The sequence below is a fragment of the Phaeobacter gallaeciensis DSM 26640 genome (assembly GCF_000511385.1).
In the GTDB taxonomy this organism is placed as follows: Bacteria; Pseudomonadota; Alphaproteobacteria; order Rhodobacterales; family Rhodobacteraceae; genus Phaeobacter; species Phaeobacter gallaeciensis.
Map to the genome: position 1 here is coordinate 1,212,328 of NC_023137.1, position 56,506 is coordinate 1,268,833.

General features: G+C 60.7%; 53 protein-coding genes (2 of these 53 running past the window's edge). 36 read left to right on the forward strand and 17 right to left on the reverse strand.

Annotated features, from left to right (window positions below):
• The 3 genes from GAL_RS05885 to GAL_RS05890 all read right to left on the reverse strand — a co-directional run.
• Positions 1-623, reverse strand: the 5' portion of a protein-coding gene (locus GAL_RS05885; RefSeq protein WP_024096670.1) for a Bax inhibitor-1/YccA family protein. The gene continues 154 nt to the left of window position 1, outside the view; the window shows 623 of its 777 coding nt (coding positions 1-623); the start codon lies at positions 621-623; its stop codon lies off the left edge, out of view.
• Positions 624-980: 357 nt separating this feature from the next.
• Positions 981-1,352 (reverse strand): hypothetical protein, encoded by a 372-nt coding sequence (locus tag GAL_RS22160; RefSeq protein ID WP_024096671.1) that lies wholly within the window; start codon positions 1,350-1,352, stop codon positions 981-983.
• A 278-nt stretch (positions 1,353-1,630) separates the two neighbouring features.
• Positions 1,631-1,846 (reverse strand): DUF1127 domain-containing protein, encoded by a 216-nt coding sequence (locus GAL_RS05890; RefSeq protein ID WP_024096672.1) that lies wholly within the window; start codon positions 1,844-1,846, stop codon positions 1,631-1,633.
• A 127-nt stretch (positions 1,847-1,973) separates the two neighbouring features.
• On the opposite strand from GAL_RS05890, the gene GAL_RS05895 reads away from it, so the two are divergent.
• Positions 1,974-2,867, forward strand: coding sequence for a LysR family transcriptional regulator (locus GAL_RS05895; protein ID WP_014875189.1), 894 nt, complete (start codon positions 1,974-1,976; stop codon positions 2,865-2,867).
• An 84-nt stretch (positions 2,868-2,951) separates the two neighbouring features.
• Here GAL_RS05895 and GAL_RS05900 read toward each other — a convergent pair whose 3' ends face one another.
• On the reverse strand, positions 2,952-3,923 hold the full coding sequence (locus GAL_RS05900) for an NADPH:quinone oxidoreductase family protein (RefSeq protein WP_024096674.1): 972 nt from the start codon (positions 3,921-3,923) through the stop codon (positions 2,952-2,954).
• A 366-nt stretch (positions 3,924-4,289) separates the two neighbouring features.
• Between GAL_RS05900 and GAL_RS05905 the strand changes: the two genes are divergently transcribed.
• From GAL_RS05905 to GAL_RS05915, 3 genes are all read left to right on the forward strand, one after another.
• Positions 4,290-4,661: a helix-turn-helix domain-containing protein gene (locus tag GAL_RS05905; protein ID WP_014875187.1), complete on the forward strand. Its 372-nt coding sequence runs from the start codon at positions 4,290-4,292 to the stop codon at positions 4,659-4,661.
• 65 nt (positions 4,662-4,726) lie between these two features.
• Complete coding sequence (hisN, locus tag GAL_RS05910; protein WP_024096675.1) at positions 4,727-5,521, forward strand: histidinol-phosphatase; 795 nt, start codon at positions 4,727-4,729, stop codon at positions 5,519-5,521.
• A 112-nt stretch (positions 5,522-5,633) separates the two neighbouring features.
• Positions 5,634-6,974, forward strand: coding sequence for an 8-oxoguanine deaminase (locus GAL_RS05915; protein ID WP_024096676.1), 1,341 nt, complete (start codon positions 5,634-5,636; stop codon positions 6,972-6,974).
• Between the two features lie 122 nt (positions 6,975-7,096).
• On the opposite strand, the gene guaD is transcribed toward GAL_RS05915, so the two are convergent.
• The gene (gene guaD / locus GAL_RS05920) at positions 7,097-8,383 is read right to left on the reverse strand and encodes a guanine deaminase (RefSeq protein ID WP_024096677.1); all 1,287 of its coding nucleotides are present in this window, start codon (positions 8,381-8,383) and stop codon (positions 7,097-7,099) included.
• A gap of 135 nt (positions 8,384-8,518) precedes the next feature.
• On the opposite strand from guaD, the gene mgtE reads away from it, so the two are divergent.
• From mgtE to GAL_RS05940, 4 genes are all read left to right on the forward strand, one after another.
• Complete coding sequence (gene mgtE / locus GAL_RS05925; RefSeq protein ID WP_024096678.1) at positions 8,519-9,907, forward strand: magnesium transporter; 1,389 nt, start codon at positions 8,519-8,521, stop codon at positions 9,905-9,907.
• Positions 9,908-9,970: 63 nt separating this feature from the next.
• Positions 9,971-10,534, forward strand: a complete 564-nt coding sequence (locus GAL_RS05930) for a 5-formyltetrahydrofolate cyclo-ligase (RefSeq protein ID WP_024096679.1) — start codon at positions 9,971-9,973, stop codon at positions 10,532-10,534.
• Positions 10,535-10,648: 114 nt separating this feature from the next.
• The gene (locus tag GAL_RS05935) at positions 10,649-11,461 is read left to right on the forward strand and encodes a TIGR00282 family metallophosphoesterase (RefSeq protein ID WP_024096681.1); all 813 of its coding nucleotides are present in this window, start codon (positions 10,649-10,651) and stop codon (positions 11,459-11,461) included.
• 279 nt (positions 11,462-11,740) lie between these two features.
• A complete protein-coding gene (locus GAL_RS05940) occupies positions 11,741-13,519 on the forward strand; it encodes an SLC13 family permease (protein ID WP_040103964.1) in 1,779 nt (592 codons plus the stop codon).
• Positions 13,520-13,570: 51 nt separating this feature from the next.
• Here GAL_RS05940 and GAL_RS05945 read toward each other — a convergent pair whose 3' ends face one another.
• Complete coding sequence (locus GAL_RS05945) at positions 13,571-15,241, reverse strand: FAD-binding dehydrogenase (RefSeq protein WP_024096683.1); 1,671 nt, start codon at positions 15,239-15,241, stop codon at positions 13,571-13,573.
• Positions 15,242-15,353: 112 nt separating this feature from the next.
• A complete protein-coding gene (locus tag GAL_RS05950) occupies positions 15,354-17,129 on the reverse strand; it encodes an SLC13 family permease (RefSeq protein WP_024096684.1) in 1,776 nt (591 codons plus the stop codon).
• 179 nt (positions 17,130-17,308) lie between these two features.
• On the opposite strand from GAL_RS05950, the gene GAL_RS05955 reads away from it, so the two are divergent.
• Together GAL_RS05955 and GAL_RS05960 are read left to right on the forward strand one after the other, a co-directional pair.
• Positions 17,309-18,049 (forward strand): YebC/PmpR family DNA-binding transcriptional regulator, encoded by a 741-nt coding sequence (locus tag GAL_RS05955; protein ID WP_024096685.1) that lies wholly within the window; start codon positions 17,309-17,311, stop codon positions 18,047-18,049.
• 99 nt (positions 18,050-18,148) lie between these two features.
• On the forward strand, positions 18,149-18,619 hold the full coding sequence (locus GAL_RS05960; protein WP_024096686.1) for a GNAT family N-acetyltransferase: 471 nt from the start codon (positions 18,149-18,151) through the stop codon (positions 18,617-18,619).
• Positions 18,620-18,629: 10 nt separating this feature from the next.
• Here GAL_RS05960 and GAL_RS05965 read toward each other — a convergent pair whose 3' ends face one another.
• Positions 18,630-19,550, reverse strand: a complete 921-nt coding sequence (locus tag GAL_RS05965) for a COG3904 family protein (RefSeq protein ID WP_024096687.1) — start codon at positions 19,548-19,550, stop codon at positions 18,630-18,632.
• Between the two features lie 20 nt (positions 19,551-19,570).
• The gene (locus tag GAL_RS05970) at positions 19,571-20,455 is read right to left on the reverse strand and encodes a LysR family transcriptional regulator ArgP (protein WP_024096688.1); all 885 of its coding nucleotides are present in this window, start codon (positions 20,453-20,455) and stop codon (positions 19,571-19,573) included.
• 114 nt (positions 20,456-20,569) lie between these two features.
• On the opposite strand from GAL_RS05970, the gene GAL_RS05975 reads away from it, so the two are divergent.
• The 3 genes from GAL_RS05975 (at position 20,570) to GAL_RS05985 (ending at position 23,404) form a co-directional block, all read left to right on the forward strand.
• The gene (locus GAL_RS05975) at positions 20,570-21,175 is read left to right on the forward strand and encodes a LysE/ArgO family amino acid transporter (RefSeq protein WP_024096689.1); all 606 of its coding nucleotides are present in this window, start codon (positions 20,570-20,572) and stop codon (positions 21,173-21,175) included.
• A gap of 111 nt (positions 21,176-21,286) precedes the next feature.
• Positions 21,287-22,234 (forward strand): DMT family transporter, encoded by a 948-nt coding sequence (locus tag GAL_RS05980; RefSeq protein WP_040103949.1) that lies wholly within the window; start codon positions 21,287-21,289, stop codon positions 22,232-22,234.
• A 66-nt stretch (positions 22,235-22,300) separates the two neighbouring features.
• Positions 22,301-23,404, forward strand: a complete 1,104-nt coding sequence (locus GAL_RS05985) for a DUF1036 domain-containing protein (RefSeq protein WP_024096691.1) — start codon at positions 22,301-22,303, stop codon at positions 23,402-23,404.
• A gap of 30 nt (positions 23,405-23,434) precedes the next feature.
• On the opposite strand, the gene betI is transcribed toward GAL_RS05985, so the two are convergent.
• The gene (gene betI / locus GAL_RS05990; RefSeq protein ID WP_024096692.1) at positions 23,435-24,010 is read right to left on the reverse strand and encodes a choline-binding transcriptional repressor BetI; all 576 of its coding nucleotides are present in this window, start codon (positions 24,008-24,010) and stop codon (positions 23,435-23,437) included.
• A 160-nt stretch (positions 24,011-24,170) separates the two neighbouring features.
• Here betI and GAL_RS05995 point away from each other — a divergent pair, with 160 nt between their 5' ends.
• The 6 genes from GAL_RS05995 (at position 24,171) to GAL_RS06020 (ending at position 31,394) form a co-directional block, all read left to right on the forward strand.
• Positions 24,171-25,379 (forward strand): BCCT family transporter, encoded by a 1,209-nt coding sequence (locus GAL_RS05995; protein WP_024096693.1) that lies wholly within the window; start codon positions 24,171-24,173, stop codon positions 25,377-25,379.
• 180 nt (positions 25,380-25,559) lie between these two features.
• The gene (gene betC / locus GAL_RS06000) at positions 25,560-27,068 is read left to right on the forward strand and encodes a choline-sulfatase (RefSeq protein ID WP_024096694.1); all 1,509 of its coding nucleotides are present in this window, start codon (positions 25,560-25,562) and stop codon (positions 27,066-27,068) included.
• Positions 27,069-27,138: 70 nt separating this feature from the next.
• A complete protein-coding gene (betB, locus tag GAL_RS06005) occupies positions 27,139-28,596 on the forward strand; it encodes a betaine-aldehyde dehydrogenase (protein WP_024096695.1) in 1,458 nt (485 codons plus the stop codon).
• 211 nt (positions 28,597-28,807) lie between these two features.
• Complete coding sequence (betA, locus tag GAL_RS06010) at positions 28,808-30,463, forward strand: choline dehydrogenase (protein WP_024096696.1); 1,656 nt, start codon at positions 28,808-28,810, stop codon at positions 30,461-30,463.
• Positions 30,464-30,643: 180 nt separating this feature from the next.
• Complete coding sequence (locus tag GAL_RS06015) at positions 30,644-30,883, forward strand: YdcH family protein (RefSeq protein ID WP_024096697.1); 240 nt, start codon at positions 30,644-30,646, stop codon at positions 30,881-30,883.
• A 322-nt stretch (positions 30,884-31,205) separates the two neighbouring features.
• The gene (locus tag GAL_RS06020) at positions 31,206-31,394 is read left to right on the forward strand and encodes a hypothetical protein (RefSeq protein WP_024096698.1); all 189 of its coding nucleotides are present in this window, start codon (positions 31,206-31,208) and stop codon (positions 31,392-31,394) included.
• 102 nt (positions 31,395-31,496) lie between these two features.
• On the opposite strand, the gene GAL_RS06025 is transcribed toward GAL_RS06020, so the two are convergent.
• The 3 genes from GAL_RS06025 to GAL_RS06035 all read right to left on the reverse strand — a co-directional run bounded on the left by GAL_RS06025 (position 31,497) and on the right by GAL_RS06035 (position 35,485).
• A complete protein-coding gene (locus tag GAL_RS06025) occupies positions 31,497-32,885 on the reverse strand; it encodes a helix-turn-helix domain-containing protein (protein WP_024096699.1) in 1,389 nt (462 codons plus the stop codon).
• 111 nt (positions 32,886-32,996) lie between these two features.
• Entirely contained in the window at positions 32,997-34,208 is a 1,212-nt protein-coding gene (locus tag GAL_RS06030) for a multidrug effflux MFS transporter (protein ID WP_024096700.1), read from the reverse strand.
• Between the two features lie 47 nt (positions 34,209-34,255).
• The gene (locus tag GAL_RS06035; RefSeq protein WP_244462734.1) at positions 34,256-35,485 is read right to left on the reverse strand and encodes a M10 family metallopeptidase; all 1,230 of its coding nucleotides are present in this window, start codon (positions 35,483-35,485) and stop codon (positions 34,256-34,258) included.
• Positions 35,486-35,702: 217 nt separating this feature from the next.
• Between GAL_RS06035 and GAL_RS06040 the strand changes: the two genes are divergently transcribed.
• The 7 genes from GAL_RS06040 (at position 35,703) to GAL_RS06070 (ending at position 42,409) form a co-directional block, all read left to right on the forward strand.
• On the forward strand, positions 35,703-37,235 hold the full coding sequence (locus GAL_RS06040) for an acyl-CoA carboxylase subunit beta (protein WP_024096702.1): 1,533 nt from the start codon (positions 35,703-35,705) through the stop codon (positions 37,233-37,235).
• A 422-nt stretch (positions 37,236-37,657) separates the two neighbouring features.
• Positions 37,658-38,035 (forward strand): DUF6497 family protein, encoded by a 378-nt coding sequence (locus GAL_RS06045; RefSeq protein WP_244462737.1) that lies wholly within the window; start codon positions 37,658-37,660, stop codon positions 38,033-38,035.
• A gap of 271 nt (positions 38,036-38,306) precedes the next feature.
• Positions 38,307-38,447 (forward strand): hypothetical protein, encoded by a 141-nt coding sequence (locus tag GAL_RS22640; RefSeq protein ID WP_014880466.1) that lies wholly within the window; start codon positions 38,307-38,309, stop codon positions 38,445-38,447.
• Between the two features lie 69 nt (positions 38,448-38,516).
• Positions 38,517-38,873 (forward strand): SH3 domain-containing protein, encoded by a 357-nt coding sequence (locus GAL_RS06050; protein ID WP_014875159.1) that lies wholly within the window; start codon positions 38,517-38,519, stop codon positions 38,871-38,873.
• A gap of 552 nt (positions 38,874-39,425) precedes the next feature.
• Positions 39,426-39,629 carry a hypothetical protein gene (locus tag GAL_RS06060; RefSeq protein ID WP_024096704.1) on the forward strand — a complete coding sequence of 68 codons (204 nt, stop codon included), beginning with the start codon at positions 39,426-39,428 and terminating at the stop codon, positions 39,627-39,629.
• A 200-nt stretch (positions 39,630-39,829) separates the two neighbouring features.
• Positions 39,830-41,875 carry an acetyl-CoA carboxylase biotin carboxylase subunit gene (locus GAL_RS06065; protein ID WP_024096705.1) on the forward strand — a complete coding sequence of 682 codons (2,046 nt, stop codon included), beginning with the start codon at positions 39,830-39,832 and terminating at the stop codon, positions 41,873-41,875.
• A gap of 9 nt (positions 41,876-41,884) precedes the next feature.
• Entirely contained in the window at positions 41,885-42,409 is a 525-nt protein-coding gene (locus tag GAL_RS06070) for a hypothetical protein (RefSeq protein ID WP_244462738.1), read from the forward strand.
• A 73-nt stretch (positions 42,410-42,482) separates the two neighbouring features.
• Here the strand turns inward: GAL_RS06070 and GAL_RS06075 are convergent, their stop codons facing one another.
• On the reverse strand, positions 42,483-43,088 hold the full coding sequence (locus GAL_RS06075) for a DUF4174 domain-containing protein (RefSeq protein ID WP_040103952.1): 606 nt from the start codon (positions 43,086-43,088) through the stop codon (positions 42,483-42,485).
• Between the two features lie 202 nt (positions 43,089-43,290).
• Between GAL_RS06075 and GAL_RS06080 the strand changes: the two genes are divergently transcribed.
• The 7 genes from GAL_RS06080 to GAL_RS06110 all read left to right on the forward strand — a co-directional run bounded on the left by GAL_RS06080 (position 43,291) and on the right by GAL_RS06110 (position 49,814).
• Positions 43,291-44,226, forward strand: coding sequence for a hypothetical protein (locus GAL_RS06080; protein ID WP_024096708.1), 936 nt, complete (start codon positions 43,291-43,293; stop codon positions 44,224-44,226).
• Positions 44,189-46,312 carry a methylmalonyl-CoA mutase gene (scpA, locus tag GAL_RS06085; protein ID WP_024096709.1) on the forward strand — a complete coding sequence of 708 codons (2,124 nt, stop codon included), beginning with the start codon at positions 44,189-44,191 and terminating at the stop codon, positions 46,310-46,312. Before GAL_RS06080 ends, scpA begins: the two co-directional genes overlap by 38 nt.
• A gap of 132 nt (positions 46,313-46,444) precedes the next feature.
• Positions 46,445-47,047, forward strand: coding sequence for a VOC family protein (locus tag GAL_RS06090; RefSeq protein WP_024096710.1), 603 nt, complete (start codon positions 46,445-46,447; stop codon positions 47,045-47,047).
• Positions 47,044-47,568 carry a GNAT family N-acetyltransferase gene (locus GAL_RS06095; protein ID WP_024096711.1) on the forward strand — a complete coding sequence of 175 codons (525 nt, stop codon included), beginning with the start codon at positions 47,044-47,046 and terminating at the stop codon, positions 47,566-47,568. The genes GAL_RS06090 and GAL_RS06095 overlap by 4 nt, the downstream gene beginning before the upstream one ends.
• Before the next feature lie 9 nt (positions 47,569-47,577).
• Positions 47,578-48,276: a molecular chaperone DjiA gene (locus GAL_RS06100; protein ID WP_024096712.1), complete on the forward strand. Its 699-nt coding sequence runs from the start codon at positions 47,578-47,580 to the stop codon at positions 48,274-48,276.
• Positions 48,257-49,252 (forward strand): endonuclease/exonuclease/phosphatase family protein, encoded by a 996-nt coding sequence (locus GAL_RS06105; RefSeq protein WP_024096713.1) that lies wholly within the window; start codon positions 48,257-48,259, stop codon positions 49,250-49,252. Before GAL_RS06100 ends, GAL_RS06105 begins: the two co-directional genes overlap by 20 nt.
• 121 nt (positions 49,253-49,373) lie before the next feature.
• Positions 49,374-49,814 (forward strand): hypothetical protein, encoded by a 441-nt coding sequence (locus GAL_RS06110; RefSeq protein ID WP_024096714.1) that lies wholly within the window; start codon positions 49,374-49,376, stop codon positions 49,812-49,814.
• Here the strand turns inward: GAL_RS06110 and GAL_RS06115 are convergent.
• Genes GAL_RS06115 through GAL_RS06125 form a run of 3 tightly spaced genes read right to left on the reverse strand, consistent with a single transcriptional unit; the run spans position 49,811 to position 53,276 of the window.
• On the reverse strand, positions 49,811-51,370 hold the full coding sequence (locus tag GAL_RS06115; protein WP_024096715.1) for a Ppx/GppA family phosphatase: 1,560 nt from the start codon (positions 51,368-51,370) through the stop codon (positions 49,811-49,813). The genes GAL_RS06110 and GAL_RS06115 overlap by 4 nt on opposite strands.
• A gap of 47 nt (positions 51,371-51,417) precedes the next feature.
• Positions 51,418-52,200, reverse strand: coding sequence for a P-loop NTPase family protein (locus GAL_RS06120; protein WP_024096716.1), 783 nt, complete (start codon positions 52,198-52,200; stop codon positions 51,418-51,420).
• An 8-nt stretch (positions 52,201-52,208) separates the two neighbouring features.
• Positions 52,209-53,276 carry an AI-2E family transporter gene (locus GAL_RS06125; protein ID WP_024096717.1) on the reverse strand — a complete coding sequence of 356 codons (1,068 nt, stop codon included), beginning with the start codon at positions 53,274-53,276 and terminating at the stop codon, positions 52,209-52,211.
• Positions 53,277-53,458: 182 nt separating this feature from the next.
• Between GAL_RS06125 and proS the strand changes: the two genes are divergently transcribed.
• From proS to GAL_RS06140, 3 genes are all read left to right on the forward strand, one after another.
• A complete protein-coding gene (gene proS / locus GAL_RS06130; protein ID WP_024096718.1) occupies positions 53,459-54,814 on the forward strand; it encodes a proline--tRNA ligase in 1,356 nt (451 codons plus the stop codon).
• 231 nt (positions 54,815-55,045) lie between these two features.
• Positions 55,046-56,338, forward strand: a complete 1,293-nt coding sequence (locus GAL_RS06135) for a lipoprotein-releasing ABC transporter permease subunit (RefSeq protein WP_024096719.1) — start codon at positions 55,046-55,048, stop codon at positions 56,336-56,338.
• Positions 56,331-56,506, forward strand: partial view of an ABC transporter ATP-binding protein gene (locus tag GAL_RS06140; RefSeq protein ID WP_024096720.1) — the 5' end (the start) only. 538 nt of this gene lie beyond the right edge of the window; 176 of the gene's 714 nt are visible here — the first part of the coding sequence; it begins with the start codon at positions 56,331-56,333; its stop codon lies beyond the right edge, outside the window. Before GAL_RS06135 ends, GAL_RS06140 begins: the two co-directional genes overlap by 8 nt.

Genomic DNA, 56,506 nt, shown 5'->3' on the forward strand with positions numbered 1-56,506 from the left:
TCATAGGCGGTGAGGCCAGCAAAGATCAGCACGCCAACGAAGGAAATGACATTGGCCAGAACAGAGGAGGCGATGAAAATATTGGCGATCCCCAAAACGATCAAACCAATCACGCCCATGATCAGGAAGGCGCCCATGCCGGAGAGGTCTTTCTTGGTGGTGTAGCCCACCAGCGACAGACCCGCAAAGGCGATGGAGGTGATCAGGAACACCTGCACGATGCTTTCGCCGGTGAACACCAGGAAGATCGAGCTTATGGAAATCCCCATCACGGTTGCAAACACATAGAACAGCAGCTGGACGCCCGCCGCAGACATGCGATTTGCAGCCGCACCGATGCCGAAGACAAAGGCCAGCGGTGCAAACATGACAACCCACTTCAGCGGCGAGGCATAAAGCGCATAGCCGATGCTGGTCAGATATTTGTCAGCGCTCAGCTGGGCTGCGGCATTGGCCGGGTCCGCGGTAACCGCCAGGCCGGAAATGGCCCAGGCCGCCAGAAAGGTGATGAATGTACCTACGGCCATGGTGCCGTAGACTTTGTTCATATGGGCGCGCAGGCCCGCATCGATCTCCGCAGAGCGTGCGCCCGCCGTGGATCGGATGGTGTCAAACTGTGCCATGTATCATGGTCTCCGTCTCTAAACTCCCTCGCGCAGGTTCCCTGCTGCGTGCAGAGACCTGGCGTTCCTCGCAAATATCGGGTGAAGCGGGGCGCGGTTCAAGCCTGTAGATTGAAGTTTCGACGCAATTATCGACAAAAAGCGGCGGAAGGTCGGGCGCAGAGTGGGGAGGCCATCCTGAACTCGACATAAATCGGGCAGGCGCCCATCCGGGGTACATAGAAATATTCACACGTCGGGCGCTCAGGGGCGGCTCTTCAGAGTAGGCTCCTTCAGCGCACGCAACGTAGTATAGGGGTTGCGTAACGCTTTAAACTGTCGGAATGCAGGGCGCTTCACAGGGCGATTGGATCGTATTCATTCTGCTCTGAGAAATCTGCCGATATCATCATCGGTGCGTGCAATTTTTCGCGCGTATCGGCACAGTTTCTGAGGGTCGTCTGTGCTCACGCCGTTCATGGTCAACGTTATATGCCCCAACCGCGTCAGACTTTTTCTGTTTCCATAGTAGAGGATACGCAGCAATCGCTGCTCGCGTAAACTATCACGCGCTACACCGATGGAGACAGCGTCGTGGCCTGAATAGGTCGTCACGCCCTTGCAGGTCTGGGCAATCAGGGATGACGCCATGTACTGACCCCAGAATGCATCATACTTGTTTTGGGCTGTTGATGCTGCCGCCGATGCCAAAAAAAGAAATAAGGCGAGAGAGAAACGTCCAAAATACATGTGAAATCCACCGACTTTATAACTTCTAAAGAGAGAATACCCTTGAATAGCCTCCCCATCGCTTCGGTATCAATGAGATCTGTGGTGTGGCGCAGTTTTGCGATTACAGATCCGGGTAGTGGGAAACAGTCCAATTTTATTCGAAGGGACGCCGACGTTCTGCACCACCATCCCGAGCAGCTGCATAGGTGAGCGCATTTCGCGCAGCCAGTATGACGGCAAAAAGGCCCGCACCGCAGGCCTTTTTTCGTCTTGCGCCTTCTGCCCGCGCGCTGTCTTCAGCGGGTCCAGTTGTTTGGCGCGTCCCAGATCGGACGGCGGGCTTCTGCCTCGGCGTCGCGTTGGCTGATGCCCATGTCCTCAAGCGCGGAGGAATCCAGCTGTGCCAGCATCCGGCGTTCACGCCAGACGGCGAGGGCATGCGCCACGGTTGCCATGATCGAGCGACGGGGGGCGCAGGCGTTGGAGCGCAGGCTGTTGTCCATATAGGTCATGATTTGTGTCCTTTTCTGGATCTATGATGGTGTTGTGCGTTGATATCAATTCTGTTGATGTATATGGCGCAGTATGATTGATATGAAAAACGAATGTTTATGATTTCAACTATCAAGGATTGTGATGATGCGGAATCTCGATATCACCACGCTACGCTCCTTTGTTGCGGTTGCGGATAACGGCGGGGTAACCCGCGCCGCCGGCTTTCTGCATCTGACCCAATCTGCTGTCTCTATGCAGCTAAAGCGACTTGAGGAGCTGCTGGGGCTGCAATTGCTGGATCGCTCTGGCCGGACGATTGCGCTGACCGCTTCCGGGGAGCAGCTGCTGGCCTATGCGCGGCGGATGGTGGCGCTGAATGATGAGGTGATCGGGCGGCTCACCGATCAAGCCTATGAGGGCGAGATTGTCCTTGGGGTACCGCATGACATTGTCTACCCGGCGATCCCGCAGGTGCTACAGCGTTTCAATGCGTCATTCCCACGGGTGAAGGTGCAGCTGATCTCGAGCTATACCCGGTCGTTGAAGGAGCAGTTCTCGCGCGGCGAATGCGATCTGATCCTGACCACGGAAACCACCACCTCGGAAAACGGCGAAACGCTGGCCGAGCGCCCGCTCTGCTGGATCGGTGCTCCCAATGGCTCCGCCTGGCGGCAGCGCCCGCTGAAACTGGCCTTTGGTCGGTACTGCACCTTCCGGCCCAAGGTGGTGGGCGCGCTCGACGCGGCAGGGATCTCCTGGGAGATGGTTGTGGAAACCGACAGTGACCGCACGATTGAGGCAACCGTGAGTGCCGATCTTGCGATTCACACGATGATTGAGGGGACCGAGCCGCCGCATCTGGTGCAGATCGACCATGGCGGCAACCTACCAGAGCTGCCGGTCCAACTGATCAACCTCTACGGGGCGGAGACCTCAGGCTCGCCCATGGTGAGCGAGCTGGCGTTTCTTGTGCGTAAGGCGTTTCAAAACATCAGCGCCCCGCTGGCCGCCGCGCAGACGCATTGGACAGCCGCCTGAGATCTCGCCTCTGACCACCACCCGCGCAATTTTTCCTCAGATAGTGTGGGTGATTTTGGCGTCCCGAGTAAAAAGGGGAGGGGGCTATTGCTGATCCGGCCGGATCATGATCACCACCTTGCCCGTGGCCGTCCTGCTGCGCAGCAGCTCCAGACCGTCAGCGACCTGATCCAGCGGCAGCCTATGGCTGATATGCGGACGCAACGAGCCGTCGCGGTACCACTGAAGCAACCGTTCGATTGCGCCGCGGACCACCGCGGGATGGCTCTTGAGGTAGCCGCCGAAGTAGAACCCGATCACGCTGAGGTTTTTGACCAGCAGGTGGTTCGCAGGAATCTGTGGCACCTCTCCGCCGGCGAAGCCGATCGGCAACAACCGTCCACCGGGGTTGGTTGCGCGAAAGGCGGCGGTCCAGACCTCGCCGCCAATCGCCTCATAGACCACATCCGCGCCGCCCAGATCTTTGACCGATTGGCGCAGATCGTCGCTGGCATCGATCAGATGGTCTGCACCAGCGGCCTTGGCCACCGCCAGTTTCTCAGCGCCGCGGGCTTGGGCAATCACCCGCGCGCCCAACCGCTTGCCGATCTCGACCGCCGTGAGGCCAACGCCCCCCGCAGCGCCGGTGACCAGCAACGTCTCCCCCGGCTGGAGACGTGCGCAGTGATCAAGGGCAACAAGCCCGGTGCCATAGGTGATCTGGAACGCTGCCGCATCGGCAAAGGACATCTCATCCGGGATGCGCGTAACCCGGTCGGCTGGGAAAACACCGACCTCGGCGAGGCCGCCGTGACCTGAAAACACGGCGACGCGCTCGCCCACGGCCAGCCCGTCCACATTCGCGCCAACCGCCTCGATCACTCCGGCCAGTTCCAACCCCGGCACAAACGGCAGGTCCGGCGTGTCCTGATATTTTCCATGCAGCAGAAGAAGATCCGCAAAATTCAACCCACAGGCGTATATTGCAACTGCAACCTCTCCGCTTTTCGGTGATCTAACGTCAACCTCTGCGATAGTCGGTGAGATGTCGAAGCTGCAAACACTGTAGGCGCGCATATCATTTTTCCATATCTGGCATGGGGTAAGGTGATTCTGAGTGGCAAAACCATGCCAGATTCGCCGTCAGTTCACCTCACTATTTATGGGGAGGCGTGGAACATGTGTAAAACATGCAAAAAAGTGAAATAAAATTGGTGCATGAAATCATGCGTTTGACGCACAGGCGCTGATTGTGGCGAGAGTGACCGCTTGAATTCAACCGTTAAGGTCGTACACTCAACCCCAATGGGAGCGCCTTGTTCGTTTGTACAGGGACCTACGGGTTTTTTGGCAACATTGGTCTTGCACGGTATTTGCCGGGTGGGCGGGGGTTAAGAAAGACGGCTAGGGTGGCACCCAGTTTGTAAATCTTAGGAGAAACGCATGGCTCATCCAGTGGACGTGCACGTGGGGAAACGCATCCGGCATCGCCGGTGGCTCATCGGCATGACGCAACAACAGCTCGCAGAGCTGGTTGGTATTAAATTTCAACAAATCCAAAAATATGAAACCGGCGCAAACCGGGTCAGCGCCTCTCGGCTCTGGGATATTTCCGACGCGCTCAGCGTTCCGGTCAGCTTCTTTTTCGAAGGGCTGCAGGACGATGATGCGCCAGCATCAGACAAGGCACAGGTGCCTGACGATCTGATGGGCGACAAGGAAGCACTGGATTTGGTGCGGTCCTACTACGCAATTCCTGAAAACCAGCGCCGTCGTTTGTTCGAACTGGCGCGCGTGCTCAGCGACGCGGCCTGATTTTCCTGTCTCAAGTGGGGGCTTGGGGCTTGAAAAATGCGCGGTTGAATGTCAGGCCTTCGGGCATGACTTCAGCCGCGTTTTCAGATCTGGAGGTTGCCCATCGGATGGCCGATGCAGCACGCCAGGCGATCCTGCCCTATTTCCGTTCAGCCGGGCTGCAATCCGACAACAAGCTGGACGAGGGTTTTGATCCTGTCACCATTGCTGATCGCGCTGCCGAACAGGCGATGCGGTCCGTGCTTGCCGAATTACGCCCCGAGGACAGCATCCTGGGCGAGGAATATGGCGAGACCACCGGCCAATCCGGTCGCACTTGGGTACTTGATCCGATTGACGGCACTCGTGGCTTTATCAGCGGCACCCCGACCTGGGGTGTTCTGATCGCACTTGGGGACGACCGCGGCCCCTTTCTTGGCATCATCGACCAGCCCTATATCGGTGAGCGTTTTGTCGGCACACCCGATGGCGCCAGCCTGACCGGTCCTTTGGGAGAGCAGGCGCTCTCCGCCCGCGCGACAACCAACCTGTCAGAGGCAACCCTGTTCACCACATTCCCAGAAGTCGGCAGCGACGACGAACGGGCGGCCTTTCAACGCGTCGCCAGCCAGGTGCAGCTGACCCGCTACGGTATGGATTGCTACGCCTATGCGCTGCTGGCGGCGGGGCAATGTGATCTGGTGATCGAAGCGGGTCTGAACGCCTATGACATTCAGGCACCGATCGCGGTCATTCAGGCGGCGGGCGGGGTGGTGACCAACTGGCAGGGCGCGCCTGCGCATGAGGGCGGTCAGGTGCTTGCGGCAGCCACGCCCGAGTTACACGCCGCAGCGCTCGCACTGATCCAGCAAACCGCTTGAACTACCTGCATATAATCCGCTAAACCACTCCAGCGCGCCGAGTCCTTTGCCCGTATTCTGTCGGCGCGTTTTCACACTTCACCGAAATGGGCGGCCTGATGGAGTGTGACCTGTGCCTGAAATTCTGATTCAAAATATTGATATCGCGCTGACAATGGATGATCAGCGCCGCCAGCTCTCGGCTGTGGATCTGCGCCTGCGTGACGGGATTATTGCTGAGATTGGCAGTGATCTCAGCACCACAGGTGAGCGGATCAGCGGCAGCGGCTGCGTGGTGACGCCCGGTCTCGTGAACACCCACCACCATCTTTATCAGAACCTGACCCGCGCGGTGTCCGGCGCGCAGGATGCGTTGCTGTTTGGCTGGCTGAAACGGCTCTATCCGATCTGGGCCGCCTTCACGCCGGATGACATTCATGTCTCCGCCCAGTTGGGACTGGCAGAGCTGGCCTTCTCGGGCTGCACGCTGACCTCTGACCACCTCTATCTCTACCCCAATGGTTCAAGACTTGAGGACACGATTGAGGCGGCCGGCGATATCGGCCTGCGTTTCCAGCCGACCCGTGGCGCCATGAGCATCGGCGAAAGCGCCGGTGGCCTGCCGCCGGACGGCCTGGTCGAGGATGAGCGCGCCATTCTCGACGATATGATCCGGGTTGTGGACCGGTTCCATGATGCCTCTGAAGGGTCGATGTGCCGGGTGGCACTGGCGCCCTGTTCGCCGTTCTCCGTCAGCCGCGAGCTGATGCGGGACAGCGCCCTTCTGGCGCGAGATAAGGGCGTGATGCTGCACACTCATCTGGCCGAAAATGACGAAGACATCGCCTATTCACTGGCACAATTCGGCTGCCGACCTGGCCAATACGCCGAGGATCTGGGCTGGACCGGCCCTGATGTCTGGCACGCCCATTGCGTGAAATTGGATGCTGAGGAGATTGATCTCTTTGCCCGGACCCGCACTGGCGTGGCCCATTGTCCCTGTTCCAACTGTCGCCTCGGCAGCGGTATTGCGCCGCTGCGTGCGATGCGTGACGCAGAGGTTCCGGTTGGTTTGGGGGTTGATGGATCGGCCAGCAATGACATGGCCAGCCTGATCAGTGAGGCGCGGCAGGCGATGCTGTTGCAGCGGGTCGCGCAGGGTGCCGACGCCATGAGCGCCTATGAGGCACTGGAGATTGCCACCCGAGGTGGGGCAGAGGTGCTGGGGCGGCGTGATGTTGGCCAGCTTGCGGTGGGTAAACGCGCCGATATCGCGATCTGGGATGTCACCGGCGTTGCCTCCAGCGGCAGCTGGGATCCGGCTGCCTTGTTGCTGGCGGGGCCTGCGCAGGTGAAACATCTCTTTGTCGAGGGGCGCCAGATCATTCGCGACGGTACGCTGGCGACGATGGACCTGCCCAACCTGATAGAACGGCATCAAAAATCTGCCGCGCGCCTGATGCAGCTGGCCTGACGTTCAGGCCAAGGACGAAGATCGCGAAGGTGGCACGCCCCATCTTCTGGCCCGAAATATCCCCGCCGGAGGCAGAGGCGCATCAGCGCCTCCCTCCCTTTGTCTTCCTGTCGCGACGCGCTTCAGTCACGCGCGCCGTTGATCCAGACCTCAGCCACAGCGCGGTCATCGCCCATCATGATGGTCGCAAAAACCGCCTCCCAGAGGTCTTTCGCTCCGGCGCTGCGCTGCGCAATAGCAGGAGTTGAGGCCAGATCCAGCACCACCAGATCCGCTTCCATGCCGGGGGCGATATTGCCGATCTGGTCCCCCATATGCAGCGCGCGGGCGGAGCCTTGCGTGGCCAGCCATAGTAATTGCGCGGCATGCAGCGGCGTGCCGCGCAGCTGTCCAACCTCATAGGCCGCGGCCATGGTGCGCAACATCGAAAAACTGGAGCCGCCGCCAGTGTCCGTGGCCAGGCCAATCCGTTGCCCCTCCGCCATCAGCCCGGCCATATCAAACAGGCCCGATCCGATAAATGTATTGGAGGTCGGGCAATGCACCAGCGCCGCGTCAACCTCGCGCAGGCGCGCCCGCTCGCGGTCTTCCAGATGGATGGCATGACCATAAAGGCCGCGTGCGCCCAACAGGCCAAATTGCTCATAGGTATCCAGATAATCCCGCGCCTTGGGGAAGAGCGACTTCACCCAGGCAATCTCATCCGTTTGCTCGCTCAGATGGGTCTGCATCAGGCAGTCCGGATGATCGGCCCAAAGCGCACCCATGGCCTCCAGCTGTTCGGGCGTCGAGGTGGGAGAGAACCGTGGCGTGATCGCATAGGACAGCCGGCCAACCCCATGCCAGCGCCCAATCAGCGCCGCACTGTCGTCATAGGCTGATTGTGCGGTGTCGCGCAGCCCGTCGGGGGCGTTGCGATCCATGCAGGTCTTGCCTGCAACAACCCGTTGGCCACGCGCCTGCGCGGCGGTGAAAAACGCATCCACGCTTTCGGGGTGGATGGTACAGTAGCTGCACATCGTAGTGGTGCCATTGGCGCGGGTCAGATCGAGATAACGCGCGGCAATCTCATCAGCATAAGACCGATCACCAAACCGCATTTCCTCGGGGAAGGTATAGCTGTTCAGCCAGTCGATCAGCCGCTTGCCCCAGCTGGCAATAATCGCGGTCTGGGGGAAATGCACATGGGCATCGACGAACCCCGCCAGGATCAGCCGGTCACCGTGATCGACCAGCTCTGCCGCCGGATGGGCCTTGCACAGGCCCTCCCATGTGCCCATTTCCAGCACCTTGCCACCACCGATGGCGACCGCCTCATGCAGCTCGGCTGCCGCCTCCGGGCTGTCGCCGCCGAAGGGGGTGTCTGTGAACGAAAGAACCTGTCCCCGTAAGATATAGTTTGCCTGCATAAGACGCGGTCCTTTCTTGTCAAACTGCGGTCCACAGGATACGCGCAGCACCATCGGCGGTAAATTACGTCATTGTCATTGTTTTTCGGTAACTGCTTCTTTTATTCCAGAAGCAACCGCGAAAAGGGGCCTCAGATGATTGCAGATGACCACCAGGAGACAATCGACCCCGCGTCCGAGGATGCCTATGAGCTGGATCGCAAACGGGTCGGCCAGATTCTTGAGGCGGTTGAGGCCGCAGATCAGGCGCAACTGACCGCGCTGATGGAGCCGCTGCACGCGGCGGACATTGCCGACCTTCTGGAACAGATCAGCGCAACGGATCGCGAACAGCTTATCCGGCTCTATGATCGCGAATTCGACGGGGAAATCCTGTCGGAACTGGACGAAAGCATCCGCGAAGAGGTGATCTCGCAGCTTGCCCCACAGGTGCTTGCAGAAGCGGTGCGTGATCTCGAAAGCGATGACGTTGTCGACCTGCTGGAGGATCTGGAAGAGCCGCAGCAGGAGGCCATCCTCAATACGCTGGAAGACGCCGACCGGGTCGCGGTTGAACAATCACTGAGCTATCCTGAAAACTCCGCCGGTCGTTTGATGCAGCGCGAGGTGGTGATGGCGCCCGACCATTGGACGGTTGGACAGGCAATTGATTTCATGCGGGAATCCGATCATCTCCCGGATCAATTCTACCATGTCGTTCTGGTCGATCCGCGGCTGCATCCCGTCGGCAATGTTACGTTGGGGCGGATCATGTCGTCCAAACGCGAGGTGCCGCTGGGCGAGATCGTCGAGGAGACGTTTCAGATCATCCCTGCCGATCAGGACGAGGAAGACGTGGCCTATGCCTTCAACCAGTACCACCTGATCTCGGCCCCTGTGGTCGATGATGAGGGGCGGCTGGTGGGCGTCATCACCATGGATGATGCGATGGTCGTGCTGGACGAAGAGCATGAAGAAGACATTCTGCGCCTGGCCGGTGTGGGCGAGGGCAGCCTTGCAGACCGGGTGATGGCCACGACGAAGCAGCGCTTTCCCTGGCTGGCGGTGAACCTTGCCACCGCAATTCTGGCCTCGCTGGTGATTGCGCAGTTTGAGGCGACGATTGCCGAATTTGTGGCCTTGGCTGTGCTGATGCCCATCGTGGCCTCCATGGGCGGCAATGCTGGCACGCAATCGCTCACGGTGGCGGTGCGCGCGCTGGCGACCCGCGACCTGACCGGCTCCAACGTCTGGCGGGTGATCCGGCGGGAGGTTCTGGTGGGGCTGGTGAACGGCCTTGCCTTTGCCCTGATCATGGGTGTGGTGGGGATCTTGTGGTTCGGTTCCCCTTTGCTGGGCGTGGTGATTGCCGTCGCTATGGTGATCAATCTGGTCGTCGCGGGGCTGGCGGGAACCGTGGTGCCGATTATTCTTGAAAAGATTGGCGTTGATCCGGCGCTAGCCTCCGGTGCCTTTGTGACGACGGTCACGGATATCGTTGGGTTCTTTGCCTTTCTTGGGCTGGCCGGGGCGATGCTGCTCTGATCTTCGCCGCTTTTGGTGCCCGTCTTATCGGGCCGTGTTATTCGTTCTGACAGGATCGCTCTCATGGATACTCTAACCCAGATCAAAGCTGAGGCCCGCAAGGCTGCCTTTCAGCGCCGCAAGGCTGCGTATGAGATGAATAAACCGGGTGCCGCCGGACATCTCTCGGAGGTGCTGGCTGGATATCGCGGTGTGCCGCTGTCTGGCTATATGCCGATCCGCACGGAAATTGATCCGCTCCCCGCCATGGCAGAGGCCGCAGCCCATGGGCCTGTCTGTGTGCCGGTGATCCAGGCCAAGGATACACCGCTGAAATTTAGTCGCTGGCAGCCAGACGGGGCGCTGCGTGATGGGCCGTTTGGGGCCAAAGTGCCCGAGGTGGATGACTATCTTGAGCCGGAAATTCTGATCGTTCCGCTGGTTGCCTTTGATGCGCAGGGCGGGCGGCTTGGCTACGGCGGCGGCTTTTATGACCGCACTCTGGAGTTGCTGCGCGGTAAACGTGCGACATTGGCCATCGGATTTGCCTTTGACGCGCAAGAGGCTGATGATCTGCCGCTGGAACCAACAGATCAACCGCTGGACATGCTGATCACCGAAAGCCGGGTGTTGCAGTTCAGCCGATAGCCCTGCGGCTGATCGCCCAGATTTTTCCGAAAAATCTGGGCAACAATTTTCAAAAAGTTTTGGACCATTAACGCGGGCCTTGTCCTGAGCCTTGCAACGGCGTACCACGCCACAATGCGAATTCTATTTCTTGGCGATGTCATGGGCCGCGCGGGACGCAAGGCCATTTCCGAACACCTCCCGCAGATGCGCAAGGACTGGCGGCTCGATTTTGTCGTGGTCAATGGCGAGAACGCGTCCAATGGCATGGGGCTGAATGGCGATCATGCCAAGGCGCTGCTGGATGCGGGGGCCGATTGCCTGACCCTTGGCGATCATGCCTTTGACCAAAAGGACATGTTGCAGGCCATCGAGAAAGAGCCGCGCATTATCCGTCCGCTCAATTTTGCCAAAAACGCACCGGGGCGTGGCTACCGGCTGTTCAACGCGCCCGGCGGGCGTAAGGTTCTGGTGGTGCAGGCGCTGGGGCAGGTGTTCATGAAACGGGCCTATGATGATCCCTTTGGCGCGGTGGAGGCGGTGCTGAAATCACATCCACGCGGCGGTCTGGCGCAGGCGGTGATCGTGGACATGCATTGCGAAGCCACGTCTGAGAAAATGGCTATGGGCCATTTCTGCAATGGCCGCGCTTCGCTGGTGGTGGGCACCCACACCCATGTGCCGACGGGCGATGCGCAGATCCTCTCTGATGGCACCGGCTACCTGACAGATGCCGGCATGTGCGGCGATTACAACTCGGTGATCGGCATGGAGAAGGCTGAACCGATGCGCCGTTTCCTGACCGGAATGCCGAAGAACCGCTTCACCCCCGCAGAAGGCCCCGCAACGCTTTCCGGCGTTTTTGTGGAAACCGATGACCGGACAGGCGCCGCCAAATCGATCCGGATGATCCGGGTGGGGGGGCTATTGGAACAGGCTGTCCCTTGAGGCAGATTTTGTCTCATGCAGCTCGCAACTTGCTCGGCTTCGCAAAACAATACAGACAGCGCAGGGGACATTTGTCTCCCTGTGCGCGCAAAACCCGAACCCTGTTCGCAAACAGCTGATAAATCAGGGTTATGCAAACCGGTTGTATAGCGAGGCCCTTGCCTCGTCTAACAAGATCAGGTTCACTCCCTTGGGCCGCGCGATCTGTGATACGGTTCAGCCCGTTTATTCAGGTCGCCGATGATTGATCTCTCAACTTCTTGGATGTCGTTACCCTTGATGCAGTTTCTTCCCCTTGGCGAAACCGGTGGCGCAATCCTGACGCTGCTGATCGTAGTAGCGATGTTTGTCGCCTTCCTGCGCGAGACCTTTCCGACCGAGGTGGTGGCGCTAGCGGGCGTGTCTGTGATGCTGGCAACCGGTGTTTTGCCTTATCAGGCGGCTCTGCCGGTGCTGTCAAACCCGGCGCCCTGGACCATTGCGGCCATGTTCATCATCATGGGGGCCTTGGTGCGCACCGGTGCTTTGGATGCCTTTACCGCGCAAGCGCGCAAACAGGCGGAGATCAATCCCAAGCTGGCCATCGCTCTGTTGATGGTCTTTGTCGTTGTCGCCTCTGCCGTGGTGTCGAACACGCCTGTGGTGGTGGTAATGATCCCAGTGTTCATCCAGATCGCCCGCACAATGAAGGTTTCGGCCTCCAAGATGCTGATCCCGCTCAGCTATGCGGCCATCCTTGGCGGTACGCTGACGCTGATCGGTACCTCCACGAACCTGCTCGTCGACGGTGTCGCGCGGGCGCAGGGGCTGGCACCGTTCACCATATTTGAGGTCACACGACTGGGCATCATTCTGGTGATCTGGGGGATGATTTATTTGCGGTTCATCGCCCCCCGTCTGCTACCGGACCGCAGCAGCATGGCCAGCCTACTGAGTGACCGCTCGCGGATGAAATTCTTCACCGAGGCGGTGATCCCCCCTGACAGCAACCTGATCGGGCGCGAAGTCACTGGGGTTCAGCTGTTCAAACGCCCCGGCGTGCGGCTGATTGATGTTATTCGCGGTGATATCTCGCTGCGTAACGCGCTCAAAGGGGTGGAGTTGCAGGTCGGGGATCGGGTGGTCCTGCGGACCAAGATGACCGAACTCCTCAGCCTGCAACGCAACAAGGAGCTGAAGCGGGTCGATCAGGTCTCTACCGTGGAGACCGAAACCGTTGAGGTGCTCATAACTCCAGGCTGCCGCATGGTGGGCCGCTCGCTTGGTGCGATGCGTCTGCGCCGCCGCTATGGCGTCTACACGTTGGCGGTTCATCGCCGGAACCAGAATATCGGCGTTCAGCTGGAAGATCTGGTGGTGCGGGTGGGCGATACCCTGCTGCTGGAAGGCAACGCTGAGGATATCCAGCGCCTTGCCGCAGATATGGATATGGCGGCCGTCTCGCAGCCCTCAGTGCGCGCCTACCGCCGCCGTCACGCGCCCATCGCCATTGCCGCACTGATCGGTATCGTGCTGCTGGCCGCCCTTGGCGTAGCCCCCATCCTGTTGCTCTCTGTACTGGCGGTCTCACTGGTGCTGATCACCCGTTGTATTGATGCGGATGAGGCGTTTTCCTTTGTCGATGGGCGGTTGCTGACGTTGATCTTTGCCATGCTGGCCATCGGCGCCGCCTTGGAGAGTTCTGGCGCTGTGCGGCTCATTGTGGAGGCGATTGCGCCGTCACTCTCGATCTTGCCGCCGTTCCTTCTGGTCTGGGCGGTCTATCTGTTGACCTCAATTTTGACAGAGCTGGTCTCCAACAACGCCGTGGCGGTGGTGGTGACGCCAATCGCGGTTGGTCTGGCGCAGGCCATGGGCATTGATCCACGTCCCTTGGTGGTGGCGGTAATGGTCGCGGCTTCGGCTTCCTTCGCGACGCCAATCGGCTATCAGACCAATATGCTGGTCTATGGCCCCGGCGGCTATAAGTTTACAGACTTCCTGCGCGTGGGCATCCCGCTGAACTTTAGCGTTGGCCTCCTGGCATCTATCCTGATCCCGTTCTTCTGGCCGCTTTAACAGCCTCCGTTAGGAGGTTGTTAACCATAAGTATTCGGCGGTTGAAAAGGGCTATGCGATGGCGCGGGATTGTCCGACTTGACGGCCGGTGAACAGGCACCCACCAAGGAAACTGCCCTCCAGCGCGTTATAGCCGTGATAACCGCCGCCGCCGAAACCTGCCACCTCTCCAGCGGCAAATAGCCCCGGTACAGTCGAGCCATCCGCGCCGATCATCTGCCCGTCGAGATTGGTCTGCAACCCGCCCAGTGATTTGCGCGTCAGGATGTTCAGGCGTACTGCGATCAGCGGCCCATTGGCACGGTCGAGCAGGCGGTGCGGCTTGGCAGTGCGGATCAGCCGGTCGCCCCGGTAGTTGCGCGCGGCATTGATCGCAATCAGCTGGGCGTCCTTGGCAAAGGGGTTGTCCGCCTGCGCATCGCGCGCTTCGATCTGGCGGCGCAGGTGGGTTTCCTCCAACGGCAGCTCCCCCAATTCGTTCATGCCCTTGACCAGATCGCTCAGCGTGTCAGCCACGACGAAATCCGCGCCATGTTTCTTGAAGGCCTCTACCGGGGCCGGGGCCTTGCCCCGCGATAACAGCCGCGCGCGCAGCACCTCGCCCCATTTGCCGGAGGTCAGATCCGGGTTCTGCTCGGATCCGGAGAGGGCAAATTCCTTCTGGATGATCTTCTGGCTGAGGATGAACCAGCTGTAATCCTGCCCGGTCTTCAGGATATCACGCAGAGTGCCCAGCGTGTCGAAGCCCGGCAGATAAGGCGCGGGCAGACGGTCGCCTCTGGCGTCAAACCACATTGAGGACGGTCCCGGCAGAATGCGGATGCCGTGATTGGGCCAGATCGGATCCCAGTTCCGCAGCCCTTCGGTGTAGTGCCACATCCGGTCGGCATTGATGACATGACCGCCAGCGGCCTCCGCGATGGGGATCATCCGCCCATCCACGTGAAAGGGCACCCCTGCCACCATACGGCGCGGCGCCGGGCCCAGCCGCTCCACGGGCCAGTTTTTCCGCACCGCATCGAGATTGCCGCCAATCCCGCCAGAGGCCACCAGCACCGACGGTGCATAGACCTCAAACTCGCCGATTTCCTGCCGGTTTGTGCGCGCGCCTTGCGGGGCCTGATCTTCGGCCAGGACCTCGCCGGAGACGCCTTTGACGATGCCGCCCTGGGTGATGATATGGCTGACCTGATGGCGAAATCGCGGCTGGATCAGACCGGCCTCGACATGGGCCTCAACCCGCGCGGCAAAGGGCGCGACCACCCCCGGTCCTGTGCCCCAGGTCAGGTGAAAGCGCGGCACTGAATTGCCGTGCCCCTCAGCCTCGCCGCCGCCGCGTTCGGCCCAGCCAACAACCGGAAACCAGCGCATCCCGAGCCCGTGCAGCCAGGCGCGCATCTCGCCACTGGCAAACTCAAGATAGGCCCGTGCCCAACGTTGCGGCCAGTGGTCTTCGGGGCGGTCAAACTGGGCGCTGCCGAACCAGTCGCGCCGGGCCAGATCGGGGCGGTCGCGAATGCCCATGCGGCGTTGCTCTGGGGTGTCGATCATGAACAACCCACCAAGGCTCCAATGGGCTTGACCGCCCAGGAAATGTGCAGGCTCCTGATCCAGCAGGATCACCCGCTTGCCCCGGTCGCCCAGCTCTGCTGCGGCCACCAACCCTGCCAGCCCGGCGCCGACAATGATCACATCTGCGGCGTTGTCCGTTGCCTGTCCCATGGCGTGCCTCTGCTATTGCTCCCTGTGGTGGGATCAGCCTAAGCGTGCAGAGGGCATCGGCGCAAACTCTGCGCGCGCTGCCGTTGGGTCAGTAGTAGAAAGTGCCGCCCGGTCAGAGTGGCCAGAACAGCAGGATTGACGGGATTGAGGCGGCGATGATCAACACCTCAAGCGGCAGACCAATGCGCCAGTAATCGCCAAACTGATAGCCGCCGGGACCCAGCACCAGCGTGTTGTTCTTATGCCCGATAGGGGTGAGGAACGCTGCAGAAGCCGCCACCGCCACCGCCATCAGGAACGGATCAGGCGACACCCCAAGGCCATTGGCCATCTGGATGCCGACGGGGGCTGCAACAATGGCTGTGGCGGTGTTGTTCAGCACATCCGATAGTGTCATGGTGACCACCATCAACACTGTCAGAATGGCCCAGGCGGGCATCCCATTGGTCAGTGTTAGCAGGCTTTCGGCAATCAGAGCCGTCCCACCGGCGCTGTCTAAGGCTGCCCCCAATGGGATCATTGATCCCAGCAGCACCACCACCGGCCATTCAATGTGGTCATACAATTCCGCCAGCGGCAGGATCTTGGTCAGCACATAGGCCACCACCACCAGCCCCAGTGCAATCGGCAGATAGATCAGCCCGAGCGAGGCCGCGAGCACCGCCCCCGCAAAGAGACCAATCGCCAGCCAGGTCTTGTCATTGGCGGTTACCGACAGGCCGCGCTCGGCCAGCGGCAGGCAGCCCAGCCACTCGGTGACATCGGCGCCGCGATCGCGCGGGCAGAGCAGCAGCAGGATATCCCCGGCCTCAATCTGTTCCTGACGGATATGGCGGGTCAGGCGGCGGCCTTGCCGCGCCAGCCCCATCAGCACCGTGTTCTGCCGCCACGCCAGCCCCAGCGCCTGCGCGCTGCGCCCCTTGATACGGGCGGTTTCAGGGACCACCACCTCAATCAGCTCCAGCCCATCACCCGCAGCGGCCAGTTTCTCTTGGCGCGCGGCATCGGCAAAGTCGAGGGAGGCGGCGCTGCGAAACTCATCCAGCGCTTCGGGTGTCGCCTCCAGCACCAGAGCGTCGCCAGCCCGCAACAGCTGACCTGCCGCCCGCCCATAAAGCCGCTTACCGTCACGGATCAGCCCCAGGATCGCCACATCGGCTTTCTCAGCCTCTTTGTCGAATTCGCCCAGCCGCTGGCCAATCATCTCGGAACCTTCGGGCACCGTCAGCTCGGCAATATATTGGGACAGCTGTGCTTCTGACGCGCCTGCCGCATTCTGGCGCAGCGGGATCAGACGCCAGCCGATCAACGCCACAAACAGTAGCCCCGCCAGCGCCGCAATCCCACCTACCGGGGCGAAGTCGAACATCCGGAACGGTTCTCCCAGGGTCTCCTCGCGGATTGAGGCAATGATGATATTGGGGGGCGTCCCGATCAGCGTCGCCATACCGCCCAAGATGGTGGCAAAAGACAGGGGCATCAGGCTCATCCCCGGCGTGCGCCCTGCTTTGCGCGCGGTCTGAATGTCCACCGGCATCAGCAGCGCCAGCGCCGCTACATTGTTCATGAAGGCCGACAGAACCGCGCCAATGCCCCCCATCAGCGTGATATGCGCGCCCAGATTGCGGCTGCTGTCCACCAAAGTGCGGGTGATCAGGAATACAGCGCCCGACCGCACCAAACCGGCCGAGACCACCAGCACCAGCGCCACCACCAATGTGGCGGGGTGGCCAAACCCGGCAAAGGCGTCGCTGGCGGGCACGACGCCCAGAACCACCGCCACCATCAGCGCTGAAAACGCCACGATATCATAGCGATACTTTCCCCAAAGCAGCAGGCCAAAGACAGCGGCGAAGAGGGCGAACAAAACAATCTGGTCAAATGTCATGGCGCCACTCTAGCCGCTGGGGCGGGCGGGGCAACCGTCGCAATGCACCCTTCTGTCGTGGCGTGTGCCTAGGATCCGGCAGCGCTGGTAGGGGCGGGGCGCATATGGGGCGCTTGAAAGCCCCCCGGTGTCGGGGCTATATGGGCGCCAGATCGAAATTGAAGCAGCAAGGATGCACCATGGCAGGCCATTCCAAATGGGCGAATATCCAGCACCGCAAGGGCCGTCAGGACGCCGCGCGGTCGAAATTGTTCTCGAAACTCTCCAAGGAAATCACCGTCGCCGCCAAGATGGGCGACCCCGATCCTGAGAAAAACCCACGTCTGCGTCTGGCGGTAAAAGAAGCCAAGAGCCAATCCGTCCCCAAGGATGTGATTGACCGCGCGATCAAGAAATCCACTGCCGGTGAAGGCGACGATTACGAAGAAATCCGCTATGAGGGCTATGGTCCGAATGGTGTGGCCGTCATCGTCGAAGCCATGACTGACAACCGCAACCGCACCGCTTCCACCGTGCGCTCCACCTTCTCCAAGAACGGTGGCAACCTCGGGGAGACCGGCTCCGTTGGCTTCATGTTCGACCGCAAGGGTGAGGTGACCTATCCGGCGACGGTCGGGGATGCAGACACTGTTATGATGGCTGCGATTGAAGCGGGCGCCGAAGATGTCGACAGTTCCGAAGATGGCCACATCATCTACTGCGCCGATACCGACCTCAACGAGGTGTCCAACGCGCTGGAAGGTGAACTGGGCGAGTCGGACTCGACCAAGCTGGTGTGGAAACCCACCACCACCACGGAACTCGACCTTGAGGGCATGCAGAAGTTGATGAAGCTGGTGGATGCGCTGGAGGACGACGACGACGTGCAGCGCGTCACCACCAACTTCGAAGCCTCCGACGAGGTGATGGAGCAGCTGTAAACCGCGGCTGTGACAATGAGAAAGTCTGAGGCCCGCCGGACTGGCGGGTCTTTTCGTCTGTGCAGTCCCCTTGGGCCAAATCCGCATAAGGATAAAACGATGAAAATCAGAGGTTTCCGCTCCGAAGATGCCGCAGTGCTGGCGCAGATTTTTCACGCTGCCGTGCATGGCGTGAGCGCGCGGGACTACAGCCCGGAGCAATGCGCCGCCTGGAGCCCGGAACCGGCTCCGGCGGAGGTGTGGCAGGGCCGCGCCGGTGACGGGCGCTTTGTTTTTGTCGCGGTGAATGCCGCCGATCAGCCGCAGGGCTTTATCGAGCTGGAGCGGGACGGCCATATCGATTGTTTCTACTGTCACCCGGATGTGGCGGGCACCGGCGTCGGCCTTGCGCTTTATCAGCAGTTGGAGGCACAGGCACGGGATTTGGGGCTGAGCAGCCTATATGTCGAGGCGAGCGAGGCCGCGAAGCGGTTTCTTACCCGGAAGGGCTTCACTGACGAAGGGCGCCGCGAGATTGAACGCCGGGGCGTCGGGCTTCACAACTACCGCATGACCAAGGCCCTGAGCTGATCGGAGACGATCAGGGCTGCGTCAGCACGCCTTCGCGTCGCAGCTCATCCGCGTCCGGCATCCACAGGTCGTTGCTCGCGGTGGCAAACAGCCGATCGGCAAACCCAGCGCTGATGCCCTGCTCGATCAGGAAGTCCCGGTCGCGGGCCTGTTCGCGGCCCAGATCCACCTGTGGCAACCCGCCGGGAAAATTCAGCGCATAGGCGTGAAACCCCAAGATGCCCTGATCGGCCAGCCTGCGCTGTTGCCCCGCCGCGAAGATCAGCGTGCAGGCGGAGGCGCAGGTGCCCTCTGCCACCGTGTCCAGCGCCCGCTCCCGGATCAGCCGGGCCACACCGCGCGCCTCATAGATCAGCCCGCCCGGACCGCTCAGGGCGACCTCACGCAGGGCCGGGGCTTCCGCCATCATCGCCGCCACGCGGCGGGTCAGCCCATGCGGGATTTCCCCAACAAAGATCAGCCGCCGCCCATCCGGGGTGATCGACAAGTCATAAAGCGCCTCACGCGCCAGCCGTTCCTGCTCGGCATAATCCGGCTCAACCGGGGTGGTGGCGATCAGCACCGCGTCCCACCACAGGGTGACTGTGGCGAAGCCAGCGAAAAGAATGGCCAGATACCCACCCCAGACCGGCGCCAGATGTCCGGTGTCGCGGATATGAGCATCCGCACTGCGCAGGAAACACCGCGCCTGCCACAGCAGCAGCAGCGCGTCGATCAGAACCAGCGCATAGAGCAACCTTATCGGCAGGACCACGACAGTATTCAACAGTGTCCATGTCAGCAGCACCACGATCCTTGGCAGAACCAGCTGCCATAGAAAGCTTCGCCCCAGTGTCAGAATGCGCAGCCGCTTCGGCGAGGTGCGGGCGGGATCGGTTCTCAGGCTGAATAACCTGCCATCCGTTTTGCTGGTGTCGTTATCCTCTGGCACTGTATTCGTGCCCCCGGTGGCTAGATCGGCGTCAGATGCCGACGCGCTGATTTGAGCACAGCTCGGGTCACATCGGCAAGGGCCGGGGCCAGAACCCGGCTCACCTGCCAGGTCAATGGGACATCCAGCGGGGTGTACGGGAGCAGCGGGCAGAGCTGCTCTGTCGTTAAATAAGGTGCTGCCAGCTGTTCAGGGTTCATCCCCCAGCCCACGCCTGCCAATGCGGCATCGACAAAGGCCTGACTGGACGGCAGGAAATGGGCAGGCGGTGCAATCCCGCTGCCCACATGTGCGCTGAGCCAGCGCCCCTGCAGCTGATCCTTGGCATTAAATATGAGACAGGGGGCGCGGGTTGCAGCCTCTTGTGTCACGCCCTTGGCAAACCAGCGCTCCCGAAACCCCGGTGACGCCGTCGCAATATAGCGCAGCGCTCCCAATGGGTAGGCATCGCAGCCTGGCACCGGCTTGGCATGGGCGGTTACTGCCGCCGAAACCTCGCCCCGGCGCAGCCAGTCGGCGCTGTGATCCTGATCGTCGATCACCAGATCAAACAGCAGTCCGTCGCAGGCGGCCATCACCGGAACAAACCAGGTCGCCAGACTGTCCGCATTGATCGCCACCCGCAGGCGCGATGCACCGGGCGCGCGCTCCAGCCGCAGATCCTCTGACACTGCCGCTTCCAGCAAGGCCACATCCTCGGCATGCTTGGCAATGCGAAGCCCGGCCTCGGTGCCAAGGCACGGGCTGCCACGCTGCACCAGACTGCTGCCGATCCGATCCTCCAGCGCCTTGATCCGTTGGGAGATCGCTGAGGGCGTGACCAGCAGCGCCTGCGCCGCCGCCTCGAAGGAGCCAAGCCGCAGTACCGCTGAGAGCGCGGCAAGGTGATTTGGATCGAATTTCATTAGCGCTGCTTAATTGAGATTATTCGGATTAATTTGCGTACATCACTCAGGCGGCGTAGTCAAAGCCGCAGATGCGGAGACCGATCCGTGCAGACACCGCCAAAGGATATCTCCATGCCCCCCAGCCTGATCGCCGGTTTCTTTCTGGGCCTCAGCCTCATTATGGCCATTGGCGCGCAAAACGCTTTTGTGCTGCGGCAGGGGCTGCGGCGCCAGCATGTGTTCTGGATCTGCTTTACTTGTGCCAGCTCCGATGCGCTGCTGATCACTGCCGGTGTTTTGGGCTTTGGCTCTCTCGCACTGGCGGTGCCGTGGTTCGAGCTGGCGATGCGCCTGGGCGGGGCGGCGTTTCTGCTGTGGTATGGCGCGCGCAGCCTGATGGCCGCCTGGCGTGGTGGGGCGCATCTGGACAGTGCCGATGGGCAGGGGGCGCCGGTCAAACTCTGGCCGATGCTGGCAACGGTGCTGGCACTGACCTGGCTGAACCCCCATGTCTATCTGGATACAGTGGTGCTGCTCGGCTCGATTTCGGCGCAATATCCGCAGCCGTTGGTGTTTGGCTTGGGGGCAGCGGTCGCAAGCTTCGTCTTCTTCTTTACGCTGGGCTATGGCGCCAGCTTTCTGGCGCCTGTCTTTGCCCGTCCCCGAGCGTGGCAGGTGCTGGATGTGCTGGTTGGCCTCACCATGTGGGCGATCGCGCTCAAGCTTTTGCTGATGTAGGGCCTGACGCGATGAAGATCTGTGCGTTACCCGACCAAGCCAATGCTGATGGCCCGTCCCTGAAGATATTTCATATGTGAAGGGTTGTTCTGCAGCGGCCCCGGTGGTCTCATGTCCGCCATGACTTCAACATCCCAAGACTCTCCGTCGCCCACACAAAGCACCGCCGCCAACCAGCCCTTGCGAGGCGTGTTCTGGATGCTGATGACGGGCTTCTGCTTTGTAGCGGTGACGGCGCTGGTCAAATACCTCGGCGACCGAGTCCCGCCAGCGGAATCTGCGTTCCTGCGGTATCTGCTGGGGCTGGTGTTTCTGTTGCCGATGATTGGCGCACTGCGCCGCAGCCAGCTGACACCGCGCCTTTGGGGGCTGTTTGCCCTGCGCGGGTTTGTCCATACCTTAGGAGTAATCCTGTGGTTTTTTGCGATGACCCAGATCCCCTTGGCCGAGGTCACGGCGATGAATTACCTTTCGCCGATTTATGTCTCCATCGGGGCGGCGCTGTTTCTGGGAGAGCGCATGGCGCTGCGCCGGGTCGGGGCCATTCTGGTGGCGCTGCTCGGCGCGCTGATCATCCTGCGGCCCGGATTTCGCGAGGTAGAGGCAGGCCATATCGCCATGCTGTTCACTGCGTTGGCCTTCGGTGCGTCTTATCTTTTGGCCAAAACCACGGTGGATGGCACCAATCCGGTGGTGGTTGTGGCGATGCTGTCGATCTGGGTGACGGTGTTTCTGGCGCCCTTCGCCGCTGCGGTGTGGGTGACACCCACGCTGTGGGAGCTGGCGATCCTGTTTGCGGTCGCCTGCTTTGCCACCGCTGGACATTATGCAATGACGCTCGCCTTCGCCTCGGCGCCGGTGACAGTCACTCAGCCAGTAACGTTTTTGCAATTGCTTTGGGCCACATTGCTCGGGGCGCTGGTCTTTGGTGAGGCGGTCGATATCTGGGTGGTCGCCGGCGGCTGCCTGATCCTGGCGGCCGTCAGCTTCATCACTTGGCGGGAGGCGGTGCTGAAGCGACGGGCCCTGACACCGGCCAGCCTCGCCACAAAAGTCTGATTTCGCAAAACCGTCATATAGCGCTGCTAGGGACCTCGAACGGCTTCGGTAACAAAGGTGAAACTCATGCGTGCCCGACTGATCTTGGCGTTTCTGCTGGCACCGCTGGGGCTGGCGCTGCCCGCCCAGGCTGGGGCCGCAGGCGCAGACGGTCCTGACAGTTCGGGCTACACAGGGCTGGAGATCTGCAACGATACCGCTGTGCCCCAGTCCGTCAGCCTGGCCTACCGCGACGATGGGCGGTGGATGTCCCATGGCTGGTGGGCGCTGCCACCTGAAACCTGCGAACGCGTGCTCGACGGGTCGCTCAAGAACCGGTTTTACTACTTCCGCAGCGAGGCGCAGAATTGGCAGTTTCTGGATGAGCGGATCTCATTCTGCACAGCGCCAGGTGACTTCACGATCTACGGCGACCGGGATTGTGCCATCCGTGGCTATGGCAGCGCATTTTTCGCCAAGATTGACACAAATATTATTGCCGACCCGTCCGGGAGCGCTCAGCCCAGCGCGGCCTATGTGGCCCAAATAAGCCGTCATTCCCGTCCGAAGACCGGCGGCACTGGCCCAATCAGCTCGGCGATTCCGGGGGAGGGGGCAACGGCGGACACCATCTTTGATCAGAACGTGACATTTCAGGGCTGCGAGGAGCGCGGCGATGGTCGGGTAATCTGCAAATTGGTCATGGGGGCGGGGCAGCTTTGTGTGACAAATGACGGGATGACCGATCCGGCCATTATCGACCGGCTGCAGGCGCTGGATCCCGGCACGCCAGTGCGCGTATCCGGAGAGAGCTTGGCATCCGGCGACCGTGTGACCTTCGCTAGCTTAAATTCCCTGACAGAGCGTGCAGAGACCCGGCATGATCTGATGTTGGATGATCTGGCTGGCCGGTGGGTGTCGCAGGCGGATGCCTATGATCTGTTCATCATTGAAGGGGCCTCGCGGCATAATTTCTACGGATCGGTCGAAACCATGACTGAGCTGTTGTCAGTTCAGACCGCTTGTGATGACGCCTTGGGGGTGGGTCCCTATTTGGTCGCCCAGGCTGAGGATGGCGGCCCCACCCATTGCTACCGGATCATCTCCCTGACAGAGAACGAGTTGGTGCTGTCATACATGCCGCGCGGGACGGAGCTGCGCTATCAGCGCCAAGATCTGCCCCTGAACTAAACGACGTGGTCCCTGCGGGTGAAGGCGCAGTTAGTTCAACGCCAGATCCACCACCCGATGGGCAGCGCGACGAGCCTGGGCGGTATCCAGTGGCGTCTCGGACTGGGCCGCCTGCAACCAGACCCCGTCCATATAGCATTGTAGGGCGTGGCGGGCCGTCTCCACCCGATCCTGCGGTAGCAGGCCGTTCAATTCCGCCAGAAAATGGCTGCGCACACGGCTGCGATTGATTCTGTGCAGCCGCGACAGGCGCGGCGAATAGGGGGCGCTGGCCCAGAACTGCATCCAGAGACTGCATTGCGCGACGCTGAATAAATCATCGTCAAAATTGGCATCCATCACCGCGTAAAGCCGCTCTTTCGGGCTCTTTGCTGTGGCATATCCCCGGATCATCGCCTCGCGCAGCTTGTTCAGAAGATGGCGCATCGTGGCCTCCATCAGCCCTTCCTTAGAGCCGAAGTAATAGTTGATCGAGGCCGCCGAGGCCCCGGCCTCCTTCGCGATTTCTGCCATGGTAACAACACCATACCCACGTCGGTGAACGGCGATGATGGTGGCTTCGATCAGCTCTTCGTTGCGGATGTCGCGAATTCGTTTTCTACCCATTCTTCAGTCTTGCGTCAGGTCGCTCTGCGTTTCAACTCCTGTTATGCGCATTCCGGATCTTGAATGGTCATTTAAAAATAGGTTTAGAGACGACCATTTTTCTGCTATGCCTGCCGCACACGTCAAAAGGGCGATCAACGCCCATCCAAGGGAGGGACGTATGACAACAATCATCTCAGCCGGGATCTTGCTGGCCTTTGCGCTGGTGATTTTCTGCGTGATCAAGTGGTGGAACATGCGCATTGTCGGGGTCACCCCGGTACCATTGTTCACCTTCATCGCAATCCTGTTCACCTCGGGTCTGGATGTGGGGCTGATCATGTTCCCGCTGGCCTTTGACTACCCGCTTTATGCGGATACCGCGGCAGAGCCTGCCTATGCGTTCACCAATCCGCTGGCGCTTGAATTCGGCTTCTGGGGCTTTCTGATCTGGGCCTTCTACTTCCTGACCTCATTCTACTTCTGCGCCATCGAACCGCGTGTGAAGTTCTTTGAGATCGGTATTGTGAAGCTGCTGAACAATCTGGTGATCATCACCACCTGTGCCTTCACCGGCGCGCTGTTCCTGATCTACATGCCTTATTACATCGCCGAAGTGGGCGACGGCGAGACGGTCATCCCAGCCTTCTATGTGATCTGCTTCCTGGTGATCCTGGCGGCGGCCTATTCCTCGACCGATATCAAATACGTCCGCATCCTGTCGGTGGGGTCGACCTTCCTGTTTTTCGCGTTGATCCTCGGCATGTGGGCCTATGCGGGGATGGGGCTTGGCGAATTCGCCACTACCGCTGGCAATATCGGCGGCTACTTTGGCAATATCCACAAGTTCATCCTGCCACTGACCGAATACCATGAATTCTACCTGTTCTGGTGGTTTGCATGGTCGATCATGATTGGCCAGTTCACCTCGCGCTTTGTTGGCGGTCTCACCACATGGCAGCTGCTGGCGGCCCTGCTGGTGTTCCCGTCGATCCCGCTCGCGGTGTGGTTCTCGGTGCTCTACTTCTATCACCTGAACACCATTCCGACCGCAGGTCTGATCAACTGGTCCATGACGGTTGTTGGCATTCTCTTCGTGATCAACTCGTTTGACTCGTTGATCCGCCTTTACACCGACAACATGAACCTCAGCGCCGAACGTCTGGGCAAGCTTCCCTATGTGCTTGGCAATGCGGTGGCGCTGTTTGCCCTGACCCTGGCTTTCCAGAGCCAGTGGCTGCAGATCCAGTGGGTCGGCACCGTGGTCATCGGCATCTACATCGCCTGCCTGATCTACATCTTCGCAAAGAAGCGCAGCGAAGTTGCGGCGATCACCACTTCGCCCGAGGAAAACACCCTCGACTTCGATCGCATCAAAGCAGCCCACTAAGACCGGGCGCCCCGGCCTGCCAGATGGCAGGGCCGGGGCCCTTCGCGGCTTCGCCGCTACGAGATTTCAGACAGCTTCGGTTTCAGGCGCCATGGTTCCCACCCTGTGCAGAATACCGCTTGCCGTAACAGTTTACCCGGCCAGAGGCCGCATCGCAGAGACCAAGGAGACGTTGGAAAGATGACCGCCCCGAATATCCTTATCGTGATGGTTGACCAGTTGAACGGCACGCTGTTCCCCGATGGTCCCGCCGATTTCCTGCATGCGCCCAACCTCAAGAAACTGGCCGCCCGCTCCACCCGGTTCAAAAACGCCTATACTGCCTCGCCCCTCTGCGCGCCGGGACGGGCGTCCTTCATGTCCGGTCAGTTGCCGTCGCGCACTGGCGTCTACGACAACGCGGCTGAGTTCCGCAGTGACATCCCGACCTATGCCCATCACCTACGCCGCGCGGGCTATTACACCTGCCTGTCGGGCAAGATGCACTTCGTCGGCCCCGACCAGATGCACGGGTTTGAGGACCGCCTGACCACCGATATCTACCCAGCTGACTTCGGCTGGACGCCGGATTATCGCAAACCGGGTGAGCGGATCGACTGGTGGTATCACAACATGGGATCCGTCACCGGGGCAGGAGTGGCAGAGATTTCCAACCAGATGGAATATGACGATGAGGTCGCCTATCACGCCAAGGCCAAGCTGTATGATCTGGCGCGCGGCAAGGATGATCGCCCCTGGGGGCTGACCGTCAGCTTTACCCACCCGCACGACCCCTATGTGGCGCGTAAGAAATACTGGGATCTCTACGAGGATTGCGAACATCTGCTGCCAGAGGTCCCGGCAATGGACTATGCCGATCACGACAATCACTCCAAACGGATCTTTGATGCCAACGACTGGCGCAGCTTTGATATCTCGCAAGAGGATATCAAACGCTCTCGTCGCGCCTATTTCGCCAATATCTCCTACCTCGACGACAAGATCGGTGAGATCCTTGAGGTGCTGGAAACCACGAGGCAGGAGGCGATCATCCTCTTTGTGTCTGACCACGGCGATATGCTGGGCGAGCGTGGTCTTTGGTTCAAGATGAGCTTCTTTGAAGGCTCTTCCCGGGTGCCACTGATGATCTCGGCACCAAATCTGCCTGCCGGGCTGATCGAGACGCCGGTGTCCACGCTGGATGTGACCCCAACGCTGGGCGCGCTGGCCGGTGTGGATATGGCGGAAATCGAACCCTGGACCGATGGGCAGAACCTGCTGCCGCTGGCGATGGGCACGGAGCGCAGCGAACCGGTCGCCATCGAATATGCAGCTGAGGCCTCTTATGCGCCGCTGGTGTCGTTGCGCTATGGCAAATGGAAATACAACCGCTGCGCGCTGGACCCCGACCAGCTGTTCGATCTGGAGGCGGATCCACAGGAACTCAACAACCTTGCAGATGACCCGACCCACGCAGGCACGCTGCAAACCTTACGCGCCAAATCAGAGGCGCGCTGGGATCTGAAGCGCTTTGACGCCGAGGTGCGCGCCAGCCAGGCCCGCCGCTGGGTCGTCTACGAAGCCCTGCGCCAGGGTGGCTACTACCCTTGGGATTACCAGCCGCTGCAAAAAGCATCCGAGCGCTACATGCGCAATCATATGGATCTGAACGACGTCGAAGAAGGCAACCGCTTTCCGCGCGGCGAATAGATCACTCACTCACACACACTCCTACGCCAGATCTTCTGGCCCTAAATATCCCCGCCGGAGGCAGAATATTATGACACACCCCGCACAACCCAAAGCCAGCCACTTTATCAACGGCGAATACGTTGAGGACACCGCCGGTACCCCGATCCCGGTGATCTACGCCGCCACAGGTGAGCAGATCGCCACCGTCTACGCGGCCACGCCCACAATCGTCGAACAGGCGCTTTCCACCGCCAAAGCAGCCCAGAAAGAATGGGCAAAGATGACCGGCACCGAGCGGGGCCGCATCCTGCGCCGCGCCGCCGACATCATGCGCGAACGTAACCATGAACTCTCGGTTCTGGAAACCTATGATACCGGCAAGCCGCTACAGGAAACCCTCGTGGCTGATGCCACCTCCGGCGCTGACGCGCTGGAGTACTTCGGCGGCCTGGCAGCCTCCCTGACCGGTGAGCATATCCCGCTGGGCGAGGATTGGGTCTATACCAAACGCGAGGCGCTGGGCCTGTGCGTGGGCATCGGGGCTTGGAACTACCCGACGCAGATTGCTTGCTGGAAAGGCGCGCCTGCCTTGGCCTGTGGTAACTCCATGGTATTCAAACCCTCCGAGACCACGCCGCTCTGCGCGCTGAAAGTGGCGGAAATCCTGATCGAAGCGGGCGCGCCCGCTGGCATCTATAACGTCGTTCAGGGCATGGGCGAGGTTGGCGCTTCGCTGGTTACAGACCCGCGCGTTGACAAGGTCTCGCTGACCGGCTCCGTACCCACCGGCAAGAAGGTCTATGCCGCTGCTGCCGAGGGGATGAAGCACGTCACCATGGAACTGGGCGGCAAGTCGCCGCTGATCATTTTTGACGACGCCGACATCGACAACGCCGTCGGCGGCGCCATCAACGGCAACTTTTACTCCTCCGGTCAGGTGTGTTCGAACGGCACCCGCGTGTTTGTGCAGAAAGGCATCAAGGAAAAATTCCTCGCCCGTCTGGCCGAGCGCACCGGCAATGCCATCTTGGGCGACCCGATGGATGAGGCGACCAGCTTTGGCCCGATGGTCACAGAAAACCAGATGAATATCGTGCTGGGCTACATCGAGAAGGGCAAAGCCGAAGGCGCCCGCCTGATCTGCGGCGGCAACCGCGCCGACAAAGACGGCTTCTTCATCGAACCCACAGTGTTCGCAGACGTGACCGACGAGATGACCATTGCACGCGAAGAAATCTTTGGCCCGGTCATGTCCGTCCTCGATTTTGAGACTGAGGAAGAGGTTGTGGCCCGCGCCAACGACACCGAGTTCGGCCTCTCCGCCGGTGTGTTCACCAAGGATTTCACCCGCGCCCACCGGGTGATCGGCAACCTTGAGGCCGGTAGCTGCTTCATCAACTCCTACAATGACGCGCCGGTGGAGGCGCCGTTTGGCGGGGTGAAGGCATCCGGTGTCGGGCGCGAGAACTCGAAAGAGGCGATCAAGCACTTCAGCCAGGTGAAATCCGTCTACGTCCGCATGGGCGACGTCGAAGCGGCGTTCTGAATGCCCTTTTGGGCAACGCCCACCCACCCGCCCCGTTGCCCAAAAGGGCAAAAGGGAAGGGGTTGCTGAGCGGTCTGCTGAGGGCGCTTTGCGTCCTCAGCAGACCAGAACAATGATGAGGCAGATTCGGGATGCCTCAAGGACAAGCCGCGCCAGGGCGCGGTGCCACAGGCATCCTTGACCCACCCCGAATCCGCAATGGAGAGACGCAATGAATACGGATTATGTGATTGTTGGTGCCGGATCAGCCGGCTGTGCCATGGCGTATCGGCTCAGTGGGGCAGGCAAAAAGGTTCTGGTGATCGAACACGGCGGTACGGACGCTGGACCGTTCATCCAGATGCCGGGCGCGCTGAGCTATCCGATGAATATGTCGATGTATGACTGGGGGTATAAATCCCAGCCGGAGCCGCATCTGGGAGGCCGTGAGCTGGTCTGCCCACGTGGTAAGGTGATTGGCGGGTCGTCCTCGATCAACGGCATGGTCTATGTGCGCGGCCACGCGGGCGACTATAATCACTGGGCCGACTCCGGCGCTGCGGGCTGGTCCTATGCCGACGTGCTGCCCTATTTCAAACGTATGGAAACCTGGGATGATCGCGGCCATGGCGGCGATCCCGACTGGCGCGGCACCGACGGCCCGCTGCATGTGACCCGCGGCCCCCGCGACAACCCGCTGCACGCAGCCTTCGTCAAGGCGGGAGAGCAGGCCGGCTATCCGGTGACCAAGGATTACAACGGCGAGCAGCAAGAGGGCTTTGGCCCGATGGAAATGACGGTCCACAAGGGCCAGCGCTGGTCCGCCGCCAACGCCTATCTGAAACCCGCCCTGAAGCGTGACAACTGCGAGATGATCCGCGCTCTGGCGCGCAAGGTGGTCATTGAGGACGGGCGCGCTGTTGGGGTCGAGGTTGAGCGTGGGGGCAAGATCGAGGTGATCCGGGCAAACGCCGAGGTCATTCTTGCGGCATCTTCGCTGAACTCGCCCAAACTGCTGATGCTATCGGGCATTGGTCCGGCAAAACATCTGGCGGAACATGGCATTGAGGTGGTCGCAGACCGCCCCGGCGTGGGCCAGAACCTTCAGGACCATCTGGAATTCTATTTCCAGTTTGCCTCCAAACAGCCCATTACGCTGTTCAAATACTGGAACCTCTTCGGCAAAGCGTTGGTCGGCGCGCAGTGGCTCTTCACCAAAACCGGTCTTGGGGCGTCGAACCAGTTCGAAAGCGCGGCCTTCATCCGCTCTGACAAAGGCGTGGACTACCCGGATATCCAATACCACTTCCTGCCGATTGCCGTGCGCTACGACGGGCAGGCCGCAGCTGAGGGCCACGGGTTCCAGGCCCATGTCGGCCCGATGCGGTCGGATTCGCGCGGGGAGGTCACGCTGGCATCCAGCGACCCCAAGGACGCGCCGAAGATCCTGTTCAACTACATGTCGAAGGAGAAGGACTGGGAGGACTTCCGCAAGTGCATTCGCCTGACCCGCGAAGTCTTTGCGCAGGATGCGATGAAACCCTTCGTCAAACATGAGATCCAGCCCGGCAACGCGCTGCAATCGGATGAAGAGCTGAACGGCTTCATCAGAGAGCACGTTGAGAGCGCGTATCACCCCTGTGGCACCTGCAAGATGGGCGCGGTGGAAGATCCGATGGCGGTGGTTGATCCGGAATGCCGTGTCATCGGCGTTGAGGGGCTGCGCGTTGCGGACAGCTCGATCTTCCCGCGGATCACCAATGGCAACCTCAATGGCCCCTCGATCATGACCGGCGAGAAGGCCTCTGATCATATTCTGGGGCGTCGCCTGCCGTCGTCCAATGCGGAACCGTGGTTCAACCCGAATTGGGAAGGCTCACAGCGCTGACCCCTATGTCGCGATCCCGGTATTGCGATCGCCGTTACTCACGATCCCTGAAACGCCCGCTGCACAATGTTGCGCGGGCGTCTTTTTTATGCGCTGTCGCCGCGGGTTTGATCCGCGTCAAGGTGGCTGGCAGGCCGTCGCCTTAAGCTCTGGCTGACGCTGAGAAAAAGGAGCGAACAGATGTCCAATACCCCGCATGAGCTGGCCGAAGAATTTCCCGATAAAACCGCGCAGATCAGCCAGCTGAAACAATCTGACGCGCATTTTGCCAAACTTTCGGACGAGTATCACGCGGTGAACCGCGCGGTACATCGTGCGGAAACCAATGTGGAACCGGTCAGTGCCGAGGCCGAAACCAGCCTGCGCAAACAACGCGCCGCACTGAAGGATGAAATTTGGGGCATTCTGTCCAAGGCTTGACCCCTGCCAAAAGTACAGCATGGAAGGGCGCCTCGGGCGCCCTTTTGTCTTGGAGGCCGCAATTCCGACGGTTTAACAAAGGGCCTTATTGGTGATGAAACCTGCAGGAAACCGACCCAGCACGCCACGGCGGTACGGGTTGTAGAAACAATACGATAAGTGGTGGGGATTGTTTCCGCTTCACCGCGAAGATTAACCAAATTTCATCAAATTTGAGGCAAAATAGGGCAATCTCCCATGCTTTCGTATAGTTTGGATGCAGCAAACGAATGGGCTTCGGCGCGGATCATTGCCGAAGCGGTCAGAGTTGAGGAGACGCCAGATGGAACAGAGCTGCCAGACTGCTTTCGCTGAGGAAATGGGTGGAGCCGCCGGGGCTGACAGTGATGCCGAAATTCTGGCGGCTGTGCGCCGGGTCCTGACCGCCGAGGATATCAGCCATCCGGATGTTGTTGAGCCTCCCCGGAAAACTTCCTTCGTGTCCTCACTTTTGACTCGGTTGCGCGGCTGATCTTCCGCTTGGGGCGCAGAGAGCTGCGCCACTCAGGGACTAAGGATTTTGTGAGATCCTTAGCAATTTCCTTGCCAAGAAAATTGCGTAATACGCAATGGGTCAGCTCACTTCATAGGGCAGCACGCCGCGCTGATGGGTGTCGATGCTCAGCCGCCGTTCCAGCGGTGGCACTGAACGTTGATGACAGTCGCGCCGCTCGCAAATGCGACAGGAAATGCCAATCGGCTCATAGGCGCTGTCCTGACTCACATCCAGCGTATCCGCATAGACCAGCGCATCGGCATGGCGCACCTCACATCCCAGCGCGATGGCATAGCGGCGCACCGGTGAGCCAAAGGAACCGCCGGGTTTTGAGACATCCCGCGCCAGCGAGATATAGCGCACCCCGTCTGGTGTCTCCGCCAGCTGCCGCAGGAACCGCCCCGGCGTTTCAAACGCGCGGTGCACATTCCACAAGGGGCAGGCGCCGCCGAAACGGGCGAACTGCAATCTGGTGGCCGAGTGGCGCTTGGTGATCGTGCCCGCCTGATCCACCCGCACAAAGAAAAACGGCACCCCCTTGGCACCGGGTCGCTGTAATGTCGACAGTCGATGGGCTACCTGCTCGATTGAGGCGCCAAAGCGTGTGGAGAGCAGTTCCAGATCGTGGCGGCATTCGATCGCGGCGTTCAAAAACTGCCGATAGGGCATCATCGCCGCCCCGGCAAAGTAGTTGGCCAGCCCTATCTTGGCGATCGACCGTGCCGCGTCGCTGTGAAATTTTGCAAAATCCAGTGTCGCCTCCAAGAGGTCATTCTGATGCAGCAGGGCCACCTGCAACAGCAGCTGAAACAGCTGGGTCTGCGGCGAGGCCCGGTTGGACAGTCGCAGCACCTTTCCCGCCGGGTCAAATTTGCGCAGCCCGTCGATATCGCCGAACACCACGCTGATCCCGGCCTGATCCAGCGCCGCAATTGCCGCGCTGCGCGCATCCAGCCGCCCGCAGAAATTCTCTGCTGCGCGGTCCACCGCATCAATATAGTTGTCACAATAATGGAAAAAGTCGCGCACCTCTTCCCAGGGTGAGGCCTGAATGCGCGCATCCTCCCGCCCCAGGGCCTCATCCAGCGATGCCAGCCGCTCATGGGTCTGTCGATAGGCGCGGTGCAGGGTTAGCAGCGCGCGCGCCAAAGCAGGTGCGTTGGAAGCCGTCAGCCGAAGATCCGCCATTGGGGGCGTATCATCGGCAAAGACAGGGTCTGCCATCACTTCGCGCATATCACTGACCAGGCGTTCACTGTCGCCCGCAGACAGCTCTGTCACGTCCAGACCGAACTCCTGCGCCAGCGCCAGCACCACAGTTGTCGACACCGGCCGGTTGTTGTTTTCCATCTGGTTGAGATAGGGCAGGGATACGCCCAGTTTGGCGGCGAACTCTTTTTGGGTCAGCGACAGGCGCAGCCGCATTTCCCGCAGCTTGGCCCCTGCATAGAGTTTCTGTTGCGCCATGAGAGCTACCTTTGCAAACTTAGGGTGTCGCAATTGTAGAATTGCAAATCAATTGGCGCAATAGGGGCTGGTGGTGGGGAATTGCGCACACCGGGTGCGGCCTCGCTCCCTTCAGATACCCAGTGATTTCTCACGTCGAATGACCACACGGATGGAGACGAGCCCCAGAACTGCAGTGGCCAGCATGATCGACAACAGTGGCACCGGTGTTGATCCCGGCACCAGCAGATAACCGGCATAGGCGCTGAGTCCTGCACCCACGCCGATCATGATCGCCCCGGCCAGCCCTGAAGCTGTGCCTGCCAAATGCGGTCGAACGGAGATCGCCCCGGCGGTTGCATTAGGGATGGCCATACCATTGCCAAGTCCAACAAAAGTCATGAAACCGAAAAAGGAATAGACGGTACCCGCGCCCATGAGCGCCAGTATCATCGACAGGGCCACACCTACCCCGTTGATCAGGCAGCCCCAGAGCACCATCCGGTTCAGCCCGATGCGTGTTGAATACCGGCCGGACAGGAAGTTACCGATAAAATAGCCAACTGCGGGAGAGGCGAAATAGACCCCAAGCTGCGCTGCTGACAGGCCGTAGACTTGGGTCCCCACAAAAGGTGCGCCGCCGAGATAGGCGAAAAACGCTCCCGACGATAGTCCAGAGGCCAGCGAATACCCCCAGAAGCGCGGGGACCGCAACAGCTCAGGGTATTCGCGAAACTGGGCCATCAGTGTCTTGCCGCTCTTGCGGGCGGTCTCGCCCAAGTCGAAATACGTCATGGCAAATGTGCCTGCGCCCAGCACCATGAGCAGCCAGAAATTGGCCTTCCAGCCCAGTGTTTCCTCCAGTGCGCCACCAATCACCGGTCCAATCATAGGCACCACGGCCATGCCCATGGTGACATAGCCGATCATGCTGGCGGCCTGATCATTGTCATAGATATCGCGCACGGCGGCGCGGCTCAGCACCATGGCCGAGGCAACGACGGCCTGGCACATCCGAAACAAGAGGAAAACCTCGGCGGAGGGCGCGTAAAGACAGCCCAGCGTCGCCAGAAGAAACAGCGCCACCCCCCAGAGGATCACCGGGCGCCGTCCCAGTTTGTCGGAGATCGGTCCGACAAAGATCTGCACCACCGCGCTCACCGCAAGGTAAAGCGCGACCGACAACTGCATAAGGCTGTAGTCGGCATTGAAATACCGCGCCATCCCGGGAAGGGAGGGCAGAAAGATATTCATCGCCAGCGCCGACAGTCCTGATAAAAGGATCAGCGTGCCGATATTCGGGTTGGACCGGCGGTCCAGAAATCGCCGCGGAATGGTTCGCATGTGAACGAATTAGGTCACACCGCGGCGATTGTCCATGTTTGGCGACCTCAGACCAGCAGATCGTCGCTGATTTGTTCCAACGTCATATTGCGCAGGGTGATGCTGTGATTGCCCTCCAGATCGAAGTAGAGATCGTCACCCACCTCGCTGGCGCGGGCCAGCACATCCGCTTTGCTGCCGTGGCCAACGATGCGCAGCGTGTCGATGTCATCCTGAAAATCGCGAATGGTGTCATTGCCCCCTTTGCGGGCAAAGATGAACAGATCAGCACCGCTGTTGCCCACCAAACGGTCATTACCGCCAGCGCCGTTCAGCCTGTCATTGCCGCCGCCGCCGACCAGCAGATCCACACCGCTGTTGCCGTTCAGCGCATCATTGCCGCCATCACCGCGCAAGGTGTCGCGCCCGCCGCCGCCCACCAGCCGGTTATTTGCATCATTGCCGGTGATGCGATCACGCCCACGCCCGCCGGTTGCGTTTTCAATGGTGACGCCATGGGCAATGGTCACATCGCTTTCGGCATCGAAACTGGAGAAATGCATCTCGCGCAGATCCAGCGCGACCGCATTGGTCCGGTCGCTTGCATTGAATGTATCCCGGCCACCGGTGTCCCAAACCACATCTACCGTATCCGTACGCGACCCGCGATACGTGGTATTGCCAGTGTTGAAATCCGCAGCGCCCCAGATGTCCTGCAGCGCCAGCACGTCAAACAGCATCATTGCGTCGCTGTCCTCCCCGTTTACCGGGTTCTCCCGGTAGGACATCACAGAGTATAGGTTGCTGTCATACTGTTCAGGCAGGTTTGCGTCATGGGTGTGCTGCAGGCCAAGAGCATGTCCCAGCTCATGCAGGATCAAGCTTTCGCGATTGTCCTGTGACATATCCAGCGTATTGTCGAACACGGCAAAGCCATCCCAACTGGTGATATCATTGCCGCGGTAGCTCATGCTGTAGCCGCCGACGCCAACAGTGCTGCCCGGGATGGTTACGGAGCCAAGGTTCATATCCGGGTCACTGGAGCCTTGGACCTCGACAAAATCGACGTTGAGAAAGGTCTCGATATGGGCGAACGCATCGGCAAAGGCGGCTTTTTCGGCGGCGCTGAAGCTTTGCCAGCCGGAGTAACTCGAGCCAGTGGGCAGGTCGCCCGGCGCGGAGTTGCCCGCGAACTGATAGGTGATGGTGAGGCGTGGGGCGTCATCGCCGTTCATCGGGTTGCGGGTGTAGAACCCGTCGAACTGCATGGCCTGGATGATCTGGGAAGGTTGTAACATGGGGGGTGTTCCGTTTCCGTTAGTCGACCCCGGTGATACGAGCACACCCGTCAGCACATCAAGAATACCGGCCGCTTCGACGGTTTCTGCGCGGTTCTGCGCTGATTTGCAAATTAGCGTATCGGTTACGCAAATGCTTTGCAAATTTGCCATTATTGACTTTGGCTTGGCGTGTTCAGCGTCTATGGTCGCCTGAAATTCAACAGGGGGCATGGCCATGAAAGATATCCTTTCCGAGCTGGAAGACCGTCGCAACGCAGCGCGACTGGGGGGCGGACAAAAGCGGATCGACGCCCAGCACGGGCGCGGTAAATTGACCGCGCGCGAGCGGATCGAACTGCTGCTGGACGAGGGTAGTTTCGAAGAATTCGATATGTTCGTGGCGCACCGCTGCACCGATTTCGGTATGGAAAAACAGCGTCCGGCTGGCGATGGCGTGGTCACTGGCTGGGGCACCATCAATGGCCGGATGGTCTATGTCTTCAGCCAGGATTTCACCGTGTTCGGCGGCTCCCTGTCGGAGACCCACGCGCAAAAGATCTGCAAGATCATGGATATGGCGGTGCAGAACGGCGCGCCCGTCATCGGCATCAACGATTCCGGTGGCGCGCGGATTCAGGAGGGCGTCGCCTCGCTCGCCGGATATGCCGAAGTGTTCCAGCGCAACATCATGGCCTCCGGCGTGGTGCCACAGATTTCCGTCATCATGGGCCCCTGTGCCGGCGGCGCGGTCTACTCCCCTGCGATGACCGATTTCATCTTTATGGTGAAAGACACATCCTACATGTTCGTGACCGGCCCCGACGTGGTGAAGACCGTCACCAATGAGGTGGTGACGGCTGAAGAACTGGGCGGGGCCTCGACCCACACGAAGAAGTCCTCGGTGGCTGATGGGGCGTTCGAAAACGATGTAGAAGCCTTGGCAGAGGTCCGCCGACTGGTCGACTTCCTGCCGCTGAACAATCGCGAAAAACCGCCGGTGCGCCCCTTCTTTGATGAGCCGGGCCGCGTTGAGACCTCGCTCGACACTCTGATTCCAGAGAATCCCAACACGCCCTACGACATGAAGGAGTTGATCCACAAAGTCGCGGATGAGGGGGATTTCTACGAAATTCAGGAAGATTTCGCCAAGAACATCATCACCGGTTTCATCCGCCTTGAGGGGCAGACCGTGGGTGTTGTCGCCAACCAGCCGATGGTTCTGGCGGGCTGCCTCGACATCGATTCCAGCCGCAAGGCAGCGCGGTTTGTCCGCTTTTGTGATTGTTTCGAGATCCCGATCCTGACGCTGGTGGATGTTCCGGGCTTCCTGCCGGGGACCAGTCAAGAATATGGCGGCGTGATCAAACACGGCGCGAAGCTGCTGTTTGCCTATGGCGAGGCGACGGTACCCAAAGTGACCGTCATTACCCGCAAGGCCTATGGTGGCGCCTATGACGTGATGGCGTCCAAACATCTGCGCGGTGATTTCAACTATGCGTGGCCGACGGCTGAAATTGCGGTGATGGGCGCCAAAGGGGCGACCGAGATCATTCACCGCGCCGATCTGGCGGATGCTGACAAGATTGCCGAGCATACCAAGGACTACGAGGAGCGCTTTGCCAATCCGTTTGTGGCGGCAGAGCGCGGCTTCATCGATGAGGTGATCATGCCGCAATCCACCCGCAAACGCGTTAGCCGTGCCTTCGCGTCGTTGCGGGGCAAACAGCTGAAAAACCCGTGGAAGAAACACGACAATATCCCTCTTTGAGATCCGGACCATTCCGGAATTCCTGAACCCAGACCCTTGCGGCCAAAGGTAAATATCGCCTTGGTTGCGAGGGGAGATGAGGATGCAACCCTGATGTTAGCGCTGCGATATGCCGGGATATGCTGCCGCAATGGTGGGGAAAGCTTGTGGGAAATCAGGGATCTGGAACCAATCGCCCGTGATCGGGGTGGATTGTTCGCAAAATGCGATCAATTTGAGCGACCACATGCTTTAGCGCCCACATTTGCGTCTTTGTTTGACACCGGAACCGAATCTGCCCCATGATCCGCGCCAGCTCATATCGGACAGCGCGCACCGCGTGTGCAGCGCCTGCAGCCCCGACAGGAGGAGCCCATCTTTTTTGGGGTCGGGGCTGCGGTATTGGGCCTGTCATCAGATTTGTTTCCGGCGTCTCTTTGATCGTGTTTGCCCTGTGCCTTGGCATCGCGGAGCGGGCTGATGCTGTTCCCGTTGATGTGCCGTCAGGCCAAAGTGTTGATCTCCATGAAGTGCTGCTGGACGAGACCACCGGCGAACTCTGGGTGCGCTTTCGCTTTCTGGCGCCGCAGATTGCGCGTGATCTGGCGGGGGTCAGCTATGAGCAGGCGGCGCCGGATATGGATCACCTCTGTCAGACACTTGCCTTGGCCTATCTGCGGCAGCATCAGCTGGCGCCCGCCCGGGTGGTGATCTCGTTGTCGGATCGTGAGGTGCCGTTTGGCCAGCCGGATGCCGCCGCAACGCAGTTCTTCGAAAGCTATCGCCCTGAAGGTGACAGCTGCATCTGGGAGGCGTTCTGATGATTTCCTGTATGCACCGGGATGATGTCAGGGCACCGTCTCCGGTTCTGGTGGCGCCCGGCGTCACAAAAATGCCGATCAAGGCTGAAAACTGGCGCTTTTTTGCAGCTTTATCCCGCGAACTGCCATCGTGCTCTGCTTTGGGATGTGAAACCACGCGTATCTCGGTTATTCTCGCGCCAGATCACATACGTGTGATCTGTTATTTGAGAATGAGGCAGGCGCCGGCCGTGGCCCGCGCAGGTTTCAAAGACACAATTGGGAGACAGAAATGTCCAAGAGCATCAAACTCGTTGCCCTCGCGGGCCTGCTTGCAGCCGCTGCAGCCTGTGCACAGCAGGAAGAAGAATACGTCGTTGTCGAGCCCGAGCCGATTTCGGCTGAGCCTGTCTACACCGGCAAATACAAGTAATCACTACAGGGGTCCGGCCCTGCGGCCGGACTCCACCGTCCCGCGGGGTGCCGGATCGGAGGCACCATCATGCTAAAACACCGCGGCTTTCCCGGTCGTCTGCCGGGTACCGATTTTCAATTCATCATCCGCCGTCCTAACCCCAAGGGGGTCACGCCGATCACCCGGCGCGAGCGTTTTCGCGACCGTCGACCGGCGGACCGGCGCGCCGATGCCGGCTTCATGCAGGCGCTGTGGGATTGCTTTGGCGACCAGCCTTTTGAGCGGGGCAATCTGGATGCGGGGCGTCTCAGCTGGCTGTTTGGCCGCGAGGTAATCGCTGCAGAAGACCCGTTTGATCCCGAAAGCTACGAAGCACTGCTGGTCATCGACGTCGATGCCGCACAGCTGTCCTTTCCCGAAGTCTTCGACGGAAGCGCCCGCTAGGATGTTGACCGGGATTCTCCATAGCCCTCGTTGCTGTGACCGCCTTTGGGGGCGGTTGTGGCGCAGCGGTGGCAACAGGAACCCGGCGAATCTGTTGCTGGCGTCATCTATGGATCTGCCTGTTCTGCGGGCCGTAAAACAGCCTGCCAGACTGCGGGGCGGTGACACTAACCGGCGGTCAAATGGGCCTTTAGGGGCGGATTTCGGCGTAATTCTGCACGGGACTTCCCGGTTTGCGCGAGTTCTCGCCAAATCCGCGTGCTTTGCAACTCAGGGGATGTTTCTGCGCCGAGCTGGGGGCAATCTGACAGAGACAGGTCAGCCTGTCGTGCATCTGATCCAGCCCCTTCGCCTGGAAGGGCAGGTTTGCCCCCCCAATCGCGGCCTGCCCATTTTTTCCTTGGATGCAAAGGCGGAAGCTTGCCAATTGCCCCCCAGTGTTTGGCAGGCTTCTGCGCATCCCCCTGATGCAGACCAGATATCCTTGTCTCCTGTCCAGGAGGCTGCAAACAGTTGTGCAGAGCTTGGATCACACAACGAAGGATCACTCCCATGCAGGCAAAACTCATTCTCGCGGCCTTTGGCCTCTGCACCACACTTGCCGCCTGTGGCGACACCACGGGCGAACAGGTCGTCTATGGCGCCGGGGCCGGGGCGGTTGGCTCGGCACTTCTCAACGGCAACCTCGTCGCAGGTGCTGCCGTCGGGGCCGCCGCCAATGTCATCTATTGCAAGGAAAATCCGCACAAGTGCTAAGGCGGTTTGCCCGCAGACAGGTCTGACGTCTGATCGCATGCCCCGTGCGGGCACGCGCCAGAACCGCCTATCCATCACCGCACAAAGGCTGCGCCCGGAGCTCTCTCCGGCGTGGCCTTTTTTGTGCTCCGACGAAGCCAAGACCGTGGCGGGGCACGTCCTCGCACCACACGGAAGACACCGAAGACAAGGGACAGCCAATGTTTGAGAAGATCCTGATCGCCAACCGGGGCGAAATCGCCTGCCGCGTCATCAAGACCGCCCGCAAGATGGGTATCAAGACCGTTTCCATATATTCGGACGCCGACAAGCAGTCCCTGCATGTGAAAATGGCCGATGAAGCCGTCCATATAGGCCCGCCGCCCGCAAACCAGTCCTATATCGTCATCGACAAGGTGATGGAGGCGATCCGCGCAACTGGCGCGCAGGCGGTGCATCCGGGCTATGGGTTCCTGTCCGAAAACGCTAACTTTGCCGAGGCGCTGGCCGCTGAGAAGATCGCCTTTGTCGGTCCGCCGGTTGGCGCGATTGAGAGCATGGGCGACAAGATCACCTCCAAGAAAATCGCGCAGGAGGCAGGTGTTAGCACCGTGCCCGGCTACATGGGGCTGATTGAGGACGCTGAAGAGGCGGTGAAAATCTCCAATGAGATCGGCTATCCGGTGATGATCAAGGCCTCCGCCGGCGGTGGTGGCAAGGGGATGCGGATCGCCTGGAGTGACGCCGAGGCCCGCGAAGGTTTTCAGTCCTCCAAGAACGAGGCGGCGAACTCCTTTGGTGATGACCGGATCTTCATTGAGAAATTTGTGACGCAACCGCGCCACATCGAAATTCAGGTGCTCTGCGATGCCCATGGAAATGGCATCTATCTGGGGGAGCGGGAATGTTCGATCCAGCGCCGCAACCAGAAAGTGGTGGAAGAGGCGCCGTCGCCCTTCCTCGATGAAGACACCCGCCGCGCCATGGGGGAGCAGGCCGTAGCGCTGGCGAAGGCTGTCGGATATGCCTCGGCGGGGACGGTGGAATTCATCGTTGATGGCGAGAAGAATTTCTACTTTCTGGAAATGAACACCCGTCTGCAGGTCGAACATCCGGTGACCGAGTTGATCACCGGTGTCGATCTGGTCGAACAGATGATCCGCATCGCCGGGGGGGAGCCGCTGTCGATCACCCAGAACGACGTCAAGCTGAACGGCTGGGCCATTGAAAACCGCCTCTATGCCGAAGATCCCTATCGAGGTTTTCTACCATCCATTGGGCGTCTGACCCGCTATCGTCCGCCCGCAGAGGTTGCTGCAGGCCCGCTGCATGACAGCGGCAAATGGCAGGGGGATGCCCCGGCCGGTGAGCTTGCTGTGCGCAATGATACTGGCGTTTTTGAGGGCGGCGAAATCTCGATGTACTACGACCCGATGATCGCCAAGCTTTGCACCTGGGGCCCCACCCGAGAGGCGGCGATTGCGGCAATGCGCGATGCCCTCGATGGGTTTGAGGTTGAGGGCATTGGCCACAACCTGCCGTTTCTCAGCGCGGTGATGGATCACCCGATCTTTATTGCGGGCACCATGACCACTGCCTTCATCGAGGAGCAATATCCCGAAGGCTTCAACGGGGTCGAACTGCCGGAGCAGGATCTGCGCAAGATTGCAGCCGCCTCTGCGGCCATGCACCGGGTTGCCGAAATCCGCCGCACCCGCGTGTCGGGCCGGATGGACAATCACGAACGCAAGGTCGGTAGCGACTGGGTCGTGACCCTTCAGGATGTGTATTTCAACGTGACTGTTGACGCCGATCGTGACGGCTCCACCGTGCGCTTTGACGATGGCAGCGCGCTGCGCGTCGCCTCCGACTGGACGCCCGGCGACCAGTTGGCGCGGCTCACCGTGGGCGATGACAGTTTGGTGGTCAAAGTTGGCAAAATCTCTGGCGGCTTCCGCATCCGCTCGCGGGGGGCCGATCTGAAGGTCCATGTCCGCACCCCGCGTCAGGCCGAACTGGCCAAGCTGATGCCGGAGAAAATCGCCCCCGACACCTCCAAGCTGCTGCTCTGCCCGATGCCGGGTCTGGTGGTGAAACTGGAGGTCGAAGTCGGCGATGAGGTGCAGGAAGGTCAGGCGCTTTGCACGATTGAGGCAATGAAGATGGAGAATATCCTGCGCGCCGAGAAGAAAGGCGTGGTCAGCGCGATCAACGCTGCCGCTGGTGACAGCCTCGCCGTTGACGAAGTGATCATGGAATTCGAATAACACGGCATGATGTCGGTGCAGTCATATCACAAATTGGCGCGTGTCGCCTGTGTGGCGCTGGCCCTTTCGGGGCTGGCGGGCTGCGCCTTGCAAGATGAGGCGGCGGCCCGTGCCGCCGTCGGCGACTGGGTGCAGCTGGGGGAGACGCAGTATTACTTCTCCCGCCGCAACTGCGCTGCAGGCGTGTTTGAAGTGAAGGCCACCCGCATTTCATCGCTACTGACCAAGGCGCGCTCAATCCGGGCGGGGCTGCGTCACCTCGATAACAACAAACCCGTCGCCTTTGAGGTTGAGGGCCTGTCGCCCAATATGGTCTCGGTTCAGGTGATGACGATGGATCAGGGCCGTGGCAATGGTATCTTCGCTGCCGGTATCGTCGGCAAGGACTGCATGCTGGAGGAGGTCAGCCGCGCTTATCTCATCGCTCTGCTCGATCCCACGTCGGTGCTGATTTATGAACCCCGCGCCCGCTTCATGGCGGTGGTCGACCGCACCAACCGCCGCCTGTTCTACGCGCAGGGCGGGGGATCGTGATGCGCTGTCGCTCTCTCCTTGGCGCTCAGCATAGAGGTTGCAGCGACACAAGCCTGCATCAGTCCGTGTCCGCTCAGCTGCCGCGCCGCTCCTCGACCTCGCGCAGACGGGAGGGGAATTTGTCAATCGTCCGGCTCAGCTCGCGCACTGTCCAGGGTTGCGGTTTGCGCAGTTTGACACCGCCATCCTTGCCGATCAGCACCAGCATGAACCCCCGTGGCCGCAACTTCTTGCGCAGCGCAGATTTCACGCTGGGGTCGGTATCGATCAGTACGACGACATCGCGCTCCAGCAAGGCCTCGGCTCCGTCCGTCAGCCGCTCCATCTGTTCATGGAAGCGTGGATCAGCGGGGCTATCGGCGAAGACCACGATGGGCCGGTGCAGCCACATCAGATCGTCCAGCTCAACACTGGCACCGGGGCGCACGAGTTGCACCAGAGGGTCGGCAGGCGGATCCGCAACCTCCACCAGGGCCTCGGCGTCGGTTGCTTCCGGCGATGTGGTTTCCTCCGTCATGACCCCGGTATCTTCAGCAGCAGCAGCAGCGGCCTGTTGTGCAACGCCCGCAGATGGCAGCCCCATGGCAAGCAGAACCATCAGCCCCAGTATCCCAGCCGATCCAATTCGCGGTTCTGCCAGCCCAAAACGGGTTTTTCCAAAGACAAACAAGTGTTTCATCAGCTCTCCTGTTGCGATGAATATATGCCCCATCCCGGCAATTGCGATGGGCAATCCCGCGCTTGGGGCAAAAAAAACGCACCTCTGCAACAGCCCCGCACGGTGCATTAACCGCATCGTCAGCCTCCCTGTGGCACGCTCTTGGCCTCTGCAAACCCGGCTGTCTGCCTTGCGCGACGCCGCTATCGGGACAGGACTGGCCATGGATATCATGCTGCATATCGGCGCGCATCGCTGCGCGACGGGGTATTTTCAGGGCTTCCTCGCCCATCACGCGGCGCAGCTGCGGCAGGATGGGCTTGCGGTCTGGGGGCCGGAGCAGACCCGCAACGGGCTGTTCCACGGCATCCAACCCGGCCCGGCTCCGGTCACGGGACGCGATTTGGTAACCCGCGCGCGCGGCCGTCTTCGCCTGCGTATCGCAACAGAGGCCGCCTCTGGCGCCCAACGCCTGCTGATCAGTGACACGGATCTTATGGGCACGCCCGGCGACCTGCTGCGACAGCGCCAACTCTACGCCGGGATTGGGGTGCGTTTTGCCCGTTTTGATGCGGCCTTTGACGGGCAGGTGCGCGATGTGATGCTGAACCTGCGCAGTCCGGATCGCTTCTGGACCTCGTTGTTGACCCAGATGGTGGCCAATGGGCACCCGCTGCCCTCAGCCGCGGTGCTGGGACAGATCGCCGCCCATCCGCGCAGCTGGCGCGATGTCATCACGGATATCGCCTGCGCCATGCCCAATGCCCGCATCAGGGTGATGCCCTATGAAACCTACGGCGACCGCCCCGAGGTGCAGCTGGCCCTGCTTGCCGGTCCACGTCTGGCGCGGGTCTCGCTCTCGGACCGGCTCAACCGTTCCGACGGCCTGCCGACCCTACGCCATCGCCTGGCCGCCAATGTGGCCCGCGATCTGCCGCGCGGGGAGGGCCGTTGGAACCCGTTCTCCGACATTCAATCCGCAGCGCTGCGCGAGCGCTACGCTGACGATCTGATGTGGCTGCAAGGCGGTGCCGATGGCCTGGCGGAGCTGATGCGCGACCCTGACAAACACGCGGTGGGCTCGAACCCGCCCCCCTACGACCTGACAAGAGGAACTTCCGATGACGACCCGAACCGACGATTGGCGGACACTGGCTGAAAAGGAACTGCGCGGCCGCCCGCTGGACGCGCTGACCTGGAACACGCTGGAAGGTATTGATGTCAAACCGCTCTATACCGAAGCGGATACCAAAGACCTGCCCCATATGGGCACCTTGCCCGGCTTTGGTCCGTTTACCCGCGGGGTGAAGGCGACGATGTATGCGGGCCGTCCTTGGACCATCCGCCAATACGCGGGCTTCTCCACCGCAGAGGAATCCAACGCCTTTTATCGCCGCAACCTCGCCGCCGGCCAGCAGGGCGTCTCAGTCGCGTTCGATCTTGCCACCCACCGCGGCTATGACAGTGACCACCCTCGCGTTATGGGGGATGTCGGCAAGGCGGGTGTGGCCATCGACAGTGTCGAGGACATGAAAGTCCTGTTTGACGGTATCCCGCTGGATCAGGTCTCGGTCTCCATGACAATGAATGGTGCGGTGATCCCGATCCTGGCCAACTTCATCGTCGCAGGCGAGGAGCAGGGCCATGACAAATCGCTGCTGGCGGGCACCATTCAGAACGACATTCTGAAGGAGTTCATGGTCCGCAACACCTACATCTATCCGCCCGAACCCTCGATGCGGATCATCTCGGACATCATCGAATATACCTCGAACGAGATGCCGAAATTCAACTCCATCTCGATCTCCGGCTACCACATGCAGGAAGCGGGCGCGAACCTTGTGCAGGAGCTGGCCTATACCCTCGCTGATGGGCGTGAATATGTGCGTGCCGCAATGGAGGCGGGCATGGATGTGGATAAATTCGCAGGCCGTCTGTCGTTCTTCTTCGCCATTGGTATGAATTTCTTCATGGAAATCGCCAAATTGCGCGCCGCCCGCACGCTTTGGCACCGGGTGATGACCGACTTTGGCGCGCAGAATGACCGCTCCAAGATGCTGCGCACCCACTGCCAGACCTCCGGTGTGTCCTTGCAGGAGCAGGATCCCTATAACAACGTGATCCGCACCGCCTATGAGGCGATGTCGGCGGTTCTTGGTGGTACGCAATCCCTGCACACCAACGCGCTGGACGAAGCCATCGCGCTGCCCACCGATTTCTCCGCTCGCATCGCCCGCAATACCCAGCTGGTGCTGCAAGAGGAAACCGGCGTCACCAATGTGGTCGATCCGCTGGCCGGCTCCTACTATGTCGAAAGCCTCACCAGTGAGCTGGTGGAAAAGGCCTGGGCGCTGATGGAAGAGGTCGAGGAGATGGGCGGCATGACCAAGGCCGTCGCCTCCGGGATGCCGAAACTCAGGATCGAGGAAAGTGCGGCCCGTCGTCAGGCAATGATCGACCGGGGTGAAGAGGTGATTGTTGGCGTCAACAAATACCGCAAGGAGAAGGAAGACCCGATCGACATTCTGGATGTCGACAATGTGGCGGTCCGTGACAGCCAGATCGCCCGTCTTGACACCCTGCGTGCAGACCGTGACAGCGCCGCCTGCGAGGCCGCGTTGGACAACCTGACCCGCGTCGCAAAGGAAGGTGGCAACCTTCTGGCTGCCGCAGTCGAAGCCGCGCGCGCGCGCGCCTCAGTCGGAGAAATCAGCATGGCAATGGAAAAGGAATTCGGCCGCCACAGCGCCGAGGTCAAAACCTTGGCCGGTGTCTATGGTGCCGCCTACGAGGGCGACGAAGGCTTTGCCGCCATTCAGAAATCCATCGAGGACTTTGCCGAGGCAGAGGGCCGTCGCCCGCGTCTTCTGGTGGTCAAGATGGGCCAGGACGGCCACGACCGCGGCGCCAAGGTGATTGCAACTGCCTTTGCCGATATCGGTTTTGACGTCGACGTCGGCCCGCTGTTCCAGACCCCGGAAGAGGCCGCGCAGGATGCCATCGACAATGACGTGCATGTGGTCGGGATCTCCAGCCAGGCGGCGGGTCACAAGACGCTGGCCCCGCAGCTGGTCAAGGCGCTGAAAGAGCAAGGCGCAGAGGACATCATCGTGATCTGCGGCGGGGTCATTCCGCAGCAGGATTACCAGTTCCTCTATGACAATGGCGTCAAGGCGATCTTCGGTCCCGGCACCAACATCCCAGAGGCTGCACAGGATATCCTGAAGCTGATCCGCCAGAGCTGATCTGCCTACCGTTTGGGCAATGACACACCCGTTCCGGACTGCCGGGGCGGGTGTTTTGTTTCCCGCTTGCGCCTGTGCCCCTGAAGTCTAGTCTCCCCGCAGCATGATCCGCAGGAACAAGGGGGAGACGTCATGGAGTTCGATCATCTGGCCGTGGCCGCAGATACGTTGGACGCGGCGGTTGCCCATGTGGAGGACAGCCTCGGTGTGCCGATGCAACCCGGTGGCAGTCATGCGGTCTTTGGCACCCACAATCAGCTGCTGGGGCTGGCAGATGGGCTCTATCTTGAAGCCATTGCCATTGACCCCGCCGCGACACCGCGGCACAGCCCGCGTTGGTTCGATCTGGATCGCCGTACGGGACCTGCGCGGATCACCAACTGGATCTGCCGCTGCGATGATTTGGCGGCGGCGCTGGACAGCGCCCCGCAGGGGGCAGGCGAGATCGTTGATCTGCAACGTGGCAATCTCAGCTGGCAGATGGCGGTGCCTGCGGATGGCGTTCTCCCCTTCGACAATATGTTCCCGGCGCTGATGCAGTGGCGTAGCCCCCATCCTGCCGCCGCGCTTATCCAGCAGGGCTGTCGGCTGCGCCGTCTGCATCTGTCGCATCCTGAGGCCGCTGCTCTGCGCGCGACGCTCCCCCTGTCTGATACGCGGATTGAAGTGGTCACCGGCCTCGCCGGGTTCGAGGCCGAATTCGACACCCCCCATGGGGTCCGTGTGCTGCGATGATCATTCGCCCGGCCAAAGAAACAGACGTGCCGGCCATCGCGGAGATCACCAACCAGATCATCCGCGACACGCTGATCACCTTCACCACGGATGAAAAGACACCGGCAGAGGTCGCGGCCGATATCGCCTCAAAAGGGCCGCGTCTGCAGGTGGCTGAGGAGGCGGGAGAGATCCTGGGCTACATCAGCCTCGGCGCCTTTCGCACGGGTCCGGGCTATGCCCGCACCTGTGAACACGCGATCTATCTTGCCGAAACGGCCCGTGGTCGCGGAGCAGGGCGGGCGCTGATGGCCGCCATTGAGGAGGTCGCGCGTGCCGACGGCATCCACGTGCTGGTCGCAGGCATCAGCGCAGCCAATCCCGGAGGGCTGGCCTTTCACGCCGCCATGGGCTTTGTCGAGGTGGGGCGGATGCCTCAGGTAGGCTACAAATGGGGCCAGTGGCTCGATCTGGTCCTGATGCAGAAAATTCTCTCGCCCAAAGGGGTTGGCGCCGCTGACAGCCCAGCCAAAGCAGGGTAGTCTTCCCTTATGTCACTCTGGACCCGCATCACCGAAGCGCTCTCTGCGCTGGCCTCCGGTCAGAGCCTCTCCGAGGTGTTCGACAGTCTGCGCGCACCGCCCGAACGCAGCGTGGCCTTTGCCATCGCGGTGATCGCGCTTGGCGCCAAAATGGCCAAGGCAGACGGACAGGTCACCCGGGATGAGGTCACCGCCTTTCGCGAGGTGTTTCAGATCGCCGCCGAGGATGAGGCCGGTGCGGCGCGGGTCTTTGACCTCGCGCGGACTGATATCGCGGGCTATCAGGACTATGCCGCCCGTATTCAGAAGATGTTCGCCAATGACCCGCAGACGCTGTGCGATCTGATGGAGGGGCTGTTTCACATCGCCATGGCGGATGGGTTTTATCATCCCGGCGAAAACGAATTCCTCATCGAGGTTAGCCGTATTTTCGGCCAGAGCGAACAGCAGTTCATGGCGCTGCGGGCACGGTTTGTTGCTGATGCGCCGCGTGATCCCTTTACGGTGCTGGGCGTGTCACCGGATATGCCGCGCGATGAGATCCGCAAACACTGGCGCAAACTGGTGCGCGAAACCCATCCTGATTCCATGATGGCGCGTGGTGTGCCCGAGGAGGCGGTGCGCCTGGCCGAAAAGCGGATGATCGACATCAACCGTGCTTGGGACGAAATCAACGGATGCGGTGGCCATGCGGCTCGTTACCTATAACGTTGAGTGGTTCTCCTCGCTCTTCGGCGCGGATGATAGGTTGCTGATGGACGGTGGCACGTCAGGTCGCCACGGGGTTGATCGCGTGGGCCAGACCCGCGCGCTGGCGCAGGTATTTCAGCGGCTGGACGCCGATGGCATCATGGTGATCGAGGCCCCCGATACCAACGGTCGTCGCAAAACCCTGCGCGCACTGGAGCATTTCGCGCAGGAGGCTGGTCTGCGCAGCACCGAGGCGGTGATCGGCTTTGCCAATGACACCCAGCAGGAGATTGCCTTTCTCTATGATCCCGACGTGCTGACGGTGGCCCATACGCCGCGGGACAGCACAGAGGCGCCGCGGTTTGATGGCGTGTTTCACATCGATCTGGACGTCGATGCCCAGAAGGACGCGGTACGGTTTTCCAAACCGCCGCTGGAGTTGACCGTCACCACGCAGAGCGGCCGTGAGGTCTCGCTGATTGGCGCGCATCTGAAGTCAAAGGCCCCCCATGGCGCGCGCTCCGAGGATCACGCCGTCACTCTGTCGATTGCGAACCGGCGCAAGCAACTGGCGCAGGCGATCTGGCTGCGCCGCCGGGTTGAGCAGCTTTTGGCCGAGGGGCGGGACGTCGTGGTGATGGGCGATCTCAACGATGGTCCGGGGCTGGATCAATACGAGCAGCTGTTCAATCGCTCTTCGGTGGAGATCGTGATGGAGAGCGACCTTTACGACCCCAACGCCCAGAGCCTGCTGCAACCTCGCCTGCGGGTGATGCCCAGTTCCGCGCGCTTCTATGACAAGGCAAACAAACGTTATTTCAGTGCCTTACTCGATTATATCATGGTCTCATCCGGGCTGCGCCAACCGGCAGGCAACTGGCGGATCTGGCACCCGTTTGAGGATGCCACCTGTTATGAGGACGTGTCGCTGCGCGAGGCGCTGCTGGCGGCGTCGGACCATTTCCCGGTCAGCCTTGATTTGGAACTGGAGTGACTGTGGTCAGCTGTGCCGCAACACGTCGCGCATGCCGACCGGGCTGCGCCTATTCAATCCTGAGGTGTTTTACCTATATTGGCAGCAGATGATGCCTGTTCAGCGACAAGGGAGCAATCACATGAGATCTTGGGTCCGAATGACACCGCAGTTGCGCGGGGCTTTGGCGCTGACCGGGTTGTTGATGCTGCCGCTGGCGCCAGCCGCACAGGCGGAGACTGCGCCGACACAGAACGACGAAGGCAGCAGCCTGATGCAGCGCGGGGCGGAGCTGTTCTGGGAAGGGCTGCGTCAGGAAATGGCCCCGGCACTTGATGATTTACAGGCGCTGGCGGATGAATTCGGGCCAAGCCTGCAAGGGTTTCTGTCCGAGATGGGACCCGCGCTGGCGGAGATCGCGGGCAAGGTTGAAGATTGGAGCGTCTATGAACGCCCCGAAATCCTGTCCAATGGTGATATCATCATGCGCCGAAAGCCGGAAACCAGCCCGGATGAAGCACCGGATACCATACCCGAAGGGCAGCAGGATGAGGGTTTGCCCGAGGGCACAACCGACCTTTAGGGGGCCGGGGTGCCCTTGCGGATCTTCACCCGCACTTCCGCCTCCAGCGAGCGGGCAAGGGAGGTCAGTCGCGCCTCGGCCACCTCGCCATACAGCGGCTCTGCCTCGCGCGGCAGTTCCAGCAGCAGATGTTTCTTGCGCGGTTGCCAGACCAGCTTGCCGATATCGCCATCCTTGCTGACCATCAGCATGGCACCAAACCGCATCGCCTTGCCAAGGATCTCGGCCTCTTTCTTGCCGCGCTCATCCAACAGATCATAGAGGTATTCAAACGCGGTGCCTTGCCGTTTGTTGCGATAGCGGTGCAGCAGGGCAAGGCCGAGAAACACCCGTTCAGAGTGCTTCAGCCCGCCCAGATTGGCGCGGGTGGCATTGTCGAAACAGACCTCGGCTCGGTAGTCGGGGTGGGCGCGCCAGCTGACGTCATGCAGCAGGCAGGCGGCCTTCACCAGCCGGGTCTTGGCATGGTCGGAGGCTTTGAACAGGGGCGAGACAAATTCATAGAGTGTGCGACCAAAGCCTGGGATGCGGGCGTCCTTCTTCTCGGCAAAGCGGCTGGCCTCGATCAGCGGATCCCGGTTGCGCAATCGTTGCGGCATCTGCTCATACAGCAGCCCCTCGCGGATTCCATAGCTGGAGACCGCGATATCCTTGGGTTTGAAGGTTTTGACCAGCCGTGACAACACATCGGCGGCGTAGGGCACCAGCGACATCCGGGCGGTGGAGATACCACATTCGTTGCGCAGTTTTTCCAAGTCTTGAGTCTCGATATAGCGCAGGGTCTCGCGCACGGCCTGCGCGTTCATGCGGTACTCGTGCAGCACCCGCAGCGGGTAGCCCTGTCGCGCCATGTCAATCCGCGCGATCGCCCGCCAGCTGCCGCCGACCAGAAACAGCCGGTCGTTCTGCTGGCCCATCTCGGCCCGCAAGCCTTCCATCACCTCGGTGATATGGGCTTTGCGGCCCCGTCTGCCGCCGGGAATATCGCGCAGTTTTAGCGGGCCAAGCGAGGAGGTCACCCGTTTGCCGACCTCACCGTCATGGATCTCTGCCAGCTCCATGGAGGAGCCGCCGATATCGCAGACCAAACCATAAGATCCGGGCCAGCCGAGAAGGACCCCTTGCGCGGAGAGGCGCGCCTCTTCCTGACCGTCGATGACATGGATTTTCAACCCGGTGTCGCGCAGCACCTCATCGCAGAAGTCCTGCCCGTCGCTGGCATCGCGCACCGCAGCAGTGGCCACCACAGAGAGCGGCGGCATATCCATCCCTTCGGCCAGATGCTGAAACCGGCGCAGGGCTGAGAGCGCGCGGGCGCGGCCTTTGGGATTCAAACGGCCGGTCTCCGATAGGCCAGCCCCCAGCGCACACATGATTTTCTCATTGTAGAAATAGGCGGGGCTGCGGGCAGCACCGTCAAAAATCACCATCCGCACCGAGTTGGAGCCGACGTCGACCACCCCCACCCGCGACAGGGCGCGGGCGCCCGGATCGTCAAACAAGGGACGCTCAAATGGCCCCCAATCGGCGGTGGCAGGATCCGGTGTCACGTGCATGTTGGCTCCGTTACGTGTCGTCAGGATGGGGGATCGAGACCCGTGGGTCAATCGCCGGATGCGGCAGGGCGGGCGGCATCTGCGGCATCTGATTTTGGATTGGTCTCTGCGGTGGCGCGCGCGTCTGCCGGGACCTCTGCCGGTGCCGAAGTTGGCCGGGCAGGGCGATCGGACATCAGCTCCACCGCCAGCATGCGCGACACCATCCGCCCTTCGGTGAGCGAGAGACGATCCAGCTCCTCCACGATTTGCGAGGCGGCGGCAAAAGACCGGTCCATATGGGCCACCAGATAGGGGATCACATCCGGTTTCGGGGTGATCTGGCGGTCATTGAACAGTTTTGCCAGTACCACCGACAACAGCGCATCATCGGGTGGTTGCAGCTGGGCGTGGGGGGCGCCTTCGATGCGGCTTTGCAGATCGGGCAGGGACATGCCCCACAGATGCGGCGCCGCGCGGCCCGTCAGCATCAGCGCGTGACCATTGGCAAGCACCAGATTGTGCAGGTGAAACAACGCGTCCTGCGCAGGTGCGCTATCGGCAATATCCGGCACATCCTCCACCGCGATCGGCCCATCGGCCAGATGCGGAACATCCTCCTTGGTCAGCTGCCATGCGGGAATGATCTGCGCGCCGGAATTGCTCGCCCAGACATGCACCAGATGGGTTTTGCCAGAGCGTTTGGGCCCGCTCAGCACCAGCTTGCCGCCGGGCCAGGCGAACGAGGGGTCCAGCATCGCCACCGCCATCGCATTGGAGGGGGCGACAAAGAAATCATCCCGCCCCAGCGCCGGTTTCGCCGGGAGATCAAAGCTCAGCTGTTGTGCCATGGGATAATTCAGTCCGCGTCATGAAAGGCTTTGCCCTGGTAGAGGCGACTGTCCAGATACTGCTCAACAAGAAAACGCGCAATCACCCCGAGGGCTGCCGCTACCGGAACCGCGATCAGCATGCCCACAAAGCCAAACAGTGCGCCAAAGACCGACAGCGCCAGCAGCAACCAGACCGGATGCAGCCCGACCGAGTTGCCCACCAGTTTGGGGGTGAGAAGGTTGCCCTCAATCACCTGTCCTATCATGAAAATACCGGCCACCATGCCAATCGACCACCAGTCGCCCCAGAACTGAAACAGCGCGAGACCAATGGCCAGTGCGCCGCCGATCAGGGCACCCAGATAGGGAATGAATGTGACCAAACCAGCGATAAAGCCGACTGCCAGACCAAAGTTGAGCCCGACCACCATCAGGGCAACGGCATAATAGGTGCCCAGGATCAGGCAGACCGTGCCCATGCCGCGGATGAACGACGCCAGCACCTTGTCGATCCGGCTGGCCAGCAGGCGAATGGTCGGGGCATGGTCACGGGGCAGCAGCTCATCAATACGGGCGACCATCCGGTCCCAGTCCAGCAGCAGATAGACCGCCACCACTGGGACAATTACAAACAGGATCAGCACGTTGACCAGCGACACCGCGGATCCCACGACGCCCTCCAAAACGCTGATGGCCTTGCTCTGCAGGGTTTGCGCAATGGAGACGATGGTCTGTTGGGCCCGGCTGCCCTCATCAAACAGAGAGGGCGCGTGTTTCTGGGCGAAGTCCCGCAGGTTCTGGAACGCCTCCGGCAGAACCTGTGCCAGATCGATCATCTGATAGATCAATGTCGGCACCACCACCAGCAACATGACCACGAACAACAAGACCGCTGCCACAGTGATCACGGCCGTGGCGGCCGTTCGGCTGAGGCCCATCGCCTCCAGCCGGTCAGCAATCGGATCAATCAGATAGGCAATCGCCGCACCCAGCACGAAGGGCAGCAGCACATCGCCAAGCGCCCAGAGCACAACCGCGATGACAACCGCCGCAATGCCCCAGTATTTCATCTGTTTCTGTGCGGGAAGAGCCATGGTTGCGTCCTTGCTGTCAGCCCGAGCCTGCGGCGCGTGTTCGGTCCAAGTCTTCGCCGATGCGCCCCGCTGATGCAACCCGTTGATGTGGCCTGCTGAACTACAGACAACAAAGCGCGATTGCCCAAGAGGCGCCGATGGCTTAGACCGCTTGAGAACCCAGATTGATAAATGAGACCGCCATGCGCCTGTCCCGCTATTTCCTGCCTGTCCTCAAAGAGAACCCCTCCGAGGCCCAGATCGTCAGCCACCGCTATATGCTGCGGGCCGGCATGATCAAACAATCCGCCGCCGGGATCTATTCCTGGCTGCCTTTGGGCTTCAAGGTGCTGAAAAAGATCGAAACCATCGTTCATGAAGAGCAGATGCGTGCGGGCCATATCCCGATGCTGATGCCGACGCTGCAATCGGCGGATCTGTGGAAAGAATCCGGTCGCTATGACGACTACGGTCAGGAAATGCTGCGGATATCTGATCGTCATGGTCGCGATATGCTCTATGGTCCCACCAATGAAGAGCTGATCACCGATATTTTCCGCAGCCATGTGGGCAGCTACAAAGACCTGCCGCTGACGCTCTATCACATTCAGTGGAAATTCCGCGACGAGATCCGCCCGCGCTTCGGCGTTATGCGCGGCCGCGAATTCTACATGAAGGATGGCTATAACTTCGACCTCACCAAAGAGGACGCGCTGCACGCCTATAACCGGCATCTGGTCAGCTATCTGCGCAGCTATGAGCGGATGGGGCTACAGGCGATTCCGATGCGCGCTGATGGCGGACCTATTGGCGGCGACTATACCCATGAATTCCTAGTGCTTGCCGACACTGGCGAGAGTGAGGTTTTCTATGACAGCGCTGTCACCGACCTCACCTTCGGGGATCGTGAGATCGATTACGACAGTGTCGAACAATGTCAGGGCGTGCTGGAGGAGTTCACCTCCAAATATGCCCGCACCGATGAGACCCATGACGAGGCGCTGTTCAATGAGGTGCCAGAGGCCCGTCGTCGCGTCGCTCGCGGTATCGAGGTTGGCCAGATTTTCTACTTCGGGACCAAATATTCCGAAGCGCTGGGCGCCAATGTGCAAGGCCCAGATGGCAAGCAGTCGCCGGTCCATATGGGGTCACACGGGATCGGCGTGTCCCGCCTGCTGGGTGCGATCATCGAAGCCAGCCATGACGACAAGGGCATCATCTGGCCCGAAGGCGTGACGCCGTTCCACTGCGGGATCGTCAACCTGAAACAGGGAGATGACGAAGCGGATGCCGCCTGCGAGAGCCTCTATCAGGCGCTGACAGCTGTCGGGTTTGAGCCGCTCTATGATGACCGCAAGGAACGGGCAGGCGGCAAATTCGCCACCATGGACCTGATTGGCCTGCCCTGGCGCATCACCGTGGGCCCGCGTGGGCTGAAAAACGGTGTGGTCGAACTCACCTCCCGTCGCAGTGGCGAAAGCGAGGAACTGTCGCCTGAGGCAGCGGTGCAGAAGATTGTGGAGATCTACGCGAACCACCAGACCGGTCGCGGCTTCTGAAACGGCGTGCCGTTCTGAAAAAATAACCCCGTCGGCGACCGCTGGCGGGGTTTTTCATGTGCTCTCATGGAGCGGTGACATCATATCGCGGTACGTCACCCAAGAGTTTTGATGCCGGTGTAGCGCGCTGAGTGATGGAACGAGCGGATTATCGAACAGATCTGACACCACACCTTGACCCCGTGCGCCGCAAAGCACAGGTTGCAGGCAAATTTTTTGGGCAGGACCAGCATGGCCACACCACTCCCGTTTTCCCGTTTCGAATGGCTGATTGCTTGGCGCTATCTCCGTGCACGCCGTGCCGAAGGGGGCGTCAGTGTGATGACCTGGATCAGCCTGATTGGCATTGCGCTGGCGGTGTTTGCGCTGATCGCGACCCTTGCGGTGCGCACCGGGTTCCGGTCTGAATTTGTCGGCACCATTCTTGGGGCCAATGCGCATGTGACGCTGTATTCCCACGGCACGGTCACCGATCAGGGGCGGATCGACCGCAAGCTGACAGAGTACGATGCCCTGGCCGAGGCCGCCGCAGCGGTGCCCGGTGTGATCCGTGCGGCGCCCTTGGTGAAGGGACAGGTGATGGCGAGCCTGCGCCAGCGCAGCGCCGGGGTTGAGGTCTTTGGCATCTCAGCCGCAAATATCGCCACGCTGCCGGGCATCGCCCAGAGCGAAACGGCGATTGGGGATCTGTCGCGGTTTGACGAGGGTGTGGCGCTGGGGTCCGGCGTGGCGCGTGAGCTGGGCGTGCAGGTGGGGGACCGGATCAAGCTGATCTCACCCGATGGGGTTAAGACCGCCTTTGGCACCAGCCCGCGCGTCAACGCTTATGAGGTGGTCTATATCTTCACCGCCGGGCGCTATGACATCGACCGGACCCGGCTTTATATGCCCTTTGCCGAGGCGCAGAGCTATTTCAACCGCGAAGGCTTCGCCGATGAGGTTGAGGTGATGGTCGAGGATCCCGAAACCGTGGAGCGCATGGTCTTGCCGCTGTTGCAGGCAGGTGATGCGGTGGCCTCCAATGTTGGGGTCTGGACCTGGCGCGATGCGTCGGGTGGCTTCCTGCGCGCGCTAGAGGTCGAGGACAATGTCATGTTCATCATCCTGTCGATCCTGGTGTTGATTGCCACGATGAATATCGTCTCTGGCCTGATCATGCTGGTGAAGAACAAGGGCCGCGACATTGGCATCCTGCGCACCATTGGCCTCAGCGAAGGCTCGGTAATGCGGGTGTTTTTCCTCTGCGGGGCCTGTACGGGCGTTGTCGGCACCCTCTTGGGGGTGATCCTTGGCTGTCTCTTTGCGATTTATATCGATCCGATTTTTTCCTTTGTGAATTTTGTGATGGGTGGCGGGGTCTGGGATCCGGCGATCCGGGGCATCTATGCACTGCCGGCGGAGCTGCGGCTCGCGGATGTGTTGTCGGCGGTGGCGCTGTCGCTGACGCTGTCTTTTGTCATCACCATTTTCCCGGCACGGCGCGCGGCGCGGATGAACCCGGTGGAGGCGCTGCGTTATGAATAATCCAGACATGCAAGCAGGCGCGCAATCTGCGGTGTTGCAGTTGAGCCAGGTTGGCAAATCCTACAATCATGGCCTGCCAACGCAGGTGGATGTGCTGAGCGGCATTGATCTGACGGTGAAGCCGGGGGAGATCGTGGCGCTGGTCGCGCCCTCTGGTGCGGGCAAATC

Excerpts from the sequence above, each read along its gene's own strand:
- GAL_RS05955 (WP_024096685.1), top strand. The coding sequence starts at position 17,309 with ATGGCAGGCCATTCCAAATGGGCGAATATCCAGCACCGCAAGGGCCGT.
- mgtE (WP_024096678.1), top strand. The coding sequence starts at position 8,519 with ATGATTGCAGATGACCACCAGGAGACAATCGACCCCGCGTCCGAGGAT.
- GAL_RS05960 (WP_024096686.1), top strand. The coding sequence starts at position 18,149 with ATGAAAATCAGAGGTTTCCGCTCCGAAGATGCCGCAGTGCTGGCGCAG.
- betC (WP_024096694.1), top strand. The coding sequence starts at position 25,560 with ATGACCGCCCCGAATATCCTTATCGTGATGGTTGACCAGTTGAACGGC.
- GAL_RS06070 (WP_244462738.1), top strand. The coding sequence starts at position 41,885 with ATGTCGGTGCAGTCATATCACAAATTGGCGCGTGTCGCCTGTGTGGCG.
- GAL_RS06050 (WP_014875159.1), top strand. The coding sequence starts at position 38,517 with ATGCTAAAACACCGCGGCTTTCCCGGTCGTCTGCCGGGTACCGATTTT.
- guaD (WP_024096677.1), bottom strand. The coding sequence starts at position 8,383 with ATGCAGGCAAACTATATCTTACGGGGACAGGTTCTTTCGTTCACAGAC.
- GAL_RS06035 (WP_244462734.1), bottom strand. The coding sequence starts at position 35,485 with ATGTTACAACCTTCCCAGATCATCCAGGCCATGCAGTTCGACGGGTTC.
- scpA (WP_024096709.1), top strand. The coding sequence starts at position 44,189 with ATGACGACCCGAACCGACGATTGGCGGACACTGGCTGAAAAGGAACTG.
- GAL_RS06065 (WP_024096705.1), top strand. The coding sequence starts at position 39,830 with ATGTTTGAGAAGATCCTGATCGCCAACCGGGGCGAAATCGCCTGCCGC.
- GAL_RS06095 (WP_024096711.1), top strand. The coding sequence starts at position 47,044 with ATGATCATTCGCCCGGCCAAAGAAACAGACGTGCCGGCCATCGCGGAG.
- GAL_RS06020 (WP_024096698.1), top strand. The coding sequence starts at position 31,206 with ATGGAACAGAGCTGCCAGACTGCTTTCGCTGAGGAAATGGGTGGAGCC.
- GAL_RS05975 (WP_024096689.1), top strand. The coding sequence starts at position 20,570 with ATGCCCCCCAGCCTGATCGCCGGTTTCTTTCTGGGCCTCAGCCTCATT.
- betB (WP_024096695.1), top strand. The coding sequence starts at position 27,139 with ATGACACACCCCGCACAACCCAAAGCCAGCCACTTTATCAACGGCGAA.
- GAL_RS06025 (WP_024096699.1), bottom strand. The coding sequence starts at position 32,885 with ATGGCGCAACAGAAACTCTATGCAGGGGCCAAGCTGCGGGAAATGCGG.
- GAL_RS06105 (WP_024096713.1), top strand. The coding sequence starts at position 48,257 with ATGCGGCTCGTTACCTATAACGTTGAGTGGTTCTCCTCGCTCTTCGGC.
- betI (WP_024096692.1), bottom strand. The coding sequence starts at position 24,010 with ATGGGTAGAAAACGAATTCGCGACATCCGCAACGAAGAGCTGATCGAA.
- GAL_RS05890 (WP_024096672.1), bottom strand. The coding sequence starts at position 1,846 with ATGACCTATATGGACAACAGCCTGCGCTCCAACGCCTGCGCCCCCCGT.
- GAL_RS06120 (WP_024096716.1), bottom strand. The coding sequence starts at position 52,200 with ATGGCACAACAGCTGAGCTTTGATCTCCCGGCGAAACCGGCGCTGGGG.
- GAL_RS05930 (WP_024096679.1), top strand. The coding sequence starts at position 9,971 with ATGGATACTCTAACCCAGATCAAAGCTGAGGCCCGCAAGGCTGCCTTT.
- hisN (WP_024096675.1), top strand. The coding sequence starts at position 4,727 with ATGACTTCAGCCGCGTTTTCAGATCTGGAGGTTGCCCATCGGATGGCC.
- GAL_RS05895 (WP_014875189.1), top strand. The coding sequence starts at position 1,974 with ATGCGGAATCTCGATATCACCACGCTACGCTCCTTTGTTGCGGTTGCG.
- GAL_RS06115 (WP_024096715.1), bottom strand. The coding sequence starts at position 51,370 with ATGCACGTGACACCGGATCCTGCCACCGCCGATTGGGGGCCATTTGAG.
- GAL_RS05970 (WP_024096688.1), bottom strand. The coding sequence starts at position 20,455 with ATGAAATTCGATCCAAATCACCTTGCCGCGCTCTCAGCGGTACTGCGG.
- GAL_RS05905 (WP_014875187.1), top strand. The coding sequence starts at position 4,290 with ATGGCTCATCCAGTGGACGTGCACGTGGGGAAACGCATCCGGCATCGC.
- GAL_RS22160 (WP_024096671.1), bottom strand. The coding sequence starts at position 1,352 with ATGTATTTTGGACGTTTCTCTCTCGCCTTATTTCTTTTTTTGGCATCG.
- GAL_RS06015 (WP_024096697.1), top strand. The coding sequence starts at position 30,644 with ATGTCCAATACCCCGCATGAGCTGGCCGAAGAATTTCCCGATAAAACC.
- GAL_RS06125 (WP_024096717.1), bottom strand. The coding sequence starts at position 53,276 with ATGGCTCTTCCCGCACAGAAACAGATGAAATACTGGGGCATTGCGGCG.
- GAL_RS05935 (WP_024096681.1), top strand. The coding sequence starts at position 10,649 with ATGCGAATTCTATTTCTTGGCGATGTCATGGGCCGCGCGGGACGCAAG.
- proS (WP_024096718.1), top strand. The coding sequence starts at position 53,459 with ATGCGCCTGTCCCGCTATTTCCTGCCTGTCCTCAAAGAGAACCCCTCC.
- GAL_RS05995 (WP_024096693.1), top strand. The coding sequence starts at position 24,171 with ATGACAACAATCATCTCAGCCGGGATCTTGCTGGCCTTTGCGCTGGTG.
- GAL_RS05985 (WP_024096691.1), top strand. The coding sequence starts at position 22,301 with ATGCGTGCCCGACTGATCTTGGCGTTTCTGCTGGCACCGCTGGGGCTG.
- GAL_RS06030 (WP_024096700.1), bottom strand. The coding sequence starts at position 34,208 with ATGCGAACCATTCCGCGGCGATTTCTGGACCGCCGGTCCAACCCGAAT.
- GAL_RS06090 (WP_024096710.1), top strand. The coding sequence starts at position 46,445 with ATGGAGTTCGATCATCTGGCCGTGGCCGCAGATACGTTGGACGCGGCG.
- GAL_RS05980 (WP_040103949.1), top strand. The coding sequence starts at position 21,287 with ATGTCCGCCATGACTTCAACATCCCAAGACTCTCCGTCGCCCACACAA.
- GAL_RS06080 (WP_024096708.1), top strand. The coding sequence starts at position 43,291 with ATGGATATCATGCTGCATATCGGCGCGCATCGCTGCGCGACGGGGTAT.
- GAL_RS06075 (WP_040103952.1), bottom strand. The coding sequence starts at position 43,088 with ATGAAACACTTGTTTGTCTTTGGAAAAACCCGTTTTGGGCTGGCAGAA.
- GAL_RS06100 (WP_024096712.1), top strand. The coding sequence starts at position 47,578 with ATGTCACTCTGGACCCGCATCACCGAAGCGCTCTCTGCGCTGGCCTCC.
- GAL_RS22640 (WP_014880466.1), top strand. The coding sequence starts at position 38,307 with ATGTCCAAGAGCATCAAACTCGTTGCCCTCGCGGGCCTGCTTGCAGCC.
- GAL_RS05900 (WP_024096674.1), bottom strand. The coding sequence starts at position 3,923 with ATGCGCGCCTACAGTGTTTGCAGCTTCGACATCTCACCGACTATCGCA.
- GAL_RS05950 (WP_024096684.1), bottom strand. The coding sequence starts at position 17,129 with ATGACATTTGACCAGATTGTTTTGTTCGCCCTCTTCGCCGCTGTCTTT.
- GAL_RS05945 (WP_024096683.1), bottom strand. The coding sequence starts at position 15,241 with ATGGGACAGGCAACGGACAACGCCGCAGATGTGATCATTGTCGGCGCC.
- GAL_RS06110 (WP_024096714.1), top strand. The coding sequence starts at position 49,374 with ATGAGATCTTGGGTCCGAATGACACCGCAGTTGCGCGGGGCTTTGGCG.
- GAL_RS05940 (WP_040103964.1), top strand. The coding sequence starts at position 11,741 with ATGCAGTTTCTTCCCCTTGGCGAAACCGGTGGCGCAATCCTGACGCTG.
- GAL_RS06135 (WP_024096719.1), top strand. The coding sequence starts at position 55,046 with ATGGCCACACCACTCCCGTTTTCCCGTTTCGAATGGCTGATTGCTTGG.
- GAL_RS06060 (WP_024096704.1), top strand. The coding sequence starts at position 39,426 with ATGCAGGCAAAACTCATTCTCGCGGCCTTTGGCCTCTGCACCACACTT.
- betA (WP_024096696.1), top strand. The coding sequence starts at position 28,808 with ATGAATACGGATTATGTGATTGTTGGTGCCGGATCAGCCGGCTGTGCC.
- GAL_RS06040 (WP_024096702.1), top strand. The coding sequence starts at position 35,703 with ATGAAAGATATCCTTTCCGAGCTGGAAGACCGTCGCAACGCAGCGCGA.